The organism is Bradyrhizobium sp. 956_D2_N1_4 (assembly GCF_052076025.1).
Classification (GTDB): domain Bacteria; phylum Pseudomonadota; class Alphaproteobacteria; order Rhizobiales; family Xanthobacteraceae; genus Bradyrhizobium; species Bradyrhizobium barranii.
This window is the reverse complement of the sequence record NZ_CP197237.1, coordinates 3,472,031-3,527,736: the sequence shown is the minus strand read 5'-3', so window position 1 is coordinate 3,527,736 and position 55,706 is coordinate 3,472,031. Positions and strand designations below refer to the sequence as shown.

The window sequence follows — 55,706 nt, the reverse complement described above, 5'->3', positions numbered from 1 at the left end:
GCGCGGCGTCATCGCGATGTCGGCGGGCAACCACGCGCAGGGCGTCGCCTATCACGCCAAGCGGCTCGGCATTCCCGCCACCATCGTCATGCCGGTCGGCACGCCCATGGTGAAGGTCGAGAACACCAAGCACCACGGCGCCGAGGTAGTGGTGACGGGCGCGACGCTGGAGGAGGCGGCCGTCTATGCGCGCAGCCATGGCGAGGCCCGCGGCATGATCTTCGTCCACCCCTACGACGACCCGCTCGTCATCGCGGGGCAGGGCACTGTCGGGCTCGAGATGCTGAAGGCGGTGCCGGAGCTCGATACGCTGGTGGTCCCGATCGGCGGCGGTGGCCTGATCAGCGGCATCGGCATTGCCGCGAAATCGATCAAGCCGACGGTGCGGATTCTTGGCGTCGAGGCCTGGCTCTACCCCTCGATGTACAACGCCATCCATGACGGCAATCTGCCCGCGCGCGGCGACACGCTCGCCGAAGGCATCGCGGTGAAATCGCCGGGCAAGATCACGACCGAGATCGTCCGCCGCCTCGTCGACGATATCGCGCTGGTGAACGAAGCCGAGCTCGAGCGTGCGGTCGCGACCCTGATCTCGATCGAGAAGACGGTCGTCGAGGGCGCCGGCGCCGCCGGGCTTGCCGCGCTGATGTCCGATACGTCCCGCTTTGCCGGCCAGAAGGTCGGCCTCGTCCTGAGCGGCGGCAACATCGACACGCGGCTGATCGCCTCCGTTCTGACGCGTGAGCTGGCGCGCGAGGGGCGGCTGACCCAGTTGTCGCTCGATATCCCCGATCGGCCGGGGCAATTGGCCGCCGTCGCCTCACTGCTGGCCGAGGCCGGCGCCAACATCATCGAGGTCTCGCATCAGCGGACCTTCTCCGATCTGCCGGCCAAAGCGACGCTGCTTCAGCTCGTCATCGAGACCCGCGACAGCGCGCATCTCGACGAGGTCATGGCCAAGCTCGGCGCATCCGGACTGAGCGCGCGCTGCACCTGAGCGGCGCGCCGCTATCGCGGCGCCAAACCCGCGAGGTGGCCGATCAGCCGGTCGATCTCGGCTTCCGTGTTGTAGTAATGCGGGGAGGCCCGCACGACCGGTGGCAGCGAGCGGATTTCGGCATCGATACGGGTGCTCCCCGGATCTGAAGCGCCGATGGTGATGCCTGCCGCAGCGGCGCTTCTGACGATGGCGTCCGCCTCATACCCATCCAGCGTGAAGCTGACGATGGCGCCCGGTGCGCGTCCGAGGTCGCGAATAGTCACGCCGCGAACGGAGGCGAGGCCGCCGCGAAGACGGTCCGCAAGCAGACGGCAGCGCTGCTCGATGGGGCCGAGGCCGATCGCGAGGGCATAATCGATGGCAGCGCCGAGACCGAGACGTGCCGCGTAATTGTTCTCCCATGTCTCGAAACGGCGGGCATCGTCACGGAGCCGATATTCACCGCGCGAGACCCAGGGCGCGGCGAAGTGATCGATCATCGGCGGCTCGAGTCGTTGCAGCATCTCGCGGCGGACGTAGAGAAAGCCCGTGCCGCGCGGGCCGCGGAGGAATTTACGCCCCGTCGCCGACAGCATGTCACAGCCGACGGCTTCGACGTCGACCGTCATCTGGCCGACCGCCTGGCAGGCGTCGAGCAGATAGGGAATCCCGTGCGCCCGCGCGATCTTGCCGATCGCCGCCGCGGGATTGACCAATCCGCCATTGGTCGGAACCCAGGTGACGGCGATCAGCTTCACGCGCTCGTCGATCATGCGTTCGAGCGCGTGGACGTCGAGCTCGCCGGTGGCGTCGCTCGGCACGACATCGATGATCGCGCCCGTGCGCCTTGCGACCTGAAGAAACGCGACGTAGTTGGCTGCGTATTCCGCTTCGGCGGTCAGGATCCGATCGCCCTGGCGAAACGGAAGCGCGTAGAACGCCATCTGCCAGGCAATTGTCGCGTTCTCCATGAGGGCGATCTCATCGGGGGCGGCATTCAGAAGGCGCGCTACGGAGCCGTAGACCGCATCGAGCCGATCGGACTCGCGGTCGGCAGCGGCATAACCTCCGATCTCGCCCTCCAGATCGATGTGGTCCTTCATTGCCGCGACGACGGCAGTTGGCATGAGGGCCGCGCCGGCATTGTGGAGATAAGCGAGGCGGGAGGCGGCCGGGGTGTCGGAACGTATCCGGTCGATGTCGATCAAGTGCTGGTCTCCGCCTCTGCTATCCCGATCCCATGAATTAGGCGCGTTGACGAGCGCGAGCAAGCTCATGTGCAGCTTGGAACAAAATGGCGGATTATTGCCTCGTCTTGGTATCGGATTCCAAATCGGCGGCCTTTCTCCCCGGATTTTGAGAAACCCGGTGGCTTCGAACGCTATATCTTCCCGGATCGGGAAACAGACCATGCAAGAGAAAACGCAATCCCGCTCAATGACCGGGACGCCCAGGACCAACATCACCCGACGGATCGACCTCACGACCCTCAGGCTGTTCATCGCCATCTGTGAGGAAGGCAATTTGACGCGCGCCTCGCAGCGCGAGGCGATCGCGCCCTCTGCTGTCAGCAAGCGCATGCATGATCTCGAGGAAGTGCTCGAGGTCGCGCTGTTCGAGCGGCATCCGAACGGCATGGCGCTGACGCCGGCCGGTGAATCGCTGCTGCATCATGCGCGCGTGACGTTGCTCAACGTCGAGAAGATCGCCGTCGACATGGCCGAGCATGCGCGCGGCGTGCGCGGGCATGTGCGGATGCTGGCCAATCTGTCGTCGATCGTCGAATTCCTTCCCGACGATCTGCCCGGCTTCTTTCGCTCGCACGAGTTGGTGCGGCTCGATCTGCAGGAGCGCCCCAGCGCCGATGTCGTTCGCGGCGTCGAGGAGGGCGTGGCCGAAATCGGCATCTGCTCGGCAGACGTGTCGACGCGCGGGCTGGAGCGGTTCTCCTATCGACGCGACCGCCTCGTCATCGTGGTGCGATCCGATCATCCGCTTGCGTCGGCAAGAGACGTTTCGTTCGCCGATACACTCGACTACGACCATGTCGGCCTGTTTGCGACCAGCTCGATCTATCTGCGCTCGCAATACACCGCGCAGCAGATCGGCAAGTCGATCCGGTTGCGGGTCCACGTACCGGGTTTTGATGCGGTCTGCCGGATGGTGCAGGCCGGCATGGGGATCGGCCTCATTCCCGACCGTGCGTTCGAGGTCCTCAGTCACGGCATGAATCTGACGGCCGTCGAGTTAAGCGACGACTGGGCCGATCGCGAACTGGTGCTGGTGGCCAGGGATCCCGCGGGATTGTCGGCGACGAGCCAGTTGATGCTCGATCATCTGCGATTGCCCGGAACCAAACCTCACTGATGGCGGCCTTCGTGTCGTTCGTCATCCGCGAACGCGTGTTCATCAAAGGATATTGGACTTAAGGCCCTGCGCTCGGCGACACCACGATCAAAGACGATCGAGGAGCGCCAGACGTGGACGGACCATTATCCGGAATACGAGTCGTCGAACTCGGAACTTTGATCGCGGCACCATTTGCCGCGCGGCTCTTTGCTGAGTTCGGCGCCGAAGTCATCAAGATCGAGCAGCCGGGCAGCGGGGATCCGTTGCGCAGATGGCGCAAGCTGCATCAGGGCACCTCGCTCTGGTGGTACCTGCAATCCCGCAACAAGAAGTCGATCGCGATCGATCTGAAATCGCCTGACGGGCGCGACGTCGCGCTGCGCCTGGCCGCGCAAGCCGATGTCGTGATCGAGAATTTCAAGCCAGGAAGCCTCGAGAAGCTTGGCCTCGGCTGGGACGTGCTCTCAAAGCTCAATCCGGACCTGACACTGGTCCGCATCTCCGGCTACGGGCAGACCGGCCCTTACCGCGACCGCTCCGGGTTCGGCGCGATCGGAGAGGCCATGGGCGGGCTGCGCTTCACTACCGGCGATCCCGACAGCCCGCCGGCCCGGGTCGGCATCAGCATCGGCGACAGCCTTGCTTCGCTTCATGGCGTGATCGGCGCGCTGATGTCGCTGCTTCGTGTCAAGACAGGGCAGGGGCGAGGGCAGGTGGTCGACGTCTCGCTCTATGAGAGCGTGTTCAACCTGATGGAGAGTCTTGTCCCCGAATATGACCTCATGGGTCATGTCAGGACCCGCACCGGCGGCGCCCTGCCGGGCATCAGTCCATCCAATACATATCCCAGCTCCGACGGGCGCCATGTCGTGATCGCCGGCAACAGCGACGCGATCTTCAAACGCTTGATGCTGGTCATCTGGCGGCCGGACCTTGCCGACGATCCGGCCCTTGCCAGCAATGACGGACGTGTCCGCAGCAACGCCTTGCTCGATGCTGCCATCACTGCATGGACCTCGCAGCGAACGATGGACGAGATCCTCGCACGTCTCGATGCGGCCGACGTTCCCGCGGGCCGGATCTATTCCGTCGCCGATATTGTCGACGATCCCCATTACGCCGCCCGCGAGATGATCCTGCAGACCGAGCTGCCGGGCGATGTCACCGTAAAGATGCCGGGCATCGCGCCAAAGCTCTCCGACACCCCGGGCGCCGTCAAATGGCCTGGCCCGACGCTGGGACAGCATACCGACGAGGTGCTCGCGGGTCTCGGCTTGCAGGCAGGCGATATCGCGCAGCTGCGCCGCAGCGGAGCGGTGCAATGACGGCGCCGCCACCGGACATCCGGATCCAGGAGGTCGCTCCGCGCGACGGCCTTCAGATCGAAGCGAAATGGGTCGAAACCAGCGAGAAAATCCGGCTGATCAATTCGCTCTCTGCGATCGGCTTCAGTCGCATCGAGGTCTCGTCATTCGTGTCAGCGGCGGCCGTGCCGTCGCTGCGCGACGCCACGGACGTCTTCACCGGCATCGAGCGGCGGCCAGGCACGATCTATACGGCGCTGATCCCGAACCGGAAGGGTTCTGAGCTGGCGCTGGCCGCACGCGCCGACGAGCTCAATTTCGTGATGTCGGCGAGTGAAACGCACAACCGTGCCAACATGAACATGACGCATGCGGCGTCGCTGGCGTCGCTCAGCGAGATCGTGAAGCCGGCCCACGCAGGCGGCGCGTTGGTCAACGCGACGGTTGCGACCGCGTTCGGCTGTCCGTTCGAAGGCCTGCAGCCTCTCGAGAAGGTGCTCGATATCGTCAAGCGCTATCTCGATCTCGGGGTCGACGGCGTCACGCTCGCCGACACCACGGGCATGGCCAATCCCAATCAGGTCTCGCAGCTGGTTGCCGCGGTCTTGATGCTGGTCCCTGCGGACATGCTTACGCTTCACTTCCACAACACGCGCGGTCTCGGGCTGGTTAACGTCCTCGCGGCCTATGACACCGGCGCGCGCCGCTTTGACGCCGCGCTGGGCGGCCTCGGCGGATGTCCATTTGCGCCGGGCGCCACCGGCAATGTCTGTACCGAAGACCTCGTCAATCTCTGCCACGAGACGGGCTTGCGAACCGGTCTCGATCTGCAGCGCTTGATCGATCTCTCGTTCCGATTGCCTGGAGTGGTCGGACATGAGGTGCCGGGACAGGTCGCCAAGGCCGGCCGTCCCCTCGATCTGCACCCCATACCCGAGCGGCTGCGACGCTCGGGCTGATCGACCGCTATCAAAATTCAAAACACATTGGAGGAAACCATGACGATTGCCACGGCGGCGACTGCCGACCTCGATACTGGACTCACAGAGCATCAGGTCATCAAGAAGATTGCGTGGCGGCTGATGCCGCTGATCATCGTCTGCTACTTCTTTGCGTTCTTCGACCGCGTCAACATCAGCTTTGCCAAGGCTGCGCTCCAGGCCGATCTCGGCCTCAGCAACACAGCCTACGGATTTGGCGCCAGCCTGTTCGTCGTTGGCTACGTCCTGCTGGAAGTGCCGAGCAATATGCTGCTCTATCGCTTCGGCGCGCGGCGCTGGATCGCCCGCATCATGATTTCCTGGGGGCTGGCGACGGCGGCGATGGTCTTCGTTCATAGCGAGTGGCAGTTCTATGCGCTGCGCTTCGTGATTGGCGCCATGGAGGCGGGATTTGCGCCCGGCATTCTCTATTACCTGACACTCTGGTTTCCAAAATCGCATCGCGGCCGCATGACGTCCGTGTTCTTTCTCGCCACTGCATTCTCGGGGATCATCGGCGCGCCGATCTCGGGTCTCATCCTCAACTATCTGAACGGGCTGCACGGTCTGGCCGGTTGGCAATGGCTGTTTCTGGCTGGCGGCATTCCCTGCGTTGCGCTTGGCTTCGTCGTGCTGCTGCGCTTCGACGACGGGATCGAGCAGGCCGAATGGTTGAGCGACGACGAGCGCCGATTGATCTCGGTTCAGCTGGACCGCCAGAAGAACGAGATCGGCGAGCATTCGGCATGGCGCTCGCTGCTCATGCCCGGCGTGCTGCTGCTCGGATTCATCTACTTCCTGATCCAGATCGCCTCCTACGGCCTCAATTTCTGGGCGCCCGACCTGATCAAGGCGGCCGGGGGCGGAAGTGCGGCTGCGATCGGCTTCCTGACCGCCGTTCCCTATATCTGCGGCGCCATCTGCATGATCGTCGTAGGCCGATTGTCGGATGCATCGGGGGAGCGCCCCAAATTCGTCGCGGGTCTGGTGCTGACGGCGGCGGTGGGCTTCTTCGCCTCGGGCGTATTCGACAGGAACGTCGTCACGCTGGTTGGCGCGCTTGCCATCCTTGGTGCCGGCGTGGTTGCGGCCATTCCGACATTCTGGACGCTGCCTCCGAAAATTCTCACCGGTGCGGGGGCAGCGAGCGGGATCGCACTCATCAACACGCTGGGGCAGGTCGGCGGCATCGTCAGCCCGGTCATGGTTGGCTCGGTCAAGGATGTGACCGGCAGCACGACGCCGGCGCTCTATGTCATTGGCGGCTTGTGCGTGCTCTGTGCGTTGCTGCTGCTGACGGTGCTTCCGCGAGACCTGAAAGCCAGGGACGTGGCGGAACCCCGGGTCGCATAGGCCGCGGCATTGGCGCGCCTTGGTGAGGCGCATTCAAGAGGGTATCTAGGCGAAAGACATCACACCGCCGTCCATTCTCAATGGATGGCGGTGTGATGGCCCGGAACCGAAGGGGACGCGCAATGGCGAAGAACACGATTTGCCTCTGGTACGACAAAGACGCCGAGGCGGCTGCCCGCTTCTATGCCGAGATGTTCCCCGACAGCGCAGTGAGCGCCATCCACCGCGCGCCCAGCGACTACCCGTCGGGTAAGGCCGGCGACGTGCTCACCGTCGAGTTCACCGTGGCCGGGGTCGCCTGTCTCGGCCTCAACGGCGGTCCGATCTTCAAGCACAATGAGGCCTTCTCGTTCCAGATCGCCACCGACGATCAGGAGGAGACCGACCGCTATTGGAACGCCATCATCGGCAATGGCGGGCAGGAGAGCGCCTGCGGTTGGTGCAAGGACAGATGGGGCCTCTCCTGGCAGATCACGCCGCGGGTGTTGACTGAGGCACTGGCGGCGGGCGGTGCCGAGGCCAAGCGCGCCTTCGATGCGATGATGGGGATGACGAAGATCGATGTCGCCGCGATCGAGGCCGCGCGCCGCGGCTGAAATTTTCTCGTCTCAGATACAGAGGCCGAGCAGCTTGACGTGGCAGCCGCTGGATTTGGGCTTGCTGGCGGGCGCGGCCTCGCGCTTCACGGCAACCAGCGGCTCCTCGTCCTTCTTGCCTTTACCTTTGCCCTTGCCCTTCGGCTCGTAGTCGCCCGCGATCACCATGGCCCAATAGGTTCGCTTGCCGCTGGCATTTTTTGCGCTCGCGATACCGACGCGGGAGGCGTTGTGCAGCAGCAGGTTCTTGCGATGCCCGGACGAGTCGATCCACTGTCCCAGCGTCTTCTCGAAATTGTCGTAGCCGTAGGCGATGTTCTCGGCCGCGCGGCCCGCGCCGGCCGGTGCGACGCGCCGGTTGAACGGGCCGAGCGCGTCGTGGCTGAGGTCGTCCTTTGCCGCCATCGCGCGGGCCTGGTCCATGGCGATGCGGTCAAGGGTTGAATCGCGGACGACGCGGACTTCGCCGTTCTTGAGGCGAAAGCCGGAGATCAGCTCGGCCGGGGATTCGGCCATCGCGGGCGCAGCTGCGAGCAGCAGAAGGCCAGCGATCACGCCGCCAACCACACCATGCATCATCACCCTCCGAATGCCCATGACCCGCCGCCCGAATGATCCGATCGCTTCTCTATCGCCAATGTGGACGCTTCAAGGCGCGAGCAGCCCGTCAGCCCGCCGGCAGGTCCGCCTCGAAATTGAAACGGTCCCGCAGGTTCTTCCGCTGTTCCAGGATGTCCTTGAGGAAGGCGCGGTCCTGGTCGTTCTTCATCATCGGCTCGATCAGGTCGAGCTGGTTCATGGCGACCAGTTGCAGGATCTCGGTCCGCGGCTTGCCGCTGGTATCGCGGGGCAGCGCGTGTACGACCTGGATGTGCTCCGGCGGCTTTGGACCCTTGGCGGCCGAAAGTTCGCTGCGAAGCTCGCCTTCAAGCGTGGCCTGATCGGCCTCGACGAAGGCATAGAGCCCGACGCCGGAGCGGCGGTCGGCGAAGGCGACGATGGCGGTGTCGCGCACGGCCGGGTTCTTGCGGATCAGCTCGGCCAGCACCGGCGCGTCGTTGACCAGCCGGCGGCCGCCGCCCTCGCGGTCGGTGAAGTTGAACAGGCCGCGCGTGATCGCGCGATAGACCTTCTTGCCGGTCGCGAGCCACAGGCTGGCGGCGAATGATTTCTTCGCCAGGATTTTTCGCTCGCGCGGCGTCAGCGCCTCGGGTGCATAGGAACGCTTGTGCTTGAGCAGATGCCGCAGGTCCTCGTAGGCGAGGATGCGGTAGAGCCGGCCACGTCGGTTGAAGCAGGCCGCGAGCTGGAAGTCGGTGACATAGGCGCGGCCGTCGCGGCCGACCAGCCAGTTCTGCTCCTTGGCGAGATCGTTGTGGCAGATGCCGGCGCGGCGCAGCCGGCGTAGCGCCGCCTTGGCCGAGCGGAAATAGGCGAGGTCGCCATGCGGCTTGGCGAGATGGAGCGCGACGCCGTCGACAAAGCCGCGTACCAGGGCGCGGCGTCCGGCCCACAGCAACTCGGGGCCGACGTTCAGGCCTTTTGCAAGAACGAGTGCGTGTTTCTCGCGCGCGAACAGATGACGGGCCAGGAGGAATGACCACCACGGCACTTCGTCGAGCCGGCGCAGCACGGCGTCGACCTCGCCGCTGTCACCGCGGAAGCGGCCGCGCTCGACGGTCGAGAACACGTCGCGCTTGAGCAGCACGCCCTCGGTCCAGCGCGCCGACAGTGTCGCGGCGTCGTCTTTGGGAAGACTCATCGAAAAACTCACGCGGCTGCGGCGATGCGCAGGTGATCGGCGATCCAGCGATCGAGATCGGCGAGTGCCAGCGCGCTCATCGCCTGCTTCTTGGCCACCGTCTTTTCGTTGCCGCGCAGGCGCGTGCCGTCGGGCTTCTTCGTCGGCGCGCTCGCGAGCGGCGGGAACAGGCCGAAATTGATGTTCATCGGCTGGAACGAGCGTGTACCGGGCTCGATGGTCTCGATATGGCCGCCGGTGATGTGACCGAGCAGCGATCCCAGTGCCGTCGTAGCGGGCGGGCTCGCCAGCGTCTCGCCGCGCGCATCCGCCGCCGCATAGAGACCGGCGATCAGGCCGACGCTGGCGGATTCCACATAGCCCTCGCAGCCGGTCATCTGACCGGCGAAGCGCAGCCGCGGCTGCGCGCGCAGGCGCAGCTGGCCGTCGAGCAGCTTTGGCGAATTGAGGAAGGTGTTGCGATGCAGGCCGCCGAGGCGGGCGAATTCGGCCTTCTCCAGCCCCGGAATGCTGCGGAAGATGCGTTGCTGCTCGCCGTATTTCAGCTTCGTCTGGAATCCGACGATGTTGTAGAGCGTGCCGAGCTTGTTGTCCTGGCGCAGCTGCACGATCGCGTAGGCCTTCGTGGTGGGATCGTGCGGATTGGTGAGGCCGACCGGCTTCATCGGGCCGTGGCGCAACGTCTCGGGGCCGCGCTCCGCCATCACCTCGATCGGCAGGCAGCCGTCGAAATAGGGCGTGTTGGTTTCCCATTCCTTGAACTCGGTCTTCTCGCCTGCGATCAGCGCGGCGACGAAGCCGTCATACTGCTCCTTGGTCATGGGGCAGTTGATGTAGTCGGCACCGGTGCCGCCGGGGCCGACCTTGTCATAGCGCGACTGGAACCAGGCGACCGACATGTCGATGGACTCGCGATGCACGATTGGCGCGATCGCGTCGAAGAAGGCGAGAGCGTTCTCGTCGGTCAATTCGCGGATGGCGTCGGCCAGCGGGGCGGAGGTGAGGGGGCCGGTCGCCACGATCACGTTGCTCCAATCGGCCGGCGGCAGGCCGGAAACCTCGCCACGGGCGATCTCGATCAGGGGGTGGTCGTTGAGCGCCTTGGTGACGGCCGCCGAGAAGCCGTCGCGGTCGACCGCGAGCGCACCGCCGGCGGGCACCTGGTTGGCGTCGGCCGCGCGCATGATCAGCGAGCCGAGCCGGCGCATTTCGGCGTGCAGCAGGCCGACGGCGTTGTTGGCGGCGTCGTCCGAGCGGAACGAATTGGAGCAGACGAGCTCGGCGAGCCCATCGGTGCGGTGCGCTTCGGTCATGCGGTCCGGCCGCATCTCGTGCAGCACCACGGGCACGCCGGATTTGGCGACCTGCCAGGCGGCTTCGGAACCGGCAAGGCCGGCGCCGATCACGTGCACAATGTTGGATTGGGTTCCTGTCATGGGGCGGACAGGTAGCGCTTTTCGGCGGTCAGTGGAATCGCCGAGATGGAGTTTTCTGCCATCAGAAACGACAACGCCCGCACGAGGCGAGCGCTATCGGTTCGTCCGGTGAAGGGCTGAACGAAATCAGCCCTGATACTGACCGGCGGCAACGCGCGGGATGTCCGAGCGATCGAGGCCGATGTCGGCCAGTTCGCGATCGCTGAGCTGGGACAGCTCGGCAACATTGCGCTGATAGTCCCGGAAAGCCTGGATCATGCGGATGAGCGAGAGCAGCATTGGTAGTCTCCTGTAGTTCGATTCAGCCCTTGCCCGGGCCTCATCGTTGAAATGAATATAGGTGAGAGTGGTGCAGTGCGAAAGTTCCGATGTTGCGATGCAGCTAAGCGCGAGGTGCATAGCGGTGGTAACGGACGATTAACCCGGAGCACTCTCGCCTAAAGGGTAGGCGAAATAGGGAATGCTTTGCCATAAATCACCGTGAATTCACGGGTTTACTGCAACCACTCTCGTTACCGGTGAAATGGAAATAGGTAGGGTTCCAACTGTTCTCAAGGCGATCAGTCAGCGCCTGCGCCCAAGTCTCGCATGCGCGAATCGCATGATAGCGGAACTATAGATATGAATATAAATCCATTCATATGTGGGACACTATGCGACCGGGTCCCGACGATCCAACTCGCTTTGGGCTGGCGGATCACCAGACGGCCGGGCGTGAAGCCTGCCGAAACTCACCCTGCCTCGTTTCAGACCGCAACCGCCTCTCTGGTGCGGTGCACACACGCCGAACGTGTGGCGTTCATTACAAGGGTGTAATGAAAATCAGAAATTTTGCATGGTGCCTCTGCGCCGCACGCAACATCACGCAATTCTCGCGAGGAATTTATTGCGGCAAGTTGCCGCGCCCGGAGGAAAGTCATGTCGCAGATTCTGGCAATGTCGCTGGTTCTGTCACAAGAACAAGAGAAGGAAAGTAACATCATGACGAAGTTACTCGGGGTTATCGCAATTGCCGCCGTCGCGTTCGCCGTCGCGCCGGCCCAGGCTGCCAAGCACGCCATGGGCGGTTGCAGCTCAGCCAACCTGGAGAAGACGGAGACCGCGATCGAGAACATGGCCGACGGCGACAGCAAGTTCGTGGCGCAGAAGGAGATCGCGGCTGCGCAGGACGCGCTTCTCAACGGCAAAATGGGTGTGTGCGGCGCGCACCTGAACAAGGCGATGAACGCCACCATGGGGAAGTAAACGCACCAAGAGAGGGCCGATCGCCGGGCGATCGGCCCTACGCGTCCTGTCGGGCGCTATTTAAGGGGCGCGTGCGAGCTGGGTCGCGAAATAGGCGACGGTCTTGGAGTAGACTTCGCTCTTATTCCATTGCTGCAATACCGCAAAATTCGGACTGCCCGGCTGCCAGTCCTTGCCGCGCTGCCAGCCGTAGCCCGCGAGATAATTGGCGGTGGAGGCGAGCACGTCGGGCGCGTTGTGCAAGAGGTCGCGCTTGCCATTGCCGTCGAAATCGACGGCGTATTTCATCCAGGACGACGGCATGAACTGGGTCTGACCGAGCTCGCCGGCCCATGCGCCCTTCATGTCGGCGGGGGCGAGGTCGCCGCGCTGGACGATGCGCAGCGCATCCAGCAGCTCGGCACGAAACTGGTCGGAGCGACGGCAATCATAGGCCAGCGTTGCCAGCGAGCGGATGGTGGCGAACTTGCCGGTGTTGACGCCGAAATCGGTCTCGAGACCCCAGATCGCGACCAGCACCTCGCCGGGCACGCCATAAGTCTGTTCGATGCGGGACAGCACCGAGCCGTACTGCTTCATCATGTTGGAGCCGCGCTGCATGCGCGGCGGCACCATGCGGCCGGAGAACTCCTCGAAGGTCTGGGTGAAGACTTTTTGCGAGCGGTCCCGGTTGAGCACGCTCTGATCGAGCGTCACGCCGGCAAGCCCGGCGGCAACGGCCTGCTGCGAGACGCCCTTGGCCGCGGCGTCGGCTTTGAAGTCCGCGAGCCAGGCGTCGAAATTGCCCGAGCCGCAGGCAACAGCGGCGAGGGCTGGCTGGGCGGTTAGGATTGACGCGGAGAGGGCGAGGGCTGCGAGAGCGAGACGAGAAATCGTCGGGGTCATCAGATGAAATGGATTCCGTGAAGTGATCTGACCGGCGGGGGCAATTTCGATTGTAACCGCGGCCAAAGCAAGGCGTATGACAGCACGCAATCCTGCGCGAGCCGAGCCCGGGCAGGATCGCATGTCACGATATCGTCAGGCGTCCGTCCGATTGCGCCAGGGGAAGAGGTTGGCGGGGAAGTCGGCGGCCGGCTTGCGCGGGCGATGCGGCGGGGGCGGCACCGGACGTGCACCGGGCTCCGAGACGATCACCTTGCGGTAGAGGTGCCAGGTGGCATGGCCGAGCAGGGGGATCACCACGGCAAGGCCAAGGAACGCCGGAATCGTACCGAGCGCTAGCAGCACCGCCACGATCAGGCCCCAAGCCGCCATCGGCACCGGGTTCTTGGCGACGACGCGTAGCGACGTCACCATCGCCTCGAAGGCGCCGGCATGGCGGTCGAGCATCAAGGGGAACGACACGGCGCTGATGCAGAGCGCGGCAAGCGCAAACAGAAAGCCGGTGCCGCAGCCGACCACGATCAGCCACCAGCCTTGCTGGGTCGTCAGAACGCGCGTCATGAAATCAGAGATACCGGTCGCGCCCTCATAGCCGAACGCCGCGACATAGATCGCCTGAGCGGTCGCAACCCAGGTCACGAACAGAGCGAGCAGCAGCGTGCCGAGACCGAGCATGGCGCCGAACGAAGGCGAGCGCAGTACCTCCATGGCATTCCAGGCGCTGGCCTCCTCATAACGTTCCCGCCGGCTGGAGAGCTCATAGAGACCGAGCGCGGCGAACGGGCCGATCAGCGCGAAGCCTGCGGCCAGTGGGAACAACAGCGGCAGCACCGAATAGCCCATCACCGCGCGGGCGAGCACGAGGCCCAGCACCGGATAGATCACGCAGAGGATGATGGCGTGGCTCGGCACCGCCTTGAAATCTTCCCAGCCGCGCCTGAGCGCGTCGTGCAGATCGGACAGTTGGATGGTTCGGATCACCGGTCCAGCCGCATCCGCGGGCTGGGCCACAGTGGGGACATTGCCCGGGTAGAGTGTGGCCATGGTCGCTAGCTCCCTTGCCATGCAGCCGAATTCGGCGCCGGCAACGGCGCAAGCGGCCGCTTTTCTGAGTTTCGCGATTCCGGCCAGACGCGAATTCCGGACGTCATCGCGAACTGAAAGTGGAGCGTACGCCCATTTCCGAGTCCTGTCCCACACGCTTGGTTGAGATTCGATGCCGCACCGCAACCTCAACGATGTCATTCGGTCGTCATTTCGCCGCAGATAAGCTGATGCTGGTTGTCGGTTCGCAGAACTTCGCGGGCGTAACGCAGTAACTTCGTCTATAAGTGCCACTCAAGGCCCTTCCAACGGATCCTTTTCGGGGAGAAGACATGAGCATTTTCGGGAAAATCATGGGCGCGATCTTCGGCAGCCATCCGGCTTCCGCCGCGCCCGCAGGTGGCGCACCCTCGGGTAGCGCACCCGCCAGCGCCGCGCCGGGCGGATCGGCGCCTGCTGCCGCGCCGATGGCAACCGTGGACGTTGCGGCCATCGTCGACAAGCTGGTCGCTGCCCAGAAGGAGAAGCTGGAATGGCGCACCTCGATCGTCGACCTCATGAAGGCGCTCGACATCGACTCCAGCCTTGCCGCGCGTAAGGACCTCGCCAAGGAGCTCGGCTACAGCGGTGACATGAACGACTCGGCGAGCATGAACGTCTGGCTGCACAAGCAGGTGATGTCCAAGCTGGCCGCCAATGGCGGCAAGCTGCCGCCGGAGATCAAGCACTGACCGATTGCTCGGTCGTAAGCCAGGGGCCCGCGATCTCGCGGGCCCTTTTGCGTTCAGGCGACGAGGTCTGCTTCCTCCGGATGCCTGTCGAGATAGTCGACGACGAAGCCGCAGCCGGCGATCACCTTCTTGCCGTCACGGCGGATCAAGTCCAGCGCGCCCTTGACCAGCTCGGATGCAATGCCGCGGCCGCGTAGCGCGTGCGGCGTCTCGGTATGGGTGATGATCACGGCCGACGGCGTCAGCCGGTAATTGGCGAAGGCGATTTCGTTGCCCGCATCGAGCTCGAAGCGACTCCTGTCCTTGTTGTCCCGTACCGCCATGCCAGATCCCTTCGAAGCGCTGCGTGTGCTCTGATCTAGGCGCCTGAACCGGCCCTTGCCAAGGTGCGACCAAGGGAGGTTGCCGCAGGGGAGATATCCGGAAAATGCGTGTCCCGCTCAGCCTCTTGGCGCTGCTTGCGGCGCTCGTCTCGACCGCGCCGGTGTCGGCTGCGGCCGAAGGCGCCCCGGCCTGGGAGGCCTGCGTCGGGCTGACCAGCACGCCGGACGCCCGGATCAAAGCCTGCTCGACTGTGATCGATACCAGGAGCGAGAGCGGGCAGAGGCTCGCCGGCGCCTATTGCAATCGCGGCCATGGGCTCACCGAGAAACGCGAACTCGACGCCGCGCTGTCCGATCTCGACGAGGCAGTCCGGCTCGATCCCGGCTATGCCTGCGCCTACAACAATCGCGGCCGCGTCTACAGCTTCAAGCGCGATTACGATCGCGCCATCGCCGAATACGACCAGGCCGTCAAGCTCGATCCGTCGCTGGTGCTGGCCTACAGCAATCGCGGCGAGGCCCGTTTCAACAAGGGCGACCTCGACGGCGCCTTTGCCGATTTCGACGCGGCGATCAAGCGCGATCCCAACTATGTCACCGCCTACGCCAACCGTGGCTTCGTCTACGCCCGCAAGCACGACACGGCGCATGCGCTTGCCGACTACAGCATGCGGATCAAGCTTGCACCGGATCTGATTGCCTATATCGACCGCGGCAACGTCTACCGCGACAGCGAGCAGCTCGACCGGGCCTCCGCCGACTACGGCGAGGCGATCCGCGTCGCGCCGACCGACGCACGCGGCTGGCGCAATCGCGGCATGATCCGGCTCTATCGGGGCGACAACAAGGGCGGCCTCGCCGACTACGACAAGGCGCTGCAATACGATCCCTCCGACGTGTTCTCCTGGAACAATCGCGGCCAGGCCAGGCTGCGCCTCGGCGACAGGCAGGGCGCGATTGCCGACTTCAGGAAGGCGCTGGAATTGCGTCCAGGACTGCCGTCCGCGCATGATGCACTGCAGAAGCTTGGGGCTCTGTAGCGAGCGTTCGATCAACGCGTGAGCCATAATTCGCTAATGCTGCCTCGCTGGCAAAAAACATCAGTCCGTCTTGCAATCGTGCACCCGGTTCCCCACGTCTCGTTACAGGACATACGCCCGAATGCGGCCGGCACGGTCGCTAGACATTCGGAGTGTCATGATCGCCAGCCGCTGACGTATGCCTCTTTTGGAGGAGGGTACGATGTCGGACTTTAGTTTCATCAAGACTCATCGAACATGGGAAGATTGGTGCGGGATGCTGCTCGGCGCGCTGATTGTCGCATCGCCGTGGTTCCCCATCCAGGATCACTCGTCGATCGTCGAACGCCAGACGATGATCCTGAACACGGTCGCAATCGGCCTCGTCGTATTTGGCCTGAGCCAGCTCGAATATGTCGCGTTGCAGCGCTGGCAGGAGGTGGCGACGATCCTGGTCGGGCTGTGGCTTATCGTCTCGCCCTATGTGTTCGGTTATTCCGGCGAAGGTTTTCTCCGGATCTACCATACGAGTCTGGGAGCGGTAGCGGTGATCCTCGGCGTGCTCCAGCTGTGGCAGGACTGGGATCTGAGTGACCAGGATATGCTGAAGCATGGGCAATAGGCGGTAGATTTGAGCAGGCCTGCCGCGCGCTCGGCGGCCTGCGCTCGCTATCTCTTCACCAAATCCGCATACTCCGGATGTTTCTCGATCCACGCCTTCACGAACGGGCATTGCGGGATCAGTTTCAAGCCGGCCGCGCGGACCCGGTCGAGCGCGCCTTGCACCAGCTTCGAGCCGACGCCCTTGCCACCGAGCTCTTTCGGCACGTCGGTATGCTCGAAGGTGATGACGTTGCCGTCGAGCTTGTAGTGTTCAGTCGCGAGATGGCCCTCCACCTCCAGCTCGAAGCGATGATCGGCCTTGTTATCGATGACGTCGCTCATGGTGTCTCCCGTCAGGTCTTCAACGAGTCCGCCAGCATCTTGCGGATCGACCAGGCCTCGCCGTCGGACGAGCCCTTGATGTCGTCGATCCGCCAGCTGTTGGCCTCGCGCACGAAGTCATAACGCACGATCTGGTCGGCGGGTTTGCGGTCGTTGCGGTGGCCGGTGATGGTCACCGCGATCGTCGCCTTGTCGGCCTCCATCTTCTCTGCGTCAACCTTGAAGGATTTCACGTCCGGTTCCTGCGAGTTGGTGACGGGATCGAAATCGACCGGACCAACGTCGCCCTTCGGCGTATGCGCATCCGCCTTGGCCCACAGCGCGACCAGCGCCCTCGAGAGATATTTTGTTTTGGCCGCCTTGTTCTCGATGACGAAGGCGCCGCCACTATCGCCTTTGCCCTTGGCTGCGCGCGTGTAGATGGCGGTCAGGATCGCGACGGGATCGCTGGAGGCAGGCATCACGGCGAATGCCGGGGAGGCGGTGGCAAGCAGAGAGGCGGCGACGAAGGTCCGACGGGTGAGCATGAAATGTCCCTGAGATAATGACGTGCGACCGCATGGCCGGAGCGGCCGGCGTCAGCGCGTATCTCTGTAGACCGATGGCGCGGCCGCTCGGTTCAATCGGTCGCTTTGGCGAGCCTGGAATCTTCAGATTGCGGCTGCGGGCGGAGGCAACCCTGGCAGATGACGAGGGAGCGGGTGACCTTGGCGTCCTGCTCGGCCTCGATGCCGTCCTGGGCCTGCCACCATTCCTTCGAATAGGGCTGAAGTCCGGCTTGCGACCTGTTGTGCTCGGAGCCGGCGTCGGCGCGCGTGGCACGCGGAGCCCCGGAACGTGGCTGGTTGGGATCCTCGCCGGCGCCATCCCAGGCATAGCGCGCAGGCTTGAAGGCGGGGTCGGCGGAGAGGTGCGCCTGAGGCGCCACGGCACATCCGGCGAGCGCCAGCGACAACAGGAGGAAGGCGGGCGCTTTGACCATGATGCGGCACTCTTTACGCGAGAACTGAGCGAGGTTGCGCCGATCGTGTTTAAAATTCCCTGAACGGTCGCGGCCGCGCTGGCGACAAACGCGAATGCGCTATCTGATCCTCCTGCTCACACTGCTCGCCACCGCTGCGCGCGCCGATGATGCAAAACCGTTCAATCCGGCCGATTATCCGCCCGGCGTGCAGCAGGCGCTGCGCTACGCCAATGAGGAATGCGACAGCCAGGACGGTGGACTGGTGACCTTCGCGCCGGACACCGTGCGCAAGATCGACCTGACCGGGGACGGCCGTGAGGATTACATCGTCGATTTCCGCGACACCAAATGCGGGGAGCGCGAGACCACCTATTGCGGAACCGGCGGCTGCGTCATGAACGTCCTGGTGACTCTGCCCGATGGCAGCGTGCGCCCCGTGTTCGACGGCTATGTCCGCAGCTACAAGATCTTGCCGCCGCCGATGAAGCGTGGCGCGGCGCGCACCATTCGCTTCGATCTGCACGGTAGCTATTGCGGCGGTTTCGGTGCGCAGGCCTGCTGGAAGGAGAAGGCCATCACGGCGACGCCGTTTGCGTTCAAGCAGCCGTAGGGCAGATGCGCGACCGGCGGCCTTGCTACGCCGCATTCGATGGCGATAAATGGGCTGCAAGGAGCGGGCGGCTCGTGCGCCGCCCGCCGTCGAAGAGGAAGCCCGATGCAGCCCCTGCGCATGTCCCGCCGCGTCATGAATCTCGCTCACATGCTGACCCAGAATGCGCGGCGGCATGGGTCGCGTCCTGGTTTCGTCTGGGGGGACAAATCCTGGACCTGGCGCGAGATCGATGCGCAGGTCTCGGCGCTGGCCGCCGCACTCGCCGCGCGCGGCATCGCCAAGGGCGACCGCATCCTCGTCCATTCCAAGAACGGCGACGAGATGTTCTTCTCGATGTTCGCCGCGTTCCGGCTCGGTGCGGTCTGGGTGCCCACCAATTTCCGCCTGATGCCGGATGAGGTCACCTATCTCGCGCAGGCCTCCGGCGCGAAGGCGTTCCTGTGCCACGTCGATTTTCCCGAGCACGCTGCAGCCGTGAAGGGGGGGGCGCTGGAGTTCACCTGGAGCGTCGACGGCAAGGGCTCGTTCGGCGAGCGCTCGGTGGCGGAAGCCATCGCCTCGCAGGCCGGTGCAAGCGTTGCGAACGTCGCCGTCGAGCACGACGATCCCTGCTGGTTCTTCTTCACCTCCGGCACCACTGGCCGCTCCAAGGCCGCGGTGCTGACCCACGGCCAGATGGGTTTTGTCGTCACCAACCATCTCGCCGATCTCACCCCCGGCGTCACGGAAGCGGATGCGTCGCTGGTGGTGGCGCCGCTGTCGCATGGCGCCGGCGTCCATCAGCTGGTGCAGACCGCCCGCGGCGTATGCACCGTGCTGCTGCCGACGGAGAAATTCGACATCGACGAGGCGTTCCGCCTGATCGAGGCGCATCGGGTCAGCAATCTCTTCACGGTGCCGACGATCCTGAAGATGATGGTCGAGCATCCCGCCGCCGACAAATACGATCATTCCTCGCTGCGTCACGTGATCTATGCCGGCGCGCCGATGTACCGCGAGGACCAGAAGGCCGCGCTGAAGAAGCTCGGCAAGGTCATCGTGCAGTATTTTGGCCTCGGCGAGGTCACCGGCAACATCACCGTGCTGCCGGCGGCGCTGCATGATCCCGAGGACGGGCCCTATGCGAAGATCGGCACTTGCGGCTTCGAGCGCACGGCCATGCAGGTCTCGATCCAGGACGACGAGGGCCGCGAGCTGGCAGTCAACCAGAGCGGCGAGATCTGCGTGATCGGGCCTGCAGTGCTCGCCGGCTACTACGACAACCCCGAGGCCAATGCGAAGGCGTTCCGCGACGGCTGGTTCCGCACCGGCGACCTCGGGCACATGGACGAGGAGGGGTTCGTCTACATCACGGGACGCGCCTCCGACATGTACATCTCCGGCGGCTCCAACATCTATCCGCGCGAGATCGAGGAGAAGATCTTGACGCATCCTGCGGTCGGCGAGGTCGCCGTGCTCGGCGTGCCCGACGCGACCTGGGGCGAGGTCGGCGTCGCCGTCTGCGTCGCGCGCGAAGGCGAGAAGCCGGTGAGCGAAGCCGAGATGGCGGCGTTCCTCCTGCCGAAGGTGCCGCGCTACAAGATGCCGAAGCGGTTCTTCTTCTGGGAGGCGTTGCCGAAGTCCGGCTATGGCAAGATCCCGAAGCGCATGGTGCGCGATGAGCTCGAGGCGCGCGGACTGCTCGATCTCGACAACAAGCAGGCGGGCTGAGCATACGCGATGCGAAGTATCAAGCAGCCGGGCGCGCCTGTCGCCGAACGCATCCAATGGGTCGAGGCGAGGGGGCGCGCGTTCTCGTTCAGGCTCGAAGCGGGTCTGCCGCTGCTCGAAGCCGCTCGGCGTGGTTTTGCGGCGGAGGGGTTTGCCAGTGGCGTGCTGAATTTTGGCAGCGCTGCGCTCGGACCATTCGCATATGTGATGCCGGCGCTGTCGAAGACAGGTGAGAACGCAGCGTTCTACAGTGACACTTTTCGCCCCAGCGGCGTGATGCGCACGAAACTCGGCAGCATGACGCTCGGTATGCGCGATGGCGCCCCGTTCTTTCATTGCCACGGGCTCTGGACGGAGCCGGACGGCAAGGCAAGCGGCGGCCACATGCTCCCGGACGAGACGGTTGTCGCCGAGCCGTTCGAGGTCGAAGCGTTCGGCATCGACGGCGCGATGTTCACCGCGGAGCCCGATCCCGAGACCAATTTCAAGCTGTTCGGGCCGGTGCCTGGTGTGAGCACCGGCGCGCGCACCACGAGCCGCGCCTTCTCACTTCGGCTGCGGCCCAACCAGGATTTTGCCGGCTGCCTCGAAGCGTTCTGCCGCGCGCATGGCATCGCACGCGCGAAGATTCACGGCGGCGTCGGCTCGACCATCGGCGCGCGCTTCACCCATGGCGGCGTGACCGAACCGTTCGCGACCGAGCTCGCTGTGACAGCGGGGACAATTGTACAGGGCAGTTCGGGTGCACCGGAGGCGGCGCTCGACATTGCCCTGATCGACTACACTGGCGGCATCGCTGAGGGCCGTCTGATCCGTGGGGACAATCCCGTGCTGATGACCATGGAGCTGGCGCTCGAGGTGTTGGGCTAGTATCGGCGAGCGATCATCAGTGAGCACGTAGCTTGGCGATGGCCAAGAACGTGGATTCACTTATCCCTGATATGCCCGAGCTCGATCCTTGAAAGAGGTTGAGCAAGGGAGATTGACCCTGGCCGATGCTCTCGCCGTTTCTGACGTCATACATGGCGGAGAACCGGCTCAACAGTTTTTCAACCTTCGCCGGATCGGAAAGATCCTTGATCTTCATGAATTTGTCCACGACCTTGGCTTGCTGATCGATCTGCATCGAGGCCATCGAGTCAGGCAAATCGAAGGTGGTTCTGAACACCTCTGAAAGAGCCTTGTCGGCAAGGATGTCGTATGCGGACGTGATTTCTCCCGCCTTTCGCTGGAAATAGAGCGCAAGGCGTACGCCGGGATTCGTCTCCCCCTGCTGCTGCTCCAGGCTTTGCTGGAGATAGTTCGCCTGTGTTTCCCGGAATTGATCTCTCTTCTGAGGACCCATCATCGGGAGGCGCGCGACGTTGCCCTTGCTGTCGAAGTTGAACGACGCAACGATTTCGGCAAAGCGAGGATCGCTCTGCGTGTTCGCGAAGCTCTTTGGGTTGTTCAGGTCGGAGCTGAAGATCTTCTTGAGAAATTCGGTGCTGACCTTCTTAGGGTCCAAACCCTTGGCCAAGAGAATGAAATCGACCATCGGCCTGTTTGCGAGAAGCTCGGAAACGCTGTCGATGCCTGCGATTGCCTCTTGATAAGCCGTCGCATCTTTCGTGGCTAGTGCCCGAATTGCCTTCTCCTGCTGAGGGCTTGCCTGTTTCAGCGCGGCAACGACGTATTCTCTCGCGATCTGAAGGACCTGAGCCGAGTCTTGAGCCACCAAGGGGGTCGTCAGATTGCCTTTTGCGTCGAAGTTGAAGGCGCGTGCGAGCTCTACATACCGATTGTCCTTGAGGGTATAGACGTAGCTCTTGGGATCGTTGACGTCGCTTTCGAGGACTGCCTTGATCGTCGCCTTCGAGACCATTCCGGGATCGAGGCCGACGGCGCCCAGCGCAAAATCATACACGCCAGGTGTCGATACGAACGCCTGGACTGAATTGATCTTGCTGAGGTCCGTTCTGAATTGCTTGATCGCCAAAGCTTCGTATATCGGGCTTGCCGCCGAATAGACGGCGGCCTTGCTGTCGTCGAACCGCTTTTTCGTGATCGCGACATTTGCGGCAGTCTGGGCGGACACGCCTGACGGAAGCGACCCGTCGGGCGAGAACTCGAACGCGCCGGCCAGGTCTACAAACCCGCCAATCGTCGCTATCTGGTCACTGAGGCTGGAAATGCTTTTCGTATATGACTCCAGGTGACTTTTTTCGACCAGGATCTGGATGTTCAACTGGGTCACGTCGGCGCCCGGTTGCGATAGTTGGGCCTTGTAACCGGTTATCTTTAGATCAGCGGCGCTGGCGTCCGATTTGGCTTGAGCAAGCTGGGCGTTGAGGCCGGTCAACTGAGAAGCGAAGGTGGTGTTGACGTAGCTATTTGGATCGGACGGATCGCTGCGCAAGACCTGACTTATCGTGTCACCCGGCCACTTGCTTTGATCGATCCCGTATGCCGAGTAGACATAGTTGCGAAGACGGTCGTTGTTCAGGAGTTGGTCTGCACTGCTGATCTTGCCGATTTCAGCGCTGTAGTAATTCGAGTCTGCGGCAAGCGCATCGACCTGGCTCTTCTTGGTCGTCGTGTACAGACCGATCATCTCGTCGGTCTGGTCTCCCGATTGCGCAACTGGCGTGGCACTGCCATTGAAGGAGAATGCCGCGGCAAACTCCCGGTAGCGCTTGTCTACCAACTTGTTGACGAAGCTCTTTGGGTCGGAGAGGTCGCTCTCCAGCACCTTCTTCATGAAAGCCTTGGCGTAGGCCATGTCTTCCAGGCCATATGCCTTCATCGCATAATGATACAGGCGATAATCTTTCATAAGATCATCGACGGTCCGCACCTTGCCGATGTTGGCTTTGTAATAGGCGGATTCTCGCGCGACATCGGGTTGCTGTTCAACCCGCGTCAGGGACTGCTTGAGATGGTGCGCAATGTAGTTGTAGCTGAAATACGTTGATACCATCGCGCATTCCTCGCGGCTCTACGGTCCTGGACTTCCGTCAATCATTGCCGGGTCGAGGGGTGGGGGCTGGCCTCATGCCAGCAAGCTGTCTCGCAGCAACGTTTTCTTAAGGCGATTCTTCGCTGCAATCTTAGGTTTTAATTTGCGTCCAAGTGACGCATGCCGGGTTTTGTTGCTGTATGTTTCTCAGGTGCTGCTTTCGCGAGGATTGTGTTCCTGATATGTTCCAGTCGAAATATCGACCGGAGTGGGTTGGAAGCAGAGCATGAGCCGACGAAGCAATCGCACCATCAACCTGCCGGCGCCGTATCTGAAGCGGGTCTGGCTCGATCCGTCGCGAGTTCACGATCGCGAGGCATATCCGTTTTGCCTGCCCATCTTCCCGGATGATTTCGAGCTCAACTTCGACGCCGCCATCACGATCATCGTCGGAGAGAATGGCACCGGGAAGTCGACGATCCTCGAGGGTATCGCAGCGCTTGCCGGCTACGACGATGCGGGTGGAGGCAAGGGCTACATGCCCGTCGACCATTCCGAAGCGCGGGAGAAGATGGGCGGCCAGCTTTCCAGGGCCTTGCGCGCAAGCTGGCTGCCGAAGATCGCCAACGGCTGGTTTTTTCGCGCCGAGAGTTTTTTCTCGGTCGCGCGATATCTCGACGAGGCCGCACGTGATGCCGGCCAGGCCGGCCCCGACTTCCTGTCGCATTCCCATGGCGAAGGTTTTCTGCGCTTCTTCGAGGAGCGCTGCCAGCGCCAGGGCATCTTCATCTTCGACGAGCCGGAATCGGCGCTGTCGCCGGCGCGTCAGATCGAATTCCTGAAGCTCTTGCGACGCATGGACGAGTCCCGCATCTGCCAGGTCATCATGGCAACCCATGCGCCTCTGCTGATGGCCTATCCAAACGCGAGACTGTTGCGGTTGGGCAAATACGGCCTGGAGCCGACGACGGTGGAGCAAACCGATCATTACCGGGTGATGCGCGAGTTCTGTGACGATCCGCGCGGGTTCGTGGAGGCGACACTGGCGGAGTAGGCGAGGGCGCGCTCCCACGGCACTCGCTCTTCTCGTGTCCCGGACGCGCTGCAGCGCGTAGCGGTGCGGCGCAGAGCAGGGACTCACGCAGTCACACGCTCGCTGATGCATGGGCCCCGGCTCTGCAGCGCACCGCCGCACTGGACGATGCTGCGCATCGCCAGGGAAGCGCTGCGCTGCGTCCGGGGCACGCGAGCAGCTTCTATCTTTGCATTCGAATTCAAATCGCACGCACGGATTCGCATCCTCGCGGCAAGATCTGCCCGAGCTCTGCTGTATTCATCGCCCCCAAAAGTGCCGAGGGCGCGGGGAAGGCCGGGTGCCGGCTGGCACCCGCGGTCCACTGTGCGGAAATTGCGCTACGAAGTTTGCACAGTGGCATACAGGTGAAGCCAAACATCCGGCCTTCCCTGCGCAGTGGTTTTACGGCTTATGCCGAGCTCTCCCCGGGGAGCGATGCACTATTGCCCCCGTCGCCTTGCGGATGACTGATGTGCGGGCCCGGTCGGGCCGCCACATCACCGCAAGACTTGGCGCACAGGCTCCGGGCGCCAGGACGGCACGGTTTTACCGTACACAGGCTGCACCGGTCGTGTGCGCGCGGCGTTCGCTCACGGTTGCCCGCCCTGCAAACCACCTTCGCGCCGACGCCGCCTGCGTCCACCACGTCCCACCCCGCGTGTCGTGACGATCGCGATAACGCCCCTCGGCCCGGGGTGGGATGGCTTTCTATATGATAATCTGAAATGCGGATAAAGAGAATTATTTCTGCGTGGTGCGGTTGACCCGCCCATTGGGTGTTTTGCCCGACGGGCGGCGCAAGGGGTTGTGGGACGCGCGAGCGCGCGCCGCAACGCCGCCATGAACAGGTCTCCCCACGGCCGCAAAATGCGCTACCATGATCGCAGCGCGCCTCAAGTCGCGCACGATCCACGAGACGCATGAGGAAACGAGATGAGGGTGACGATTGGACGGCGCATGGTCATGGGCGCGGTGCTGACTGCCGCGGGCGCGGTGGCTTTGACGGCGGCGTTTGGCCCGGCTTGGGCACATGGGCCGACCCGGCAGAAGGTGCGCGAATCCATCGAGATCAACGCGCCGCCGGCCAAGGTGTGGGCCGCGATCGGCAATTTCCAGGACATGAGCTGGCTGCCGCCTGTCACCAAGACCGAGGGCGAGAAGGGCAATGAGATCGAAGCGACGCGGCGGCTGACCCTGACGGGAGGCGCCACCGTCGATGAGGAACTCTACAAGTTCGACGCTGCCGCGATGACCTATTCCTACCGGATCACCAAGGTGGACGTGAAGGTGCTGCCGGTCACCAATTATTCCTCGACGCTGACGGTGACGCCGAGCGCCGACGGCAAGGGCGCGACGCTGGAATGGGCGGGCGCGTTCTACCGCGGCTTCCCCAACAACGATCCGCCGCCGGAGCTCAGCGACGAGGCCGCGGTGAAGGCGGTGAAGGGGCTCTATCAGGCCGGCCTCGAAGCGCTGAAGAAGAAGATCGAGAGCGGAAGCTGACCGTGCGGGCGCGGATCCTGGCGGCGCTCGCCGCCAGCCTTTGCGCTGCCAGTATTGGCAGCGCGTCCGCCGAAGAGGCGTTCGTCACCAACCAGCTCAGCGACGATCTGATGGTCGTGGACCTCGCGACATCGCGCAGCGTCGCGACCATCCCGATCGGCGGCAAGCCGGCCGGCGTGGCCGTCAGCGCGGATGGGCGCTTTGCCTATGTCACGAGCCCCGACGCCAAGGCGGTGACCGTGGTCGACGCCGCAACGCGGCAGGTCTCGGGGCGGATCGAGGTCGGCGGCGGTCCGCTCGGCATTGCCGTGACGCCCGATGGCAAGACGGTCTACGTCGCGGACTGGTATGCGGCGGCAGTGCGGGTGATCGATACGGCCTCGCGCAGTATCACGGCCAGCATCGCGGTCGGCGCATCCCCGTCCGGCCTCGCGGTGACGCCTGATGGCAGGCTGCTGCTCTCGGCGGACCGCGACGACGACAGCGTCTCGGTGGTCGATACCGCGACGCGTGAGCGCAGGGCGACCATCAAGGTCGGGACCCGTCCGTTCGGCGTCACCATCGATGCCGAGGGAAAACGCGCCTACACCGCCAATGTCGGCTCCAACGACGTCTCGGTGATCGACATCGCCGCGAGCCAAGAGATCGGCCGCGTGCCGGTCGGGATGCGTCCTTATGCGGTGGCGCTGACGCAAGGGCGCGGCTTCGTCACCGACCAATATGGCGGCACCGTCAGCGTGTTCGACCTGGCGACGCTGAAGCCGGTCAAGCGGATCAATGTCGGCGACTATCCCGAAGGCATCAATGTGACCGCCGACGGCAAGCGCGTCATCGTCGCCTGCTGGGAGAGCAACACATTGAGCATCATCGATGCCACCGAGCTGAAGGTGATCGGCGAGGTCAAGACCGGCGACGGCCCGCGCGCGTTCGGGGCGTTCCTGCGTAGGACGGAGTAGGGGGCGCGGAGCATCTGTAGCCTGCATGGAGCGAAGCGGAATGCGGGGACACTTTCCCGGATTGCGCTTCGCTCCATCCGGGCTACGGCGCTAAACCACTCTTAGATCCGGCAAACGCCTTCAACTTCAGGAAAAAGTCCTTCAGGATCGGGTTGCGATCCACATAGGTCACGTAGCGGATCGGATGCCGCCGGCGATCGATGCTCCACGTGATCTGATCCGTGAGAACCGGAGCCGGCACGATCACGCTCGGCGCCCAATCGGGATTGAGAAGCCAGCCGACCGGCGCCATGTCCCAGATCTCCTTGGCCCAGCCCAGATGGTCGGACGAATAGTCCTTGAAGCGCATGGCGAGGAACGCGCCGATGCTGCCATGCGGTTCGACGTAGCGCTCGATCTCCGGCACCGTGCTGTGAAGGTGCGAGGTGACGCCCTTGCATGGCACGAGCACGAGCGGCACGCCGCTGTCGAACAGCACCTGCGCGCCGCCGACGTCCTGCCTGAGGTTGAACTCGATCGTGTGCGGCCATTCCAGCGCGTGACCGCCAAGCCAGACCACCACCACGCGGTCGATGATGTCGGGGGCCTCGAGCAGTGCCGAGGCGACATTGCTGATGGCGCCGATGGCAATGACGTAGAGCGGATTGTCAGGGGAGCCTGCGCGCGCCCGGGCCACGAGGTCGTTGACGGCGGGGGCCGCCTGCGCCGTCTTGCCGGGACCGACATAGTCGGTGACGCCGCGATGGACGAGGCCGTCCGGCGCGACGTTGAGGCGCTCCAGCAGGCGAAGGATTTCCTGGTAGCTCAGCTCCATGCCGTGGCCGGGACTGTCGGCGCGTGTGTTGAAGAACGGCGCGGCGTAGATCGCCTCGACGTCGAACCGGTCCTTCGACAGCAGCATCTGCACCAGCGCGAACTGATCGTCGATCTCGTTGTAGGTGTCGGTGTCGAGCACCACGCGCACCTTGCCGACCGGCGGCTCCAGGAGTTTGAGGCGGGCTGCGTCCGAGAGTGTCATCACCGTCTCCTTGGGCCGGGGGGGGCCGATTGCGGATCAGGCCTTGAGCGAAATCCGGCAGACCACGTCTGCGATCTCATCCATCTGCGCGAACATGTGATCGGGCGCAAGCGCCCGCAGCGCCGCCGGCGCGGCGTAGCCCCAACTCACCGCGCCGCAGGCAATCCCTACCGCGCGCGCCGCCTCGATGTCGCGGACCTCGTCGCCGATCGCGATCACGCGGCCTGGCTCCACGCCCGCGCGCCGGATCACGCGGCGGAATTTCGCGGGCTTGCCGAACAGCGACGCCGCGCAGTCGAAATGCGCGAACAGGGCGGCGGACTCGCCGAGCTTCTCGCGCGCATTGGCTTCGCTATCCGACGTCACCAGCGCGAGCTGCACGCCGTTCCCGGCCAGCGTCTGCAGCATCGTCTCGACGCCGGCGAATAGGGGAATCTCCGCCGCCGCCTCCGCCTTCAGCCGCCGCGCATGCCGCGCGATCGCCGGCAGCTTCCACAGCGGCACCTCGAGCCGGGCGAGGATCTCGCGCGACGAGGCATGTCGCAGCGCTTCGATTTCGTCATCCGCGACGCGGCGAAAATTGAAGCGATCGGCGACATCGTTGATGGTGCGCAGGAACCACGGAAAGCTGTCGGCCAGTGTGCCGTCGAGATCGAAGATGGCGAGGGAGTAGTGCATGGAGGAGGTTTTGGAGTTCGCTGACAAACGAGACGTGGCGGCTATTATTTAGAAGAATTCGAGGACACCCATGCGACACGAGCGCATTGAAATCAACCCTGCGATCATGGCCGGCAAGCCCGTCAGCCGTGGGACGCATGTGCGTCACCGCAACCTGCGCACGTGAACATTGATGTCGAGATCGATGTTGCTGACGCAGGTCTGAGTAGTCCGGTGAGAGCCGCCCTCGTGCCAGGGGCCATCGCGCGTGCGGGCGTTGGTGATATTGGCGAGCTTCAGGCATCGCCATTGCGGCAGCGGTCCGCTGCTCTCGCCGCCAAATTGCCAGGCGAGGACGGCTTCCTCACCCATCTTGTTGGTGCCGATGATGTGGGGGCAGAGCTCGCGATAACGCCCCTCGTAGATGCAGGTTACCTGCTGCTCGGCGAGGATTGCCTTGCGGAAGAGCATGTAGGTGCGGCTGGGCATCGCGGACACTTGCAGCCTTTCCCCGATGATCCCGCGGACGAGGCGGAATGAACTCTACTCCGCCGCCTCGCTCGTGCTCCTCCGCTTCGGCTTCCGTGCCTTCTTCAGCACCGGCTCCAGAAACTTCCCCGTGTAGCTCCGCGGCGCTTTCGCGATGTCCTCCGGCGGGCCCCAGGCGACGATCTCGCCGCCGCCGTCGCCGCCTTCGGGGCCGAGGTCGATGACCCAGTCGGCCGTCTTGATGACTTCGAGATTGTGCTCGATGACGACGACCGTGTTGCCCTGTGCGACGAGCTCGTGCAGCACCTCAAGCAGCTTCTTGACGTCGTGGAAGTGCAGGCCGGTGGTCGGCTCGTCCAGGATGTAGAGCGTGCGGCCGGTGGCGCGCTTCGACAGCTCCTTCGCGAGCTTGACGCGCTGGGCTTCGCCGCCCGACAGGGTCGTCGCCTGCTGGCCGACATGGATGTAATCGAGCCCGACGCGGTGCAGGGTCTGGAAGGTCTCGCGCACGCGCGGCACCGCCTTGAAGAAGTCGGCGGCTTCCTCGACGGTCATGTCGAGCACGTCGGCGATGCTCTTGCCCTTGAACAGGACCTCCAGCGTCTCGCGGTTGTAACGCTTGCCCTTGCAGACGTCGCAGGTGACGTAGACGTCGGGCAGGAAGTGCATCTCGATCTTGATGACGCCGTCGCCCTGGCAGGCCTCGCAGCGGCCGCCCTTGACGTTGAAGGAGAAGCGGCCGGGCTCGTAGCCGCGCGCCTTCGCTTCGGGCAGGCCGGCGAACCATTCGCGGATCGGCGTGAAGGCGCCGGTATAGGTCGCGGGGTTCGAGCGCGGGGTGCGGCCGATCGGCGACTGGTCGATGTCGATGATCTTGTCGATGTGCTCGAGGCCCTCGATGCGATCGTGGGGTGCGGCGCCTTCGCTAGCGTTGTTCAGCTTGCGGGCGATGGCCTTGTAGAGCGTGTCGATCAGCAGCGTCGACTTGCCGCCGCCGGAGACGCCGGTGACGGCCGTGAACAGGCCCAGCGGAATCTCGGCCGTGACGTTCTTAAGGTTGTTGCCGCGCGCGTTGACCACCTTGATGGTGCGGCGATGGTTCGGCGGGCGCCGCTCCGGCACCTCGACCTCGAGCTCGCCGGTGAGATATTTGCCGGTGAGCGATTTCGGGTTGCGCATGATCTCGGCGGGCGTGCCTTCGGCGACGATGTTGCCGCCATGCATGCCGGCGCCGGGCCCGATGTCGAGGACGTAGTCGGCAAGCAGGATCGCGTCCTCGTCATGCTCGACCACGATCACGGTGTTGCCGAGGTCGCGCAGGCGCTTCAGCGTATCGAGCAGGCGGGCGTTGTCGCGCTGGTGCAGGCCGATCGAGGGCTCGTCCAGCACGTAGAGCACGCCAGTCAGTCCCGAGCCGATCTGCGAGGCGAGGCGGATGCGCTGGCTCTCGCCGCCGGACAGCGTGCCGGAGGAGCGGGACAGAGTGAGGTAGTTGAGGCCGACGTCGAGCAGGAAGGTGAGGCGCTCGCGAATCTCCTTGAGGATGCGGCCGGCGATCTCGTTCTGCTGCGTGTTCAGCGCCTCGGGCACGGTCTCGAACCATTCGCCGGCCTTCCTGACCGACAGCTCCGAGATCTCGCCGATATGCTTGCCGCCGATCTTGACGCAGAGCGCCTCGGGCTTCAGCCGGAAACCCTTGCAGCCTTCGCAGGGGACGTCGTGGAAATATTTTGCGAGCTCCTCGCGCGCCCACTCGCTCTCGGTCTCGCGATAGCGGCGGTTGATGTTGGTGATGACGCCCTCGAACGGCTTCTTGGTGTCGTAGGAGCGGACGCCGTCCTCGTAGGAGAACTTGATCTCGTCCTCGCCCGAGCCAAGGAGGATCGCGTTCTGCGTCTTCTTCGGCAGATCCTTCCATTTGGTGGTCAGGGTGAACTTGTAGTGCTTGCCGAGCGCCGTCAGCGTCTGAATATAGTAAGGCGATGACGACTTGGCCCAGGGCGCGATCGCGCCCTTGCCGATGGCGAGCTCCTTGTCGGGGATGACGAGGTCCTCGTCGACATGCTGCTCGACGCCGAGGCCGCCGCAGGCCGGGCAGGCGCCGTAGGGATTGTTGAACGAGAATAGGCGCGGCTCGATCTCCGGAATCGTGAAGCCGGAGACGGGGCAAGCGAATTTTTCCGAGAACAGGATGCGCTCAGGCCCGCTCTTGTCGTGGATTTTTGCGGTCTTCTTCTTCTCCTCGACGGGCGCAGCCGCTGCAGGCGCATCGGCGAACTCGACGACGGCGAGGCCCTCCGCGAGCTTCAGCGCGGTCTCAAAGCTTTCGGCGAGGCGCTGGCCGATGTCGGCGCGCACCACGATGCGGTCGACCACGACGTCGATGTCGTGCGGAAATTTCTTGTCGAGCGTCGGCGCCTCCGCGAGCTCATGGAAGGTGCCGTCGATCTTGACGCGCTGAAAACCCTTCTTGAGCCATTCGGCGAGTTCCTTGCGGTACTCGCCCTTGCGGCCGCGCACGACCGGGGCGAGCAGATAGAGGCGGGTGCCTTCGGGCAGCGCCAGCACGCGGTCGACCATCTGCGAGACGGTCTGGCTCTCGATCGGCAGACCCGTGGCGGGCGAATAGGGCACGCCGACGCGCGCCCAGAGCAGGCGCATGTAGTCGTAGATCTCGGTGACGGTGCCGACGGTCGAGCGCGGGTTCTTCGAGGTCGTCTTCTGCTCGATCGAGATCGCCGGCGACAGGCCGTCGATCTGGTCGACATCAGGCTTCTGCATCATCTCCAGGAACTGGCGCGCATAGGCCGACAGCGATTCGACGTAGCGGCGCTGGCCCTCCGCATAGATGGTGTCGAAGGCGAGCGAGGATTTGCCGGAGCCTGACAGCCCGGTGAACACCACCAGCTTGTCGCGGGGAATCTCGACGTCGACATTCTTGAGGTTGTGCTCGCGCGCGCCACGAATCGTAATTGCGCGCAGGCTGGATCCCGCGTTCTGCTGTTGGCGCTTCGCCTTGATCACTTCATCCATCCGAGTTGCCCTCAAGGAATCCCAAAGGTGCGCGATCGCGCCAACAAAAAAGGCGCGCGTCGCCCGGAACCGGGATCGGCGCCGATGGGTATGGCAGCGAACGTAGGAAGAACGGGGACGGATTTCCAGTGGCGTGTGCGAATCGTCAACGGATTGTTGGCGCGCTGGCGGCATCTGGCAGGAGCAGGGCCCCCGGAACATGCGAAGGGCCGGCGCGAGGCCAGCCCTTCGTTCGCGTTTGAATGCGGATTTGGGGCAATCCGCACATGATCAGGACTTGGAGGTTCCTGAGGGAAGCTTGGTCTCAGTATTTGGCGACGACCGGGCCGCCCCAGCGGTAATTGATGCGGATCAGGCCCATGTCGATATCCTGGCCGATCCGGTCGGTGCGCGGGGCGAAGCCGCCGACGAGCGTTGCGAAGTCGGCGCTGTGATGGCCGAGGAAGACATGGTTGTACTCGCCGCCGACCGACCAGTTCTCGGCAAAGCCCCATTCCACGCCGATGCCGATGGTGTAGCCCCAGCGGGTCTGGTTGACGCTGTTGAACACCGCGGCCGGGACGCCGGGGACGAAGGTGTCGTACTTGTCGTGCGCCACCGCGGCGCCGGCCTTGCCATAGAAGAGCAGGTTGTTGACGGCGTAGCCCATCTGGCCAGTGAACAGGCCGAAGCTGTCGATCTTGGTCTGGTTGGTGAACAGCGGCAGCGCCACGCTGACATTGCTGCCCTTGAAGTCGGCCCAGTTGCCCTGGCCCTCGATGCCGAACACCCAGCGCGACTTCTGCCAGCGATAGCCGAGTTGTCCGCCGATCGTGCCACCGCCCGCATTGTGACAGCCTTCGCCAACGGCCGGATCGACAGCGACGCCGAGCGCGCGGGTCACGCCCCAGCATGCATGGGCCAGCCCGCCGCCGCCGTTGATGCCGACATAGATGCCGCTCCAGTCGTAGAGGGGAACGGCGGCCGCCGGTGCCTTGTAGATCGGGAGATCGGCGGCGGTAGCCGGCGCGACCGCGCCAAGTGCGAACAGGCTGACCGCAGCCAGCATCCACGTCTTCATGTCACGTCCCCAACTCGCCAAAACCATTCGCGGACGCCTTGCGCGCGCCTCACGACTCCAAGACGGTTGGGTGCACCCTCGCGCGAAAACAAAAAGGCCGGCGCAAGGCCGGCCTTTCGTAACGCGATGGCGTCGGAGGCGAAGATCAGTATTTGGCGATGAGGGGGCCGCCGAACCTGTAACTGACGCGGGCCGTTGCAATGTCAACGTCCTGGCGGATTCGATCGGCGCGCGAGAACGTGCCGTTGTTGAACGTAAAGCGGTTGTCGCGCGATCCCATGAAGCCGTGCACATAATCGACGCCGACCACGATGTTGGGCGTTACGCCGAAATCGAGGCCAGCACCAACCGCTCCGCCCCAGCGCGTTTCATTCGTCCTGTCGAACACGAAGCCGGTGGCGGTGGTGAAGCCCTCGTATTTGTCGCTCACAACCATCGCACCACCCTTCGCGTAGAACAGCACATTGCTCCAGGCGTAGCCGACCTGGCCGGTCACGAGACCGAAGGCGTTGATCTTCGAGCGGTCTGAGCCGACGCCGCCGGCAGCCAGGCTCGGTCCATTGGAGCCGCTAAGGTGAGCCCAGTCGCCCTGGCCTTCCACGCCGAACACCCACGACGCGCTTTGCCAGCGAAAGCCGGCCTGGCCGCCAGCCACGCCGCCGGTCGCGGTGTGGCAGCCCTCCGACGCGGGGGGAGTGACCGGCGCACCGAGGATGTTGGTGACGATGTCCCAGCAATTATGGCTCCAGCCGCCACCACCGTTGGCGCCGATGTAGAAGCCGCTCCAATCGTAGACCGTGCCGATCATCGGGGCAGGAGCTTTGGTGTAGGGCCTCGCCGCCAGATCGGCCGCCGAAACGGACGTGGTCATCGCGACGATGCCGGCGGCGGCAAGCATAAACTTGTTCAAGACGGACCCCCCAAGGCCAAAGTTGTTGCGATCTTCGATACAACCTTCGAGGTGCGACAGTCTGTCACCGGAGGGGTCACAGCGCGCCGAAAAATGGAACTTGTCCGCAAACGCTCATGCCGTACGCGCGAAAACAAAAAGGCCGGCGCAAGGCCGGCCTTTCGTAACGCGATGGCGTCGGAGGCGAAGCTTAGTACTTCGCCACGACCGGGCCGCCGAAGGTGTAGTTCAGGCGAACGGTGCCCATATCGACGTCCTGCTTGATACGGTCGATGCGGTCGTTGAAACCGATAAACGTAAAGCTGACATTGCGGCGGCCCATGAACAGATGGTCGTATTCGATCGCAACGGACCAGTTCGGCGCGAAACCGAATTCGAGGCCGGTGCCGACCGCGCCGCCCCAGCGCGTCTCGCTTGCGCTGTCGAGGACAACGCCGCCGATTAGACCGTTGTACTTGGCGTGCGTGACGGCCGCGCCGCCCTTCACGTACCAGAGCACGTTGTTCCAGGCATAGCCGACCTGGCCGGTGAACAAGCCAATCCCATCGATCTTGGTCTGGTTGACCAGCGGGGGCGGGGCAAGCACCAAGCTCGTATTCGAACCCTTCAGGTTGGCCCAGTCGCCCTGGGCTTCAAGGCCGAACACCCAGTTGGCCGACTGCCAGCGATAACCGATCTGGCCGCCGACGACGCCGCCTGTCGCATTGTGACAGCCTTCAGCCGTGTCCGGACCCGCAACGCCGAAGATATTATTGACATCCCAGCAGTTGCGGCTCGAAGCGCCGCCGCCGTTGATGCCGAGGTAGAAGCCGGACCAGTTGTAGATCGAGGCCACAGCAATGGGCGCCTTGGTGTAGGGACGGGCCGCCAAATCGGCCGCCGAGGCGGGAGCCAACGCGCTGAGTGCGAACAGACTGGCCGAGGCCAGCAAAACCTTCTTCATTTCAATTCCCCAGTTTCGTTTCTCTTTGTCGGCGAAAAACGGCCGACCCAATGACCCAACCGATGTCATCGCTCTACACCATTGAAGCCGAAGGTTGTGTCACCGGGATGCCACAGCTCTCCCCGAAAACGTTGGGAATCGGTAGGCCTGGATCGGTACGCGCGAAAACAAAAAGGCCGGCGCAAGGCCGGCCTTTCGTAACGCGGTGCGTTGGAAGCGAAGCTCAGTACTTCGCGACCACCGGGCCCCCGAAGTGATAGTTCACGCCGACCTGCACGGTGTGGAAGTTGAGCGTGCCGGTGGGCAGGGCGCCCGAGAAGTAGGTCTCGCCGCCGAGGCTGCGATAGAGGTACTCGCCCTTGACCGACCACTGCGGAGCGAAGAACGCCTCGACGCCCGCACCAACGGTCCAGCCGGAGTGCCACTTGCTGTCCGACGCGGTCAAGCCGAGAGCGGAGAGGCTGATCTTGTTGTCGATCCAGGCGTAGCCGCCGGTGCCGTAGAACAGGACCTGATTGACGGCGTAGCCGATACGGCCGCGCACGGTGCCCATGGCATCGGTCTTCGAGCTCGCCGTTGCGGTCACAACGCCGAAGCCGGGAACAACAGTGGCGCCGGTCGCCGAAGCGCTGACGTCAGCCCAGGAACCATCAGCCTCGACGCCGAACACGACGTTGCCGGTCTGCCAGTTGTAGCCGGCGGTGCCGCCGACGAAGCCACCCTTCATCTTCGGGTCGCCGGAACCGTTTTCCCAGGCGCCGCCGCCGACGATACCGAGGTAGAAGCCGGTCCAGTTGTAGACCGAGGCCACCGCCACCGGAGCCTTGGTGTAGGGGCGCGCCGCGAGATCAGCGGCCGAAGCCGGAGCAGCGAGAGCGAACAAACAGGCCGAAGCCAACAAAACCTTCTTCATTTTCAAACTAATCCCAGTCCCGGTTTCTGTTTTTGCCTTCCGTGCGTTCGGAAGGACATCGGACGCCGTGGTCCAACTGATGTCGTGCTTACATCAGCAAAGCCGCAAGTTGTGTCTCCTAAAAGCCACAATAATCGCAAAACGTAACGGTGACTGACCTATAATTCCCATTGCCCACGCAAAAAGGCCGGCGCGAGGCCGGCCTTTGATCTCCAAGCGATCCCAGAGAGATGTCAGTATCTTGCGATCAGCGGGCCGCCCCAGCGATAGTTCACGCGGACGAGGCCGATATCGACGTCCTGGCTGATGCGATCGGAGCGTGTGGCGACGCCGAGCGGGGCGAAATTGCCGGATCCGGTGAAGCTGATGGTGCGGTTGCCGAGGAAGATGTGGTCGTATTCGAAACCCACGGTCCAGTTCGGGGCGAATCCGAACTCGACGCCCGCACCCACGGTGCCGCCCCAACGGGTCTCGTTGGCCCGGTCGAACTCGAGGCCGCTGGCGACGTCGAAGCTGCGGTAGCGATCGCTGACGACGGCGCCGCCGCCCTTCACGTAGACCAGGACGTTGTTCCAGGCGTAACCGACCTGACCGGTAATCAGGCCGAACGCGTTGATCTTCGAACGATCGCGCAGGCCGCTGATCGCACTGATGTTGTCACCCGAGAAATCGGCCCAGTTGCCCTGGCCTTCGAAGCCGAACACCCAGTTGGCTGACTGCCAGCGGTAGCCGACCTGGCCGCCGACCGTGCCGCCGGTCGCGTTGTGGCAGCCTTCGCCTACGAGAACGCCACCGCCGATATCGACGTCCCAGCACTTGTGACTGGTGCCGCCGCCGCCGTTGATACCGATGTAGAAGCCGCTCCAGTCGTAGATGGTCGCGATCATCGGTGCCGGAGCCTTGGTGTAGGGACGCGCAGCGAGATCTGCCGCGCTTGCGGGAGCCGACAGCCCCAACGCGATTGCACCAATAGTACCAATCAAAATCTTATTCATTGCAGTCTCCCCCAGTTTCGGTCCGCTTCTCGAAGTCCCCGAAGCGGTTGATCAGGCGCGACGCCAATAAGAATCTAATTCCGAGCCAAGCGTAGCTTAGGCGGGAGGCGGAGTCCGTCTCCGGAATGCAACAGTCGGGCGGCATCTGAACTGCTTCTAACTTGATGAATGTTAAGCTGTTTCGCCGTCCTCAGGAATTCGGGGAAATTCCATTTGGCGCAGGCCGTCTTTGTGCAACGCGGTGTCGTCTTGCCAACGCAACAAGGTGAGGGGTGTCATAAGAACAAATCTGGAACGAGCCGGCCAGGGGTGCTATATGTGGGGATAAGTGGAGGGGTGACGGGCCGATCCGTCCGCGCAAGCGTATAGGGTCGCGTCAACAGGTTGCAGAGGACGCGGGCGCGTCCCGGGCCTTCTAAAATTCAGTGGCATTCGGAGTGGAGAGCGGCGATGGCGGGAAGCGTCAACAAGGTCATTCTGGTTGGAAATCTCGGCAAGGATCCCGAAATCCGCCGCACCCAGGACGGGCGGCCGATCGCGAATTTGAGCATCGCCACCTCGGAGACCTGGCGCGACAAGAATAGCGGCGAGCGCAAGGAAAAGACCGAGTGGCATCGCGTCGTGATCTTCAATGAAGGGCTCTGCAAGGTCGCCGAGCAGTACCTGAAGAAGGGCGCGAAGGTTTACATCGAGGGCGCGCTCCAGACCCGCAAATGGACCGACCAGAGCGGCGCCGAGAAGTACTCCACCGAGGTCGTGCTCCAGGGCTTCAACTCGACCCTGACGATGCTCGACGGCCGCGGCGGCGGTGGAGGCGGCAGCTTCGGCGACGAGCCGGGCGGCGATTTCGGCTCCTCCGGTCCCGTCAGCAGCGCGCCGCGCCGTGCCGTTGCCGCCGGCGGCGGCGGTGGTGGTGGCCGCAACAGCGACATGGACGACGATATCCCGTTCTGAGGCGGGCGGGGGCGCTTCGCCCCTGATGTCACCTTGCTCGCCTAGAACGACAGGATTCCTTACCAATTGATGGGCAAAGCTCGGTTTTTGCGGGCTTGCCTCATGTGCTGCCTCAGGCCTTTGACGAGGCGTGATGTGAATGATATTAACTTGATGTTAATCCTATTTACATGGGTCGGCCGTCGATCGGAGAAAGCCCTGCATGAGCGTTGCGCCGCTGCTTGAGGCCGCTCCAGCGATCCCGCTGCACGCCTTTGCCGCCATGGCCGCCTTCGTGCTCGGCCTCGTTCAGTTTGCCGCCCCCAAAGGCACGCTGCCGCACCGGACGATCGGCTGGATCTGGGTGGCGCTGATGGCGGTGGTGGCGGCCTCGTCGTTCTGGATCCATCAGATCCGCCTGGTCGGGCCGTTCAGCCCGATCCATCTCCTGTCGATCTTCACGCTGGTGATGCTACCGCTCGCGGTGTGGCGGGCGCACACCCATCGGGTCGCCGATCACCGGCGCATCATGATCATGACGTTCGTCGGCGCGCTCGTGATTGCCGGGCTGTTCACGCTGGTGCCTGGACGGATCATGCACCGGGTGATTTTCGGAGCCTAGGACGTGGTTCCATGCGGCTCATTCCGGCTTCCCTCGAGGCAGTGGTGCTGAGCTCGTAAGTCTCTGGAAAAACAGTCGGAAAAACCGCTTCCCCAGACCTCGCAAGGGTGGTTATCAGGGGGGCGATGCGCTATATGATTCCCAGATAAAATCTCACCGGATTTCCCCTTGGCTGACGACGACAACAAGCCCGGCGACCAGCCGGCGCAACCCTCGGACATTCGTCCCGTTTCCATCTACGAGGAGATGAAGAAGTCCTACCTCGATTACGCGATGAGCGTGATCGTGGCGCGTGCGCTGCCCGATGCGCGCGACGGGTTGAAGCCGGTTCATCGTCGCATCCTCTACTCGATGAACGAGCAGGGGCACACGCCCGACAAGAAGTACGTCAAGTCGGCGCGCGTGGTCGGTGACGTCATCGGTAAATACCATCCGCATGGCGACCAGTCGATCTACGACGCCATGGTCCGGATGGCGCAGGACTTCTCGATGCGCGTGCCGCTCATCGACGGCCAGGGCAATTTCGGCTCGGTCGACGGCGATCCCCCGGCCGCCTATCGGTACACCGAAGCGCGACTGACGAAGGTGGCGTTGGCTCTGCTGGCCGACATCGACAAGGACACCGTCGACTTCCAGCCGAACTACGACAACAACGAAACCGAGCCGTCGGTCCTGCCGGCCAAGTTCCCGAACCTCCTGGTCAACGGGGCGGGCGGCATCGCGGTCGGCATGGCCACCAACATCCCGCCGCACAATCTCGGCGAGGTCATCGACGCCTGCGTCGCGTTGATCGACAATCCTGCGCTCACCATCGAGGAACTCATCAACATCGTTCCGGGACCGGATTTCCCGACCGGCGGCGTCATTCTCGGACGCGCGGGCATCCGCGCCGCCTACCACCTCGGTCGCGGCTCCATCGTCATGCGCGGCAAGGTCGCGATCGAGACCATCCGCAAGGAGCGCGAGGCGATCATCATCACCGAGATTCCCTACCAGGTGAACAAGGCGACGATGGTCGAGCGCATCGCCGAGCTGGTCAAGGAAAAGAAGATCGAGGGCATCGGCGACCTGCGCGATGAATCCGACCGCGACGGCTACCGTGTCGTGATCGAATTGAAGCGCGACGCCGTGCCGGATGTGGTGCTCAATCAGCTGTACCGATTCACGCCGCTGCAGACGAGCTTCGGCGTCAACATGGTGGCGCTCGACAGCGGCCGTCCGCGGATCATGCATCTGAAGGATCTGCTGGCGATCTTCGTTGACTTCCGCGAGCGGGTCGTCACGCGGCGTACCAAGTTCCTGCTCGCCAAGGCGCGCGATCGCGCCCACATCCTGGTCGGTCTGGCGATCGCGGTCGCCAATATCGACGAGATGATCCGCGTCATCCGGACCTCGCCCGACCCGACCACTGCCCGCGACACCCTGATGGCGCGCGACTGGCCGGCACGGGACGTCGAGGACATGCTGACGCTGATCGACGATCCGCGTCACCGCATCAGCGAGGACGGCACGATCCGGCTGTCGATGGAGCAGGCGAGGGCCATTCTCGACCTGCGCCTTCAGCGCCTCACCGCGCTCGGCCGCGACGAAATCCGCGACGAGCTCGACAAGCTCGCCGGCGAGATCGCCGACTATCTCGACATCCTGCGCTCGCGCGCGCGCGTGCTGGGCATTATCAAGACCGAGCTTGCCGAGGTGAAGGCCGAGTTCGCGACCCCGCGCCGCACCGTGATCATCGAGCAGGAAGGCGAGGTCGAGGACGAGGACCTGATCCAGCGCGAGGACATGGTCGTCACCGTCTCCCACGCCGGCTACGTCAAGCGCGTGCCGCTGTCGGCCTACCGGGCGCAGCGCCGCGGCGGCAAGGGCCGCGCCGGCATGCAGACCCGCGACGAGGATTTCGTCAGCCGCCTGTTCGTGGCCTCCACGCATACGCCGGTGCTGTTCTTCTCCTCGCGCGGCCAGGTCTACAAGGAGAAGGTCTGGCGCCTGCCGATGGCCGCGCCGAACGCGCGCGGCAAGGCGCTGATCAACATCCTGCCGCTGGAGCAGGGCGAGCGCATCACCACCATCATGCCGCTGCCGGAGGATGAATCGACCTGGGGCAACCTCGACGTGATGTTCGCCACCACCGGCGGCAACGTCCGGCGCAACAAGCTGTCCGACTTCGTCGACGTCCGCCGCTCCGGCATCATCGCCATGAAGCTGGACGAGAATGAAGCGATCGTGGACGTGCAGATCTGCACCGAGCGCGACGACGTGCTTTTGACCGGCGCCGGCGGCCAGTGCATCCGCTTCCCCGTGCCCGACGTGCGCGTGTTTACCGGCCGCACTTCCATGGGCGTGCGCGGCATTGCGCTTGCCGAGGGCGACAAGGTGATCTCGCTGGCCATCTTGCGCCACATGGAGACCACCTCGGACGAACGTTCGGCCTATTTGAAGATGCGCCGTGCGGTGGCCGGCGAAGCCGTGGTCGACGAGGCTCCGGCGGATGCCGAGGCCGAAGAGACGACCTCCGGCAGCTTCCAGCTCCCGCAGGAGCGCTATGTCGAGATGTCGGCGGCCGAGCAGGTCGTGCTCACCGTCTCCGTCAACGGCTACGGCAAGCGGACCTCGTCCTACGAGTACCGCACCACTGGCCGCGGCGGCAAAGGCATCGTCGCCATGAGCGTCAACAACCGCAACGGCAACCTGGTGGCCTCGTTCCCGGTGGAAGACGCCGACCAGATCATGCTGGTCACGGACAAGGGCCAGCTGATCCGCTGCCCGGTCGAAGGCATCCGCGTCGCCGGCCGCTCGACCCAGGGCGTGATCGTGTTCGACACCGCCGAGGACGAGCACGTCGTCTCGGTCGAGCACATCACGGAAGAGGCCGATAGCGGGAACGGCGAGAATGGGAACGGTTCGTAGATCGAGCCGATCCCGTCAGGTGTCGTCTCCGTTGACGGTTGCAATCAACCGGATAGGTCCGGCACGGCACAACGCGCCGGTGTCCGGCCTATGATCCTGGAAGATGCGGCTGGCGCGATGCCTTCCAGCCGAGCACGGCCAGCGGAATTGCCAGTGCTGCCCAGGACAGCGCGTCCCAGCCATCGTCGCCGAACAGCGCCGACGCCAGCCCGACAAGGATGAGCCCCCCGAGCAGGAGCGGCCAGCGAAAGATCTCGTCCATGGTGTGGCGCTCGCGCTTCATGGACGGATCCCGGATGTCGCTACGACAGGCGGCCCGTCCTGCGCGCGCGTGGTGAAGCGAGGTGATTTGCGCTTGCCGAGCCAGAGATAGACGCCGCTGGCAAGCACGACGATGGCGGCAAGATCGAACAGCGCCCAGATGATCTTCAGCGGCAGGCTGCCGTAGTCCCCGAAATGAAGCGGGCGCGATACCTGCAACGCCCTGAGATACCACGGCAGGCCACGCGCGGTGACGAGCTGCCCGGTTTCGGCGTCGAGCATCGCGGGCGTGAACAGGCGCGAGGTGATCGGCGTCGTGCCCTTGGTCCAGACGATGAAGTGCCGTGGTGTCCCGAACCGTGCGACCGTCGGAAAGATGATGCTGGCCGGCGTGTTGCCGTCGAGCGCCCGACGTGCTGCGGCCATGACGTCGTCGACGTCGGCCCATTTCGCAAGCGGCGGCTTGCCCAAGTGCGGCGCGATCAGCTCCGGCATCACGTCCGCGCGCCAGGCGGAGAACAGCGGCAACGATATCGTGTTGATGACACCGGTGACGCCGACGGCAAGCAGCCATATGAGAGTCACTCCGCCGATCAGATTGTGCAGGTCGAGCCATTTGACCCGCGACGCGCCGATACGACGCACCGTGCCGAAGTTGAGCCGGCGCATGAAGGGCGCGTAGAGCATGATGCCGGAAACGATCGCGATGACAAACAGCAGGCCCATGACGCCGAGAAACAGTTCACCCGGCAACCCCAAGAACATGTCGCGGTGGAACATGCGGATGGCGCTCATCAGGCCGCCCTGCTGCGTGTCTTCGCCGATCAATTCGGCGGTTCTGGAATCGAATGACAGCTTCAGGAAACGTTGGCCGGGGGGAGCTTCGGGCGTAGCCGAGAGGAATACGTTGACGACGTTAGCGCGATCGTCGTCCCAGCCGAGCACCTGGAGATAGCGCTGCGGATAGCGCGCCTTGGCGGCGTCGACCAGCCGGCTTAGCGGAGCCTGCGGAGTATCCGCCGGGAGCTCTCGGGCCGAGGCTTCTGACTTGAAGAGCTCGTCGATCTCGTCATGAAAGATCAGTGGGAGCCCGGTGATGCAAAGCATCAGGAGGAATAGCGTGCAGACCAGGCTGGTCCATTTGTGGACCAGCGAACACCATTTGACTGACTGTGCTGTCATCCCCTCACCACCGGTAGGTCAGCGTCGCCAGCACCGTGCGCCCCAGCGCCCAGCGGCAGCCGCCGGCCGTGCATAACGAGACATAGGTCTTGTCGAACACGTTGTTGACGTTCACCGCCGCACTGAGGCCCTTCCACTGCTGATACCGCATCCCGAAATCATAGGACAGCACCGCATCGAACACCGTGCTGGACGGAACGGTGGCGGCGGGCAGGAAGACGCCCGGCACGATGGTCGGAACCGTCAGATTGTTGGCGTTGGTCGTGTACATGTCGTGGACGTAGCGGACGCCGCCGCCGAAGCCGAAACCGGTCGCCGGACCGCCCTGCACCAGATAGTTGGCCCAGAGCGAGGCGGTGTGCATCGGGACGTTGGCGAGCCGCTTGCCGAAATTCACGTCCTGGGGCGAGCTGATCCGGTTGTCGAGATAGGAGTACTGCCCGCGCAGGCTCAGGCCGGGCAGGGGGCTGCCGACGACGGATCCTTCGAACCCGCGCGAGCTGACCTCGCCAACCTGCGCCGTGGTGTTGGCGGGAATGCCGGGGCCGCTGATGACCGTTGCCACGTTCTGCTGCTTGAGATCGTAGACCGCGGCAGTGAACATCAGATTGGTCCCGACCGGCTGATACTTCACGCCGCCTTCATACTGCTCGCCGGTGGTCGGCTTGAACGGTTGGCCGTTCAGCAGCGTGCCGACCGAGGTCGGCTGGAACGAGGTCGAGTAGCTGACATAGGGCGCAATGCCGTTGTCGAAATTGTAGATCGCGCCAATGCGGCCGGTTGGCTTCTGGTCGTCGTTCAGGACGCGAACGCCGGTGTTCTGCGCCAAGGTATTACCCTCGGCCCAGTCGTAGCGGACTCCGCCGAGGACGGTGAGCCGGCCGAGCCTGGCCTCGTCCTGGACGTAGAGGCCGCGCTGCGACAGGTGCTGGTCGAGGTTCTGGAAGAGCGCCGTGGGGACGGCGATGTTCTGCGTGTAATTCGGCGCCAGGATGTCGAGCGTGTTGGTGGCCGCGAAACGGGCGAGATTGTTGAAGTCGAACCGCTGGTAGTCGAGGCCGGCAAGCACCGTGTGCTGCAACGGTCCCATGTTGAACTTGGCCTGGAGCTGGTTGTCGGCAGCGAATGTGTCGAGGTTCTCGTTGGTCGAGAAGTAGCTCCGGTTGATCGTGCGGCCGTCGACCAGCCGGAGCGTGCCGCCCGCGCCCGTCGTCGTGAACCCGCCGGGCTGCACTTCGACATAGCTGAGCTCATTGTGCAGGTAGCGTACGTTCTGGCGCACCGTGAAGACGTCGTCGAAACGATGCTCGAACTCGTAGCCGGCGGTTGCCTGCTTGTATTTGAGAGTCTCGTAGTTGAGATCGCCGGCAAAGAAATTGCGCGGGATCTGCCCGAACGTCCCCGGCACCAGCGTGCCCTGGATCGGCAAGAGCGCGAAGGCACCACCCTTCGGGTCCTGCCGGTAGCTCGTCAGGAAGGTGATGGTGGTGTCGATACTCGGACGCCACGTCCAGGCCGGCGCGATCGAAAATCTTTGCTCGCCGATATTGTCGACCTGGGTGTCGGCGTTGAGGCCGATACCGGTGACGCGGTAGAGCAGCGTCTTGTCCTTGTCGACGGGGCCGCCGACATCGAAGGCGCCCTGGATCCGGTTGAACGAGCCGGTTTGCAGGGAGACTTCTCCGAACGGATTTTCAGTCGGGCGCTTGCTGACGAGGTTGAGGATGCCGCCGGGCGAGGCGGCGCCGTAGAGAATTGATGCCGGCCCGGTGATCACCTCGGCGCGCTCGAGCAAATAGGGATCGACCCGCGGCGCACCGAACGGTCCGCCCTGGAGCCGCAGCCCGTCCAGATATGTTTCGAGGCTGAAGCCGCGCGCGCTGACGTTCTGAAAGCGGAAATCGGTATCGTTGCTGAAATAGATTCCTGGCGCGTAGCGCAAGAGGTCGCGGACGCTCTGGGCGCGCCGCACATTCATTTCGTCGCGAGTGATGACGGCGATCGATGCCGGCGTCGACATGATCGGCGCATCCGTCTTGGTGGCGCCGGAGGCGCGGGTGGCGACGAACCCGTTGGTGCCGGCGTTGACGCGCGCTGCTGTTCCCACCAGCGCTTGGGGCTCCGGCTGTACTGTCGAACGGTTGGCCTGTTGAGCGGACCGCTGGCTCGCACTGCGCCGCGCCGATGCGTTGCGCCGGACCTGGACCGGACGTTGCGCGCGCTGAACGGGTGCGTCGACCGTCACCGGCGGCAACGCGGATGCACCGGATTGGCCAGTGTTCTGCGCGTTCACCGGCGTGACGGCCATCAGCAAGCAGCCCAGTGTGAGTGCGCTGGCTGTGCTCTTGAAAGTGTTCCTTAAAAAATAGTCCGCACGACCACGCAGGCCGTGTCCATCGCATTCCATGTCAGCGCCCCATCCGGCGATCGCCGCGCCGGCGGGATGATCCTTCTGACCTCACGCGACTTCGCACCCTCGCGCGTGTTAGATGGCGAGATTGCGAGCGTCGAGTTGGACAAATTTTGAATCACTCGAAACGTCATAATTGGAGGCATTCTTAGAACTTCTAAAAAAGCGAAGCTAACTGATCGACAAAACATTGGAATTTGTTGCTGCGTATGTCTGGTGATGGGCCAGACAAGATTGAGGTGCGCGCGAATGTCGCACACTCCCGGGTAAGCGGGCGTGACGAGCTCTACCTGTCGGTGATCGGCATCTCATCGAGACGCGTGGTGCGAAGCCTGCCTTGCCCTGAACGGGCGATCCGCACGACGATCAGATCTCCAGCTCGGTCCCGAACTCCACCACCTGCCTGGTCGGCACGCCGAAGAACGCGGCGGAGCGTTCGGCGTTGCGCTGGAGGAAGGCGAACAGGCCTTCGCGCCAGACCCACATGCCCGGGATGTCCTCGCTAGGGATAATGGTCTCGCGGCCGACATAGTAGGTGATGTCGGAGAGGTCGATGCCGGGCAGCTTGCCCTGGCGGCAGGCGAGCGTCAGGCCGGCATAGATCGTCGGATTCTGCATGAAACCGTAATGCAGGACCACGCGAGTGATACCGGGGATGATCTCGATCACCTCGGCGCGGTCTTCATCGGTGATGTGCGGGGATTCCTCGATCAGCACGGTGACGAGGACGATGCGCTCATGCAGCACGTGGTTGTGCTTGACGAATTGCGTCAGCGCCAGCGGCACGCCGCGCGGCGCGGATGCCAGGAAGACGGCGGTCCCGGGCAGTCTGGCGCGGCACTTGTTGACCGCGGTCTCGATCAGGTCCTCCTCGGGCTGGCGCAGCTTCGCGCGCGCCGCTTCGACCAGCTTCACGCCGCTGCGCCAGGTCAGCATCATGAAGGCGACGAGGGCCGCGAGCAGCAGCGGAAACCAGCCGCCCTCGAACAGCTTGATCGAATTGGCGGAGAAGAAGATCACGTCGATCACGAAGAAGAAGCCGTTGACGGCGACCACGATCCACGGCGAATAGCCCCACTGGATCGCGACCAGGGCCGCGAGCAGCGTGGTGATCGCCATCAGCAGCGACACCGCGATGCCGTAGGCGCCGGCGAGCGCTTCCGAGGTGCCGAAGCTCAGGACCGCGCCGAGCGTTGCGGCAGCGAGCAGCCAGTTCACCAGCGGCACGTAGATCTGGCCCATCGCATGGCTCGTGGTGTGGCGGATCTGCATGCGCGGCAGGAAGCCGAGCTGGATCGATTGCTGGGTCAGCGAGAACACGCCGGAGATGATCGCCTGCGAGGCGATCACGGTCGCGAGCGCCGAGAAGGCGACCAGCGGATAGTGCAGGGCGTCCGGGCAGAGCTGAAAGAAGGGGTTCTCGATCATCGCGGGATCGGTGATCAGCAGCGCGGCCTGCCCAAAATAGTTCAGCACCAACGCGGGCAGGCAGATCGCGAACCAGGCGAGCCGGATCGGGAAGCGGCCGAAATGCCCCATGTCGGCGTACATGGCTTCGCCGCCGGTCACCGCCAGGAAGGCGGCGCCGAGGATCGCGAAGGAGATGTGGAAGTCCTGGTGGATCAGGAAGTTGAAGGCATAGAGCGGGCTCAGTGCCGCGAGCACGGCCGGGGCCTTGACGATGCCGTGGACGCCGAGCGCGGCCAGCACGAAGAACCAGGCCAGCATCACCGGCCCGAAGATGCGGCCGATGAAGCCCGTGCCCTGCTTCTGGATCATGAACAGCCCGATCAGGATGGCGACGGTGATGGGCACGACGACCGGCGCGAGCGAGGGCGCATCGACCTTGAGGCCTTCGATGGCTGAGAGCACCGAGATGGCCGGGGTGATCGCGCCGTCGCCATAGAGTAGGGCGGCGCCGACGAGGCCGACCACCAGGAGATGCGCGCGCCAGGTGCCGGACTGGGCGTGGCGGGCGTGGAGCAGCGCCAGCAGCGCGACGATGCCGCCTTCGCCGCGATTGTCCGCGCGCAGGATCAGAAGCGCATATTTCAGCGAGATGATCAGCAGCAGGGCCCAGAGGATCAGCGAGGCAACGCCCAGGACAGCTTCGGGAGTCAGCGTAGCGCCATGGGCGGCCGCCTTGGCGGCTTCCTTCAGGGCGTAGAGGGGGCTGGTGCCGATATCGCCATAGACCACCCCGAGGGCGCCCATGGTCATGGCAATTGGCAGAGGGTCAGGGTGATGGCCGGAAACGACTGCGGGCGTACTGGACAAGGTCGACCCCCCGATGGGATCGCGCCCGCCGGGCCATTCCGACGGGCGCGAATATCAGACAGTCTGCGACGGGACGTCGCAAATATCCATGGGATTTATCTCGGGGTTTATATGACGCGAAGCTGACAGGTTCGACTACGGGGTCCGGTCGGCGGTCACGAGGCGGGCCTCGCGGATGTTGGCCTTGGTGCCGGCCTGGCGCAGGCAGGACGCCTCGAAGTTCGGCCAGGCCTGCTGCGAGCAGTCCTTGCCGACGGTGCGGATATCGAGGCGGTCGCTCTTGGCCAGCGGCTGCGGGACGCTCGCTTCGACGGACGGAGCGAAACCGGGAAGGACGGTGAGAGCGGCGGCAACAAACGCAGCAATAGCGACGGCCGAGATGGTCTTGATCATTGACGGTCCCCTGTGATGCGGCCGCTACGCCCAGTTGTGCGGCCCGTCATTCGTTGGGTGGATTAGTAACCATGGCCAGTTTCCGGACGTCTTCGCGGACGCCCGAAATGGTTTCGTTCGCACTTCGTTTTGTTTCATGGCCGTCCCGAGGACGAAACAATTCGGGGAATTCCGACTCGGCGCCGCCGAAAAACCGGCAGGGAACCCGTCTGGCTTGCCGGGCCGGGCCGGGCGCGGTAGGACGGGGACATGCCGCGTATCGCCTTCTATCCGGGTTCCTTTGACCCCATCACCAACGGCCATCTGGACGTGGTCCGGAACAGTGTCCCCCTGTGCGATCGGCTCGTGGTCGCGATCGGGGTCCATCCCGGCAAGAAGCCGCTGTTCTCAACCGAGGAGCGGCTCAAGATGCTCCATGACGTCTGCGGGCCGGTTGCGGCCCAGGTCGGCTGCACGCTCGAGGCCGTGACCTACGACGATCTTGCGGTCACCGCGGCACGCAGGCACGGCGCGACTGTCATGATTCGGGGTCTGCGCGATGGCACCGACCTCGACTACGAGATGCAACTCGCCGGGATGAACGGCGCCATGGCGCCCGACGTCCAAACCGTGTTCCTGCCGGCCTCTCCGGCCGTCCGCCCAATTACCGGCACGTTGGTGCGTCAAATCGCGGCCATGGGCGGAGATATCTCGACCTTCGTGCCGCCGCTCGTCGCCAACCTGCTCAAGGCCAAATTCGCCGGATAACGGCGCAATTCTTCGTCCTACCTGATCCGGAGTTCTCATGATCCGTCGTCTCGCAATTCTTGCCACGATCTTTGCCGCGCTCTTCAGTGCGGTCCCGGCGGTGGCGCAGCAGCTGCCAGCGAACCTCGACAAGGCCAACGCCATCGTCATCGATACCACCAAGGGCCGCATCGTCATCAAGCTGCGGAACGACATTGCGCCCCAGCATGCCGAGCGCATCAAGCAGCTCGCGCGCGAGGGCTATTACAACAACGTGCCCTTCCATCGCGTGATGGACGGCTTCATGGCCCAGACCGGCGATGGCGAGAAATTCAACGGCACCGGCGGCTCGAAATATCCGAACCTGAAGCAGGAATTCTCCAAGGTTCATTTCGCCCGCGGTATCGTCGGGATGGCGCGGCGCGGCGACAGCGTCGACAGCGCCAACTCGCAGTTCTTCATCATGTTCGCGGACGGCGGCAGCCTGGATAACCAGTACACCGTGATCGGCGAGGTCGTGCAGGGCATGGACGTCGTCGACAAGCTGAAGAAGGCACCGCCCGGTTCGGCCGGCGGTGCCGTCACCGATCCCGACAAGATGGTGAAGGTCCAAGTCGCTTCCGACATCAAATAGGATGGGGCCATGGCGCGCTGTGGCAATAGGCTTCTGCTGGCTGCCGCGCTGCTGCTTTCAGGCGTTTCCGGCGCGGCCGCCGGAGACGCAGAGGTCAACACCATCCAGGACATCTTCCTGCACTTGCGGACCTGCTGGAAGCCGCCGCCGCCCAGCAAGGCTCGCCCTATCGACATCACCGTCGTCGTGAGCTTTAACCGGGCCGGAAACATTCTGGGCCATCCGAGGATTACCTATGAATCCGCGGAGGCCTCCGACAATGACCGGCTGCAATACCGGGTCGCGGTGATGGAGGCGCTGCAACGCTGCACGCCGATGCCATTTACCGATGCAATGGCTGGCGCCGCCGCGGGACGTCCATTCGCGATCCAGTTCCGTAACCGGAAGACTTCACCCCCAACGCAAGAGAGACGAGCATGAGCGTCACCGAAAACACCCTGATCCTCGAGACCACGCAGGGCCCCGTTACCATCGAGATGCGGCCCGATCTCGCGCCTGGCCACGTCGCGCGCATCAAGGAACTGGTCCGCGAGGGCTTTTACGACGGCATCGTGTTCCACCGCGTGATCGAGGGCTTCATGGCGCAGACCGGCTGCCCGCAGGGCACCGGCACCGGCGGCTCCGGCAAGAAGCTGAAGGCCGAGTTCAACAAGGAACCGCACGTGCGCGGCGTCACCTCGATGGCCCGCGCCGCCAGCCCCGATTCCGGCGACAGCCAGTTCTTCATCGTCTTCGACGACGCCCGCTTCCTCGACAACCAGTACACGGTGTGGGGCAAGGTCACCGAGGGCATGGAGAACGTCGACAAGATCAAGCGCGGCGAGCCCGTCCAGAACCCCGACAAGATCGTCAAGGCGCGGATGGCCGCGGACGCGGAGTAACCGCTCAACCCTCATCCTGAGGAGCGCGGAACGCGCGCCTCGAAGGATGAAGGCCCCGCTGTTGCGGCTCGGCCTTCATGGTTCGAGACGGCGCTACGCGCCTCCTCACCATGAGGGTCTGACTGCGTGGCGCTGAGCCCGACATGCGCACTGATCTCTTCGATTTCGATCTGCCCGCCGAGCGCATCGCGTTGCGCCCGGCGAGCCCACGCGACTCCGCGAAGATGCTGGTCGTGGAAGGTGGCGCGCTGCGCGACCAGCTCATTTCCGAGCTGCCGCAATGGCTGAAGGCGGGCGACCAGCTCGTCGTCAACGACACCAAGGTGATCGCGGCGCAGCTCAAGGGCCGCCGCATCGGCCGCGAGACCGAGCCCAAGATCGAGGCGACGCTGATCAAGCGCCTCGACGGCTCGCGCTGGCAGGCACTGGTCAAGCCGGCAAAAAAGCTCGTGGCAGGCGACCGCATCCGCTTCGGCAACGAGGGCAAGGTTTGCCTGCTCGGCCATCTCGACGCCGAGGTCGAGGCCAAGGGCACCGATGGTGAAGTGACACTGTCATTCTCGTTTCACGGCCCGGCGCTGGATCAGGCGATCGAAGATCTCGGCAGCCCGCCGCTGCCGCCCTATATCGCTTCGAAGCGCACGCCCGACGATCAGGATCTCGCGGACTACCAGACCATGTTTGCTGCGAACGAAGGCGCCGTCGCCGCGCCTACCGCGGGCCTGCATTTCACCCCGGCGCTGGAGCAGGCGCTGCGCGACCGCGGCGTCGGCATCAACCGCGTCACGCTGCACGTCGGTGCCGGAACGTTTCTGCCGGTGAAGGTGGACGACACCGAAGGCCACAAGATGCATGCTGAGTGGGGGACGATCTCGGCCGAGACGGCGGAGCGGCTCAACACCGCACGGCAGAATGGCGGGCGCATCATCGCCGTCGGCACGACGTCACTACGGCTGCTCGAAAGCGCGGCCGGCGAGGACGGCACCATCCAGCCGTTCGCGGCCGAGACGTCGATCTTCATCACCCCCGGCTATCGCTTCCGTGCCGTCGATATCCTGCTGACCAATTTCCATTTGCCGAAGTCGACGCTGTTCATGCTGGTGTCGGCGTTCTCCGGGCTCGAGGCGATGCAGCGGGCTTACGCGCACGCGATCGCGAAAGGATACCGGTTCTATTCGTACGGGGATGCGTGCTTGTTGTTTCGGGCGCGCGACTAATTTCGGCGCCGTAGGGTGGGCAAAGCGAAGCGTGCCCACCATCTTTCTTAAATGCGCGAGAGAAGTGGTGGGCACGGCGCTTGCGCGCCTTTGCCCACCCTACGGCACCTTGCGTTACGCCATCACGCGCTGCGGCAAGAGCTCCGCGATCTGCACTGCGTTCAGCGCGGCGCCCTTGAGCAGCTGGTCCGCCGCCACGAACATCGAGATCGAATGCCCTGAGGGATCGCTGAGATCCTTGCGGATGCGGCCGACCAGGACGTCGTCTTGGCCCGAAGCGTCGATCGGCATCGGGAAGTAGTTCTTCACGCGGTCGTCGACGAGCTTCACGCCGGGCGCCTGCGCCATGATGGCACGGACCTGGTCCTCGCTGATCGGCTTCTCGCATTCGAAGGTGATGGCCTCGCAATGGGCGCGCAGCACCGGCACGCGGACGCAGGTGACGCCGATCGCGATCTTCTCGTCCTCGAAGATCTTGCGGGTTTCCTTGATGACCTTGGTCTCTTCGTCGTTGTAGCCGGTTTCAGGATCGACGGCCGTGTTGTGGTTGAAGAGATTGAAGGCGTAGGGGTGCGGCATGACCTTGGGCGTATAGACCTGCCCGTTGAGATTGGCGCGGGTGGACTCGACGAGCTCGTCCATCGCGGCGGCGCCGGCGCCGGAGGCCGCCTGGTAGGTCGAGATGATGACGCGCTTGATGCCGTTCTTCTGGTGGATCGGCCAGAGCGGCACCAGCGCGGTGATGGCGGCGCAGTTCGGGTTCGCGATGATGCCCTTGTGGTCGCGGATGCGGTTGGCGTTGATCTCGGGGATCACCAGCGGCACGTTGGGGTCCATGCGGAAGGCCGACGAGTTGTCGACCACGACGGCGCCGGCCTTGACCGCTACAGGCGCGAACTTCTTGGAGATGCTGCCGCCGGCGGAGAACAGCGCGATGTCGACGCCCTCGAAAGCGCGCTCGGTCAATTCCTCGATGACGACGTCCTGCCCGCGGAACGACACCGTCTTGCCGGCCGAGCGGGCGCTTGCGAGCGCCTTGAGCTTGCCGACGCGAAAGCCGCGCTTGTCCATGGTGGCGATGAATTCGGCGCCCACCGCACCGGTGACGCCGACAATCGCGACGACGGGATCGTTACTCACATTCTCCTCCATTGCATTGAGCTGAAGACAACAAAAAAGCCCCGGACCAGAGGTCGGAGCTTCGGTAGAGTGGATTGCGTTTAAGTCGACGACCTACGCGCGCACGCCTCCCCGGGCCCCGAAGGCCGTGGTGGTTTTAGTCGTGCGTTTGGTGGTCGTGAACATGGCGGCGACTTATGCGGGAGAGTTTCGCGCCCGTCAATGGCTTTTCGGCGGGATTGTGGCCGCCGCTATTTCGTCCGGGCGCCCGGCGGCTCCAGGATGACCTCCTTGAGGTTGTCGCCGCTGATGACGACGATCGCGAAATTCAGCCGGCCGCGTTCGCGCACCAGTCCGCCGCTGATCGCCTTGCCCGAGGCCGCACGTTCGGCGACGTGCACGGCATCCGCAAGGCGGTGCTTGATGGCACCGAGCGCTGCGAGGTTGCTGCGGTCGTCGAGATCGAGTTCGGCGAGGGGGAGGGCGGCTTCGCCGCCGACGAGCTCGCCGGTTGCGGCGTTGATGGTGTGGCGCCAGATGCGGTCGTTGTGCAGGGTCTTCACCCGGTAAACCGGCACGCCGGAGGCTCCGTCGAAACTCACATCCGCCGTCGTGGCGCCGGCATGACGGGCTTCCGCAATCGCCATGGCCTGGCTGATCGAGATCGACGAGCTGCGGAATCGTTCGATTTCGCGGCTGACCGCTTGGCGGTCTGCCTCGGCATCACCATCTGTGTCGCCGTGAAGCGCGGTCGGCGTGCCCGTGGTGACGATGGCCCGCGCCGGCGCGGCAAGAAGCAGCGCGGGCAAGGCGATCGCAAGTAATCGCAAGGTCAATCGTTTGGCTGTCGTCATGCTCGAAACCCTCGGCCAGCGAGTGTGCCGGATGATCGTAAAGAATTCGCGGCCGACCTTGGGCATCGGCCGGCCGCGGAGCGTCGCAGCGGGCTGGACCCGGCACGGCGATCTTGGGCGGTACGGACCCCTTTGGGGCTGGTGAAAAAGCGGTCCGTATCGCTTATAACTAAACCATACCGTATCGTTTTGTTTTGGTCAACGACGCGGGCGTAACCTCCAGGGGGAAACGTCGCAACCTCACGGAATTGTCAGCGGGACGGGCGCCGCCGCTGTGTGCCCTTTGCGGCGCTCTGGATGCGGTCCGCGGGTCCCAGCGCGCCGGCCAGGAACAGCTTGATCGCCGCGCGCATGCGCTTCTCGGCGGCCTTCAATTCCAGCGCCGTGCCGAACGTCGCCAGGCGGTGGGTGTGACCGACGACGACGTCGAGGAACACCTCTGCCGCGATCGTGGTGTCGTCGACGTCGAGTGCGCCCTGCGCCACCAGACGGTCGAAGAAGCGGGCCGTGGTGGCGACGGCCTTCAGCCAGCCTTCCTCCTTGCCGAGCTTGGCGATGTCGGGGAAGTTGATGGCCTGCGACGTCATCATACGGCTGAATGCGACGGCATCGGGCCCGCAGGTGAAGGTCAGCATCTCGCGCCCGATCTCGACCAGCCGCTGCTCGACGGAAATGTCCGAGGCGCTGGAGAGCTGCGTCTCGGCGGCTGCCGATAGCGGCGCAAGCCAGCGCGCGATTTCGCGCCTCAGCACGGCGGCAAACAGGCCGCGCTTGTCCCCGTAACGGGAATAGACGGTGGGTTTGCTGACCCGAGCGGCTTCCGCGACCGCGTCGAGCGAGGTCGCGTCGAAGCCGCGATCCAGGAACAGGCGGGTGGCGACCTCGATCAGCCGCTGATCGCGCTCGATCGCAGCGGTTTTCGTCGGGCGGCCGCCGCGTGATTTCGGCACCTCGCGCCGTGGCGTTGCCGGCTTTGTCCTGGTCGCAGTCAATCCCATGCCCAATGATTCCTGCGCGCTTCTAATCGTCGTCATTCGCTCTATATCGCGCAGGAGCGGGGGCGTCATCGCGAATCTGGCCGAATTGGCCGTATCGTCAACGGTTTCGGCACGGTCTCGTTCCGTCACGAGAGATCACGGCAGCTTCGAAGTCCAGGCCTGGCCGGAGGCAGCCTTCTCGTATCCGTACTGATACAGCGCCCGCATATAGGCGGTGTCGAACCCTTCCGAAGGCGGCGCGGGGTAATCGCGCGCGATGTAGGAGAGGTGGAAGCCGAGATTGTTGCGCTTGGCGAAATCATAGGTCGAGAAGATGATCGAGCGCGTCTGCGACTGGGTGATCGACGACAGGCTGCGCGAGGCGACGTCGATGGTGCTGTTGGACACGAGCTCGAAATTGCGTTCGATCTTCTTGTTGACGAGGATGTAGATGTTCATCCGCGCGTTGCCGGGCAGGCGGTCCTGGGAGAGCAGGGCTTCCGGCAGCGTCAGCACCGGCGCGGTCACGCCGCCGTCGACATGCATCTCCTGAAATCTGCGGCCCTGGCCTTCGGCGTCGATCATGATGGGCGGAAACACCAGGGGAATGCTGGCGGAAGCCGCCATCACGTCGCGAAACAGTTTTAGCGCCTCGGGTGTTCCGACCGCTGCGATCTTGCCCATGTCCCAGATGGCGGTCCGCTGGGTGTCGAGATCGGTGGTCACCACCAGCAGCTTTCGGCCCTTGGCATTTTCACGCGCGACCTGCGCCATGATCTCCGGCCCGACATAGCGGGCGACGAGCTCGCGCAGCCGCGTGTTGCCGAACAGGCCGGACCCGAACAGCACACGCATGATGCTGGGATCGTTCAGGAGGCTCTCCGCGATGCCGCTGGTGTAGACCTCCCTCAGCGTGTCATCATACTGCGAGCCGAGGAACGCAAAGGGCGCGATCAGGCCGCCGGTGCTCACGCCCGAGACGACCGAGAAGGTGGGACGGGTTCTGGCAGCGGTCCAGCCGCTCAGCACGCCGACGCCATAGGCGCCATCGGCGCCGCCGCCGGAAAGCGCCAGATAGGACTTCGTCGCGGTGCTGGTGTCCTTCTCGAAGCTGAATTTCGTGACGGGCTCGTCGGCGTAGCGGCGCAAGCCGTCGATATCGAGCACGCGCGACGTGCTGGCCTCAGCGGCCGTATAGGGCGTGCGGGGCAGGGAGGTGCAGGCGCCGAGTGCCAAGCTGCATACCAGAACCAGGAATCCGGTCAGGCGGACGCCTGTCTGTCTGATCCAGCCGCGCGAGGGGCCGGACATTTCGGTCGAACATGAAGCGGAGGGCATTGTCGGTGGCTGGCGATCACACAAATACTGCCGCCGGCAAAATTCACCGCGGCATCTCGTCCAGCCCCGCGCAAAAACTACACTGTATCGTTTTGTTTGGCAAGCGCGCCGGGCGATCAAGTCGGCGTCAAATGTGTCCCGCTCTGAGCCACAAGCCGGCTCTGGCGTGGTCCGAGCGGGTTGATCAGCCTCTTCCGACACGCAATAAGCACGACCATGAATCTTCCTGACACCGGTCTACCCA

55 protein-coding genes (2 of these 55 running past the window's edge) are annotated in these 55,706 nt (G+C 64.0%); 25 read left to right on the top strand and 30 right to left on the bottom strand.

Annotation, left to right across the window (positions count from 1 at the left end; translation table 11 throughout):
* On the top strand, window positions 1-997 hold the 3' portion of the coding sequence (locus AB7535_RS16570; protein ID WP_063983131.1) for a threonine ammonia-lyase. 248 nt of this gene lie to the left of the window's left edge; the window shows 997 of its 1,245 coding nt (coding positions 249-1,245); its start codon lies beyond the left edge, outside the window; its stop codon occupies window positions 995-997.
* A gap of 11 nt (window positions 998-1,008) precedes the next feature.
* Here the strand turns inward: AB7535_RS16570 and AB7535_RS16565 are convergent, their stop codons facing one another.
* Entirely contained in the window at window positions 1,009-2,187 is a 1,179-nt protein-coding gene (locus AB7535_RS16565) for an aminotransferase class V-fold PLP-dependent enzyme (protein WP_135213735.1), read from the bottom strand.
* A gap of 202 nt (window positions 2,188-2,389) precedes the next feature.
* Here AB7535_RS16565 and AB7535_RS16560 point away from each other — a divergent pair, with 202 nt between their 5' ends.
* The 5 genes from AB7535_RS16560 to AB7535_RS16540 all read left to right on the top strand — a co-directional run bounded on the left by AB7535_RS16560 (window position 2,390) and on the right by AB7535_RS16540 (window position 7,561).
* A complete protein-coding gene (locus tag AB7535_RS16560) occupies window positions 2,390-3,346 on the top strand; it encodes a LysR family transcriptional regulator (RefSeq protein WP_224517269.1) in 957 nt (318 codons plus the stop codon).
* 113 nt (window positions 3,347-3,459) lie between these two features.
* Complete coding sequence (locus tag AB7535_RS16555) at window positions 3,460-4,653, top strand: CaiB/BaiF CoA transferase family protein (RefSeq protein WP_135213734.1); 1,194 nt, start codon at window positions 3,460-3,462, stop codon at window positions 4,651-4,653.
* Complete coding sequence (locus AB7535_RS16550) at window positions 4,650-5,591, top strand: hydroxymethylglutaryl-CoA lyase (RefSeq protein WP_135213733.1); 942 nt, start codon at window positions 4,650-4,652, stop codon at window positions 5,589-5,591. The genes AB7535_RS16555 and AB7535_RS16550 overlap by 4 nt, the downstream gene beginning before the upstream one ends.
* Window positions 5,592-5,630: 39 nt before the next feature.
* A complete protein-coding gene (locus tag AB7535_RS16545; protein WP_135213732.1) occupies window positions 5,631-6,965 on the top strand; it encodes an MFS transporter in 1,335 nt (444 codons plus the stop codon).
* 122 nt (window positions 6,966-7,087) lie between these two features.
* Window positions 7,088-7,561, top strand: a complete 474-nt coding sequence (locus tag AB7535_RS16540; protein ID WP_439036682.1) for a VOC family protein — start codon at window positions 7,088-7,090, stop codon at window positions 7,559-7,561.
* A 12-nt stretch (window positions 7,562-7,573) separates the two neighbouring features.
* Here AB7535_RS16540 and AB7535_RS16535 read toward each other — a convergent pair whose 3' ends face one another.
* The 4 genes from AB7535_RS16535 to AB7535_RS16520 form a co-directional block, all read right to left on the bottom strand.
* Complete coding sequence (locus AB7535_RS16535; protein ID WP_439036681.1) at window positions 7,574-8,158, bottom strand: CAP domain-containing protein; 585 nt, start codon at window positions 8,156-8,158, stop codon at window positions 7,574-7,576.
* A gap of 70 nt (window positions 8,159-8,228) precedes the next feature.
* Window positions 8,229-9,323 carry an AMP-binding enzyme gene (locus AB7535_RS16530; protein ID WP_135213731.1) on the bottom strand — a complete coding sequence of 365 codons (1,095 nt, stop codon included), beginning with the start codon at window positions 9,321-9,323 and terminating at the stop codon, window positions 8,229-8,231.
* Between the two features lie 8 nt (window positions 9,324-9,331).
* Window positions 9,332-10,759: a methylenetetrahydrofolate--tRNA-(uracil(54)-C(5))-methyltransferase (FADH(2)-oxidizing) TrmFO gene (trmFO, locus tag AB7535_RS16525; RefSeq protein ID WP_135213730.1), complete on the bottom strand. Its 1,428-nt coding sequence runs from the start codon at window positions 10,757-10,759 to the stop codon at window positions 9,332-9,334.
* A gap of 126 nt (window positions 10,760-10,885) precedes the next feature.
* Entirely contained in the window at window positions 10,886-11,038 is a 153-nt protein-coding gene (locus AB7535_RS16520; protein WP_007590701.1) for a DUF1127 domain-containing protein, read from the bottom strand.
* A gap of 639 nt (window positions 11,039-11,677) precedes the next feature.
* On the opposite strand from AB7535_RS16520, the gene AB7535_RS16515 reads away from it, so the two are divergent.
* Window positions 11,678-12,004, top strand: a complete 327-nt coding sequence (locus tag AB7535_RS16515; protein ID WP_028152352.1) for a hypothetical protein — start codon at window positions 11,678-11,680, stop codon at window positions 12,002-12,004.
* Between the two features lie 60 nt (window positions 12,005-12,064).
* Here AB7535_RS16515 and AB7535_RS16510 read toward each other — a convergent pair whose 3' ends face one another.
* Both AB7535_RS16510 and AB7535_RS16505 read right to left on the bottom strand, forming a co-directional pair.
* Window positions 12,065-12,889, bottom strand: coding sequence for a lytic murein transglycosylase (locus AB7535_RS16510; protein WP_063983140.1), 825 nt, complete (start codon window positions 12,887-12,889; stop codon window positions 12,065-12,067).
* Between the two features lie 135 nt (window positions 12,890-13,024).
* Complete coding sequence (locus AB7535_RS16505) at window positions 13,025-13,933, bottom strand: DUF2189 domain-containing protein (RefSeq protein ID WP_166341915.1); 909 nt, start codon at window positions 13,931-13,933, stop codon at window positions 13,025-13,027.
* Between the two features lie 332 nt (window positions 13,934-14,265).
* Between AB7535_RS16505 and AB7535_RS16500 the strand changes: the two genes are divergently transcribed.
* A complete protein-coding gene (locus tag AB7535_RS16500; RefSeq protein ID WP_028156132.1) occupies window positions 14,266-14,664 on the top strand; it encodes a DUF3597 domain-containing protein in 399 nt (132 codons plus the stop codon).
* A 53-nt stretch (window positions 14,665-14,717) separates the two neighbouring features.
* Here AB7535_RS16500 and AB7535_RS16495 read toward each other — a convergent pair whose 3' ends face one another.
* A complete protein-coding gene (locus AB7535_RS16495; RefSeq protein WP_135213726.1) occupies window positions 14,718-14,987 on the bottom strand; it encodes a GNAT family N-acetyltransferase in 270 nt (89 codons plus the stop codon).
* A 104-nt stretch (window positions 14,988-15,091) separates the two neighbouring features.
* On the opposite strand from AB7535_RS16495, the gene AB7535_RS16490 reads away from it, so the two are divergent.
* A complete protein-coding gene (locus AB7535_RS16490) occupies window positions 15,092-16,027 on the top strand; it encodes a tetratricopeptide repeat protein (RefSeq protein WP_354078811.1) in 936 nt (311 codons plus the stop codon).
* Between the two features lie 202 nt (window positions 16,028-16,229).
* A complete protein-coding gene (locus AB7535_RS16485) occupies window positions 16,230-16,628 on the top strand; it encodes an SPW repeat protein (protein ID WP_135213724.1) in 399 nt (132 codons plus the stop codon).
* A 47-nt stretch (window positions 16,629-16,675) separates the two neighbouring features.
* On the opposite strand, the gene AB7535_RS16480 is transcribed toward AB7535_RS16485, so the two are convergent.
* The 3 genes from AB7535_RS16480 to AB7535_RS16470 all read right to left on the bottom strand — a co-directional run bounded on the left by AB7535_RS16480 (window position 16,676) and on the right by AB7535_RS16470 (window position 17,933).
* Window positions 16,676-16,951 (bottom strand): GNAT family N-acetyltransferase, encoded by a 276-nt coding sequence (locus tag AB7535_RS16480; protein ID WP_135213723.1) that lies wholly within the window; start codon window positions 16,949-16,951, stop codon window positions 16,676-16,678.
* An 11-nt stretch (window positions 16,952-16,962) separates the two neighbouring features.
* On the bottom strand, window positions 16,963-17,478 hold the full coding sequence (locus AB7535_RS16475; protein ID WP_135213722.1) for a DUF3828 domain-containing protein: 516 nt from the start codon (window positions 17,476-17,478) through the stop codon (window positions 16,963-16,965).
* A gap of 92 nt (window positions 17,479-17,570) precedes the next feature.
* Window positions 17,571-17,933, bottom strand: a complete 363-nt coding sequence (locus AB7535_RS16470) for a hypothetical protein (RefSeq protein ID WP_135213721.1) — start codon at window positions 17,931-17,933, stop codon at window positions 17,571-17,573.
* 94 nt (window positions 17,934-18,027) lie between these two features.
* Here AB7535_RS16470 and AB7535_RS16465 point away from each other — a divergent pair, with 94 nt between their 5' ends.
* The 3 genes from AB7535_RS16465 to AB7535_RS16455 all read left to right on the top strand — a co-directional run bounded on the left by AB7535_RS16465 (window position 18,028) and on the right by AB7535_RS16455 (window position 21,108).
* Entirely contained in the window at window positions 18,028-18,525 is a 498-nt protein-coding gene (locus tag AB7535_RS16465) for a hypothetical protein (protein ID WP_135213720.1), read from the top strand.
* Window positions 18,526-18,630: 105 nt separating this feature from the next.
* The gene (locus AB7535_RS16460; RefSeq protein WP_167767906.1) at window positions 18,631-20,238 is read left to right on the top strand and encodes an acyl-CoA synthetase; all 1,608 of its coding nucleotides are present in this window, start codon (window positions 18,631-18,633) and stop codon (window positions 20,236-20,238) included.
* A 9-nt stretch (window positions 20,239-20,247) separates the two neighbouring features.
* Entirely contained in the window at window positions 20,248-21,108 is an 861-nt protein-coding gene (locus AB7535_RS16455) for a PCC domain-containing protein (protein ID WP_135213718.1), read from the top strand.
* Window positions 21,109-21,124: 16 nt separating this feature from the next.
* Here the strand turns inward: AB7535_RS16455 and AB7535_RS16450 are convergent, their stop codons facing one another.
* Entirely contained in the window at window positions 21,125-23,197 is a 2,073-nt protein-coding gene (locus AB7535_RS16450) for a DUF1217 domain-containing protein (RefSeq protein WP_439036680.1), read from the bottom strand.
* 265 nt (window positions 23,198-23,462) lie between these two features.
* On the opposite strand from AB7535_RS16450, the gene AB7535_RS16445 reads away from it, so the two are divergent.
* The 3 genes from AB7535_RS16445 (at window position 23,463) to AB7535_RS16435 (ending at window position 26,710) form a co-directional block, all read left to right on the top strand.
* Window positions 23,463-24,230: an AAA family ATPase gene (locus tag AB7535_RS16445; protein WP_135213716.1), complete on the top strand. Its 768-nt coding sequence runs from the start codon at window positions 23,463-23,465 to the stop codon at window positions 24,228-24,230.
* 954 nt (window positions 24,231-25,184) lie between these two features.
* Window positions 25,185-25,754, top strand: coding sequence for an SRPBCC family protein (locus AB7535_RS16440; protein ID WP_063983150.1), 570 nt, complete (start codon window positions 25,185-25,187; stop codon window positions 25,752-25,754).
* Window positions 25,755-25,756: 2 nt separating this feature from the next.
* A complete protein-coding gene (locus AB7535_RS16435; RefSeq protein ID WP_135213715.1) occupies window positions 25,757-26,710 on the top strand; it encodes a YVTN family beta-propeller repeat protein in 954 nt (317 codons plus the stop codon).
* 82 nt (window positions 26,711-26,792) lie between these two features.
* Here the strand turns inward: AB7535_RS16435 and AB7535_RS16430 are convergent, their stop codons facing one another.
* From AB7535_RS16430 to AB7535_RS16390, 9 genes are all read right to left on the bottom strand, one after another.
* A complete protein-coding gene (locus tag AB7535_RS16430; protein ID WP_135213714.1) occupies window positions 26,793-27,728 on the bottom strand; it encodes a nucleoside hydrolase in 936 nt (311 codons plus the stop codon).
* 36 nt (window positions 27,729-27,764) lie between these two features.
* Window positions 27,765-28,406 carry an HAD-IA family hydrolase gene (locus AB7535_RS16425; RefSeq protein WP_135213713.1) on the bottom strand — a complete coding sequence of 214 codons (642 nt, stop codon included), beginning with the start codon at window positions 28,404-28,406 and terminating at the stop codon, window positions 27,765-27,767.
* A 144-nt stretch (window positions 28,407-28,550) separates the two neighbouring features.
* Window positions 28,551-28,883 carry a hypothetical protein gene (locus AB7535_RS16420; RefSeq protein WP_135213712.1) on the bottom strand — a complete coding sequence of 111 codons (333 nt, stop codon included), beginning with the start codon at window positions 28,881-28,883 and terminating at the stop codon, window positions 28,551-28,553.
* A gap of 45 nt (window positions 28,884-28,928) precedes the next feature.
* The gene (gene uvrA, locus AB7535_RS16415) at window positions 28,929-31,907 is read right to left on the bottom strand and encodes an excinuclease ABC subunit UvrA (RefSeq protein WP_208071256.1); all 2,979 of its coding nucleotides are present in this window, start codon (window positions 31,905-31,907) and stop codon (window positions 28,929-28,931) included.
* A gap of 304 nt (window positions 31,908-32,211) precedes the next feature.
* Window positions 32,212-32,967 carry an outer membrane protein gene (locus AB7535_RS16410; protein ID WP_439036679.1) on the bottom strand — a complete coding sequence of 252 codons (756 nt, stop codon included), beginning with the start codon at window positions 32,965-32,967 and terminating at the stop codon, window positions 32,212-32,214.
* 145 nt (window positions 32,968-33,112) lie between these two features.
* Complete coding sequence (locus AB7535_RS16405; RefSeq protein WP_439036678.1) at window positions 33,113-33,877, bottom strand: outer membrane protein; 765 nt, start codon at window positions 33,875-33,877, stop codon at window positions 33,113-33,115.
* Between the two features lie 190 nt (window positions 33,878-34,067).
* Window positions 34,068-34,820, bottom strand: coding sequence for an outer membrane protein (locus AB7535_RS16400; protein WP_439036677.1), 753 nt, complete (start codon window positions 34,818-34,820; stop codon window positions 34,068-34,070).
* Window positions 34,821-35,043: 223 nt separating this feature from the next.
* Window positions 35,044-35,733 carry an outer membrane protein gene (locus AB7535_RS16395; protein ID WP_071913698.1) on the bottom strand — a complete coding sequence of 230 codons (690 nt, stop codon included), beginning with the start codon at window positions 35,731-35,733 and terminating at the stop codon, window positions 35,044-35,046.
* Window positions 35,734-35,966: 233 nt separating this feature from the next.
* Window positions 35,967-36,728, bottom strand: a complete 762-nt coding sequence (locus AB7535_RS16390) for an outer membrane protein (RefSeq protein ID WP_071913701.1) — start codon at window positions 36,726-36,728, stop codon at window positions 35,967-35,969.
* Between the two features lie 450 nt (window positions 36,729-37,178).
* On the opposite strand from AB7535_RS16390, the gene AB7535_RS16385 reads away from it, so the two are divergent.
* The 3 genes from AB7535_RS16385 (at window position 37,179) to gyrA (ending at window position 41,193) form a co-directional block, all read left to right on the top strand.
* Window positions 37,179-37,682 (top strand): single-stranded DNA-binding protein, encoded by a 504-nt coding sequence (locus AB7535_RS16385; RefSeq protein WP_439036676.1) that lies wholly within the window; start codon window positions 37,179-37,181, stop codon window positions 37,680-37,682.
* Window positions 37,683-37,884: 202 nt separating this feature from the next.
* Complete coding sequence (locus AB7535_RS16380; protein ID WP_063983161.1) at window positions 37,885-38,283, top strand: DUF2306 domain-containing protein; 399 nt, start codon at window positions 37,885-37,887, stop codon at window positions 38,281-38,283.
* A gap of 168 nt (window positions 38,284-38,451) precedes the next feature.
* Window positions 38,452-41,193 (top strand): DNA gyrase subunit A, encoded by a 2,742-nt coding sequence (gene gyrA, locus AB7535_RS16375; protein WP_135213710.1) that lies wholly within the window; start codon window positions 38,452-38,454, stop codon window positions 41,191-41,193.
* 88 nt (window positions 41,194-41,281) lie between these two features.
* Here the strand turns inward: gyrA and AB7535_RS16370 are convergent, their stop codons facing one another.
* The 5 genes from AB7535_RS16370 to AB7535_RS16350 all read right to left on the bottom strand — a co-directional run bounded on the left by AB7535_RS16370 (window position 41,282) and on the right by AB7535_RS16350 (window position 47,716).
* Window positions 41,282-41,476, bottom strand: a complete 195-nt coding sequence (locus tag AB7535_RS16370) for a hypothetical protein (RefSeq protein WP_071913707.1) — start codon at window positions 41,474-41,476, stop codon at window positions 41,282-41,284.
* Complete coding sequence (locus tag AB7535_RS16365) at window positions 41,473-42,636, bottom strand: PepSY-associated TM helix domain-containing protein (RefSeq protein WP_439036675.1); 1,164 nt, start codon at window positions 42,634-42,636, stop codon at window positions 41,473-41,475. The genes AB7535_RS16370 and AB7535_RS16365 overlap by 4 nt, the downstream gene beginning before the upstream one ends.
* Window positions 42,637-42,640: 4 nt before the next feature.
* Window positions 42,641-44,944 (bottom strand): TonB-dependent siderophore receptor, encoded by a 2,304-nt coding sequence (locus AB7535_RS16360; RefSeq protein ID WP_167767905.1) that lies wholly within the window; start codon window positions 44,942-44,944, stop codon window positions 42,641-42,643.
* A 468-nt stretch (window positions 44,945-45,412) separates the two neighbouring features.
* A complete protein-coding gene (locus AB7535_RS16355) occupies window positions 45,413-47,266 on the bottom strand; it encodes a potassium transporter Kup (protein ID WP_135213707.1) in 1,854 nt (617 codons plus the stop codon).
* Between the two features lie 192 nt (window positions 47,267-47,458).
* On the bottom strand, window positions 47,459-47,716 hold the full coding sequence (locus AB7535_RS16350; RefSeq protein WP_135213706.1) for a hypothetical protein: 258 nt from the start codon (window positions 47,714-47,716) through the stop codon (window positions 47,459-47,461).
* A 249-nt stretch (window positions 47,717-47,965) separates the two neighbouring features.
* On the opposite strand from AB7535_RS16350, the gene coaD reads away from it, so the two are divergent.
* The 5 genes from coaD (at window position 47,966) to queA (ending at window position 51,174) form a co-directional block, all read left to right on the top strand.
* On the top strand, window positions 47,966-48,463 hold the full coding sequence (coaD, locus tag AB7535_RS16345) for a pantetheine-phosphate adenylyltransferase (protein WP_085404698.1): 498 nt from the start codon (window positions 47,966-47,968) through the stop codon (window positions 48,461-48,463).
* 37 nt (window positions 48,464-48,500) lie between these two features.
* A complete protein-coding gene (locus AB7535_RS16340) occupies window positions 48,501-49,076 on the top strand; it encodes a peptidylprolyl isomerase (protein WP_135213705.1) in 576 nt (191 codons plus the stop codon).
* Between the two features lie 9 nt (window positions 49,077-49,085).
* Entirely contained in the window at window positions 49,086-49,496 is a 411-nt protein-coding gene (locus AB7535_RS16335) for a hypothetical protein (protein WP_135213704.1), read from the top strand.
* A complete protein-coding gene (locus AB7535_RS16330; RefSeq protein WP_129271760.1) occupies window positions 49,493-49,957 on the top strand; it encodes a peptidylprolyl isomerase in 465 nt (154 codons plus the stop codon). The genes AB7535_RS16335 and AB7535_RS16330 overlap by 4 nt, the downstream gene beginning before the upstream one ends.
* A 143-nt stretch (window positions 49,958-50,100) precedes the next feature.
* On the top strand, window positions 50,101-51,174 hold the full coding sequence (gene queA / locus AB7535_RS16325; protein ID WP_135213703.1) for a tRNA preQ1(34) S-adenosylmethionine ribosyltransferase-isomerase QueA: 1,074 nt from the start codon (window positions 50,101-50,103) through the stop codon (window positions 51,172-51,174).
* 114 nt (window positions 51,175-51,288) lie between these two features.
* On the opposite strand, the gene AB7535_RS16320 is transcribed toward queA, so the two are convergent.
* The 4 genes from AB7535_RS16320 to AB7535_RS16305 all read right to left on the bottom strand — a co-directional run bounded on the left by AB7535_RS16320 (window position 51,289) and on the right by AB7535_RS16305 (window position 55,435).
* Complete coding sequence (locus tag AB7535_RS16320) at window positions 51,289-52,326, bottom strand: aspartate-semialdehyde dehydrogenase (RefSeq protein ID WP_135213702.1); 1,038 nt, start codon at window positions 52,324-52,326, stop codon at window positions 51,289-51,291.
* Window positions 52,327-52,544: 218 nt separating this feature from the next.
* On the bottom strand, window positions 52,545-53,147 hold the full coding sequence (locus tag AB7535_RS16315; protein WP_167767904.1) for a PepSY domain-containing protein: 603 nt from the start codon (window positions 53,145-53,147) through the stop codon (window positions 52,545-52,547).
* Window positions 53,148-53,398: 251 nt separating this feature from the next.
* Entirely contained in the window at window positions 53,399-54,145 is a 747-nt protein-coding gene (locus AB7535_RS16310; protein ID WP_135213700.1) for a TetR/AcrR family transcriptional regulator, read from the bottom strand.
* 135 nt (window positions 54,146-54,280) lie between these two features.
* The gene (locus AB7535_RS16305) at window positions 54,281-55,435 is read right to left on the bottom strand and encodes a patatin-like phospholipase family protein (RefSeq protein WP_167767903.1); all 1,155 of its coding nucleotides are present in this window, start codon (window positions 55,433-55,435) and stop codon (window positions 54,281-54,283) included.
* 243 nt (window positions 55,436-55,678) lie between these two features.
* Here AB7535_RS16305 and tgt point away from each other — a divergent pair, with 243 nt between their 5' ends.
* Window positions 55,679-55,706 carry the start of a tRNA guanosine(34) transglycosylase Tgt gene (tgt, locus tag AB7535_RS16300; RefSeq protein WP_439036674.1) on the top strand. Its footprint extends 1,121 nt past the window's final position, so 28 of the gene's 1,149 nt are visible here — the first part of the coding sequence; the start codon lies at window positions 55,679-55,681; its stop codon lies off the right edge, out of view.

Coding starts and splice junctions, on each gene's coding strand:
- AB7535_RS16470 (WP_135213721.1), bottom strand. CDS start 17,933: ATGGTCAAAGCGCCCGCCTTCCTCCTGTTGTCGCTGGCGCTCGCCGGA.
- uvrA (WP_208071256.1), bottom strand. CDS start 31,907: ATGGATGAAGTGATCAAGGCGAAGCGCCAACAGCAGAACGCGGGATCC.
- AB7535_RS16440 (WP_063983150.1), top strand. CDS start 25,185: ATGAGGGTGACGATTGGACGGCGCATGGTCATGGGCGCGGTGCTGACT.
- queA (WP_135213703.1), top strand. CDS start 50,101: ATGCGCACTGATCTCTTCGATTTCGATCTGCCCGCCGAGCGCATCGCG.
- AB7535_RS16410 (WP_439036679.1), bottom strand. CDS start 32,967: ATGAAGACGTGGATGCTGGCTGCGGTCAGCCTGTTCGCACTTGGCGCG.
- AB7535_RS16310 (WP_135213700.1), bottom strand. CDS start 54,145: ATGGGATTGACTGCGACCAGGACAAAGCCGGCAACGCCACGGCGCGAG.
- AB7535_RS16520 (WP_007590701.1), bottom strand. CDS start 11,038: ATGCTGCTCTCGCTCATCCGCATGATCCAGGCTTTCCGGGACTATCAG.
- AB7535_RS16535 (WP_439036681.1), bottom strand. CDS start 8,158: ATGGGCATTCGGAGGGTGATGATGCATGGTGTGGTTGGCGGCGTGATC.
- AB7535_RS16330 (WP_129271760.1), top strand. CDS start 49,493: ATGAGCGTCACCGAAAACACCCTGATCCTCGAGACCACGCAGGGCCCC.
- AB7535_RS16370 (WP_071913707.1), bottom strand. CDS start 41,476: ATGAAGCGCGAGCGCCACACCATGGACGAGATCTTTCGCTGGCCGCTC.
- AB7535_RS16315 (WP_167767904.1), bottom strand. CDS start 53,147: ATGACGACAGCCAAACGATTGACCTTGCGATTACTTGCGATCGCCTTG.
- AB7535_RS16550 (WP_135213733.1), top strand. CDS start 4,650: ATGACGGCGCCGCCACCGGACATCCGGATCCAGGAGGTCGCTCCGCGC.
- AB7535_RS16455 (WP_135213718.1), top strand. CDS start 20,248: ATGCGAAGTATCAAGCAGCCGGGCGCGCCTGTCGCCGAACGCATCCAA.
- AB7535_RS16495 (WP_135213726.1), bottom strand. CDS start 14,987: ATGGCGGTACGGGACAACAAGGACAGGAGTCGCTTCGAGCTCGATGCG.
- AB7535_RS16385 (WP_439036676.1), top strand. CDS start 37,179: ATGGCGGGAAGCGTCAACAAGGTCATTCTGGTTGGAAATCTCGGCAAG.
- AB7535_RS16540 (WP_439036682.1), top strand. CDS start 7,088: ATGGCGAAGAACACGATTTGCCTCTGGTACGACAAAGACGCCGAGGCG.
- AB7535_RS16485 (WP_135213724.1), top strand. CDS start 16,230: ATGTCGGACTTTAGTTTCATCAAGACTCATCGAACATGGGAAGATTGG.
- AB7535_RS16445 (WP_135213716.1), top strand. CDS start 23,463: ATGAGCCGACGAAGCAATCGCACCATCAACCTGCCGGCGCCGTATCTG.
- AB7535_RS16475 (WP_135213722.1), bottom strand. CDS start 17,478: ATGCTCACCCGTCGGACCTTCGTCGCCGCCTCTCTGCTTGCCACCGCC.
- AB7535_RS16305 (WP_167767903.1), bottom strand. CDS start 55,435: ATGTCCGGCCCCTCGCGCGGCTGGATCAGACAGACAGGCGTCCGCCTG.
- AB7535_RS16560 (WP_224517269.1), top strand. CDS start 2,390: ATGCAAGAGAAAACGCAATCCCGCTCAATGACCGGGACGCCCAGGACC.
- AB7535_RS16335 (WP_135213704.1), top strand. CDS start 49,086: ATGGCGCGCTGTGGCAATAGGCTTCTGCTGGCTGCCGCGCTGCTGCTT.
- AB7535_RS16425 (WP_135213713.1), bottom strand. CDS start 28,406: ATGCACTACTCCCTCGCCATCTTCGATCTCGACGGCACACTGGCCGAC.
- AB7535_RS16505 (WP_166341915.1), bottom strand. CDS start 13,933: ATGGCCACACTCTACCCGGGCAATGTCCCCACTGTGGCCCAGCCCGCG.
- AB7535_RS16530 (WP_135213731.1), bottom strand. CDS start 9,323: ATGAGTCTTCCCAAAGACGACGCCGCGACACTGTCGGCGCGCTGGACC.
- AB7535_RS16515 (WP_028152352.1), top strand. CDS start 11,678: ATGTCGCAGATTCTGGCAATGTCGCTGGTTCTGTCACAAGAACAAGAG.
- AB7535_RS16430 (WP_135213714.1), bottom strand. CDS start 27,728: ATGACACTCTCGGACGCAGCCCGCCTCAAACTCCTGGAGCCGCCGGTC.
- trmFO (WP_135213730.1), bottom strand. CDS start 10,759: ATGACAGGAACCCAATCCAACATTGTGCACGTGATCGGCGCCGGCCTT.
- AB7535_RS16350 (WP_135213706.1), bottom strand. CDS start 47,716: ATGATCAAGACCATCTCGGCCGTCGCTATTGCTGCGTTTGTTGCCGCC.
- AB7535_RS16480 (WP_135213723.1), bottom strand. CDS start 16,951: ATGAGCGACGTCATCGATAACAAGGCCGATCATCGCTTCGAGCTGGAG.
- AB7535_RS16320 (WP_135213702.1), bottom strand. CDS start 52,326: ATGGAGGAGAATGTGAGTAACGATCCCGTCGTCGCGATTGTCGGCGTC.
- AB7535_RS16400 (WP_439036677.1), bottom strand. CDS start 34,820: ATGAAGAAGGTTTTGCTGGCCTCGGCCAGTCTGTTCGCACTCAGCGCG.
- AB7535_RS16380 (WP_063983161.1), top strand. CDS start 37,885: ATGAGCGTTGCGCCGCTGCTTGAGGCCGCTCCAGCGATCCCGCTGCAC.
- AB7535_RS16450 (WP_439036680.1), bottom strand. CDS start 23,197: ATGGTATCAACGTATTTCAGCTACAACTACATTGCGCACCATCTCAAG.
- AB7535_RS16500 (WP_028156132.1), top strand. CDS start 14,266: ATGAGCATTTTCGGGAAAATCATGGGCGCGATCTTCGGCAGCCATCCG.
- AB7535_RS16460 (WP_167767906.1), top strand. CDS start 18,631: ATGCAGCCCCTGCGCATGTCCCGCCGCGTCATGAATCTCGCTCACATG.
- coaD (WP_085404698.1), top strand. CDS start 47,966: ATGCCGCGTATCGCCTTCTATCCGGGTTCCTTTGACCCCATCACCAAC.
- AB7535_RS16545 (WP_135213732.1), top strand. CDS start 5,631: ATGACGATTGCCACGGCGGCGACTGCCGACCTCGATACTGGACTCACA.
- AB7535_RS16465 (WP_135213720.1), top strand. CDS start 18,028: ATGCGCTATCTGATCCTCCTGCTCACACTGCTCGCCACCGCTGCGCGC.
- AB7535_RS16390 (WP_071913701.1), bottom strand. CDS start 36,728: ATGAATAAGATTTTGATTGGTACTATTGGTGCAATCGCGTTGGGGCTG.
- AB7535_RS16490 (WP_354078811.1), top strand. CDS start 15,092: ATGCGTGTCCCGCTCAGCCTCTTGGCGCTGCTTGCGGCGCTCGTCTCG.
- AB7535_RS16365 (WP_439036675.1), bottom strand. CDS start 42,636: ATGACAGCACAGTCAGTCAAATGGTGTTCGCTGGTCCACAAATGGACC.
- AB7535_RS16355 (WP_135213707.1), bottom strand. CDS start 47,266: ATGACCATGGGCGCCCTCGGGGTGGTCTATGGCGATATCGGCACCAGC.
- AB7535_RS16360 (WP_167767905.1), bottom strand. CDS start 44,944: ATGGCCGTCACGCCGGTGAACGCGCAGAACACTGGCCAATCCGGTGCA.
- AB7535_RS16340 (WP_135213705.1), top strand. CDS start 48,501: ATGATCCGTCGTCTCGCAATTCTTGCCACGATCTTTGCCGCGCTCTTC.
- AB7535_RS16395 (WP_071913698.1), bottom strand. CDS start 35,733: ATGAAGAAGGTTTTGTTGGCTTCGGCCTGTTTGTTCGCTCTCGCTGCT.
- AB7535_RS16510 (WP_063983140.1), bottom strand. CDS start 12,889: ATGACCCCGACGATTTCTCGTCTCGCTCTCGCAGCCCTCGCCCTCTCC.